Source organism: Pseudomonas sp. LS_2 (assembly GCF_042709235.1).
GTDB lineage: Bacteria > Pseudomonadota > Gammaproteobacteria > Pseudomonadales > Pseudomonadaceae > Aquipseudomonas.
Map to the genome: position 1 here is coordinate 1 of NZ_JAVAYC010000036.1, position 41928 is coordinate 41928.

Here is a 41928-nt window from a genome sequence, read left to right on the forward strand (position 1 = left end):
GGCTCGGAGATGTGTAAAAAAGGCAGGCGTCGGCCTCTTCGCAGGCAAGCCCGCACCCACAAGTACCCACTGTTCTCGAAGGCAGTGCAGTACCTGTGGGAGCGGGTTTACCCGCGAAAAGGCCAACGCAATGTCGAACCTGTATTGGCCAGGGTAATGGGTTGTTTATAGCCCTACGACCGGGTCACCAACGTGACGCCTGGCTGACAGCGCTGTCAGTTTTCGCGGGTGGGTCAAAAACCGATATAGGCGTAGTACACCGGCGCCTCTGCCGTGGTCAGCAGCCCATGGGGCAGTAGGTCGTCGGCCACTGCCGGGTCGGGTACGTGCAGTGTCCACGGCGAGCCGTCGTCGGCGGGCGTTTGCTCCAGTACCGTGCCCAGCGCTCCCATGTCCGGCAGCCAGGCGGTGAAGCCGCTGCCCTTGAGGGCGCTGGTGGTCATGCCCAGGGCCTGGCAGATGGCGACCTTGGCGGCGATGTCGTCGCGGTCGGCCTGGCGCGAGGCGTCAATCAGCGCTATCAGCTCAGGGTCCAGCGGCAGGCTGCCATGGATCAGTTCGGGGCCTTGCTCCCAGGCTTCGGACGGGCAGTCCTTGTTTTCCGTGCGCAGGGGGATGTGCGGGTTGATCTCGGCCGGGTAGATGCGGCACACCAACGGGCGGGTTTCATAGATGGTGCACAGGTTGTCGGCATCCAGGTTGCGGCAACGACCGGGGTTGAACGCGGCAAAGGTCACCGACACACGTACCTCGCCGCTGCCGCAGGCCACCGGATGCGAGCGGCGCAGCACGTGCTCGCGCTGCTCGACCGGCATGCCAGGACCGTCGGCGACGAAGCCCTCGATCAGCACCACCACCTGGCCACCGGCCTGTGCCCACTGGCGCGACTCGGCCAGGGTCAGTGGCACGTGGTGGCCGGTGCAGCACTTGCCACAACCGGTGCAGGCGAAGCGGATAGAATCGTTCACCGTTTGCTGGTTTCCCATTCGGTAATGAAAGCCTGCTGGCGTTGGCGGTCGTACAGGCACAGCTCGGTGCCGGTGCGTTGCTTCATGTGCTTTTGCGGGTATACGCCTTCGATCAGCAACGCGCTGTAGGCGACTCGGTCGTCGAACTCGGCAGGCTTGCCCAGCACATGGGCATTCTTGAACTGGCTGGCGGCCAGGCAACTCTTGACCATCTGCTGGCGATAGTCGTTCCAGGCCTGGGTACTGGATGCCTGGGCCATGCCGCTGGCCATGGCGCAGGTCACGAGAAGGGCGCTAAGAAATTTCATACGGGATCCCAGGAAAAAACTTCGAGTGGCTGTCAATTATGCCCAAGCTGCCCAAGTCATCAAGAACCAACCTTTGTCGCCACGTATCAATGCTCGGCAAACGCCACCGCCCGCGCCGCCACCACCAGGCAGTCGGTCAGCTCGGGCGAGGAAAACTTGGTGAGGATTGCGTTGGCCCCGGCAAGCCTGGCCTTCTCGGCGCTCATGGCGCTGTCCAGCGAGGTGTGCAGCAGGACGTAGAGGTGCTTGAAGTCCGGGGTTTCGCGCACGGTGCGGGTGAAGGCATAGCCGTCCATCTCCGACATTTCGATGTCGGACACCACGATGTTGATTTCCTGGGCGGTGCCTTGCAGGTCCAGCAGCACGTTGATCGCTTCCTTGGCACTGCGCGCGGTGTGGCACTCGATGCCGAGGTTGCGCAGGGTGTGTACCGACTGCTGCAACGCGACCTGGCTGTCATCGACCACCAGGATATTGGTAGCTGCCAGAAGGCTTGCGTCCTCCTCGTTCAACTCGCCGGTTTTTGCCTCGGGCTCGGGCGGGGCGATGCCGTGGATGACCTTCTCGATGTCCAGCACCTGCACCAGGGTATTGTCGACCCGGGTCACGCCGGTGATGAACGAGCGGTTGCCCGAGCCGTAGGGCGGCGGCTTGATATCGGTGCTCAGGCAATGAACGATGCGGCTCACCGCTTGCACGTGCAGGCCCTGGCGCGAGCGGCTGATCTCGGTGACGATCAGGCAGCCGCCATCGGGGTCGGCCAGTGGCCGTTCGCCGATGGCGCGGGACAGGTCGATCACCGACAGCGAGTTGCCCCGCAGGGTGGCCACGCCTTTGACGTGCGGGTGCGATTCGGGGAGCTTGGTCAGCGGTGGGCAAGGAATGATCTCGCTGACCTTGAGCAGGTTGATCGCCATCAGCTTGCCGCTGCGCAGGGTGAACAGCAGCAGGGACAGCGAGTCCGCGCGGGCGTTTTGCGTGGCCATGGGCAACCTTGTATGTAAGGAATGGGGAGGATGCCAGGTTATCGGCCTGGTTTGGTCAGGCTTTAGATATGCCTTGAAGATGGCGGCCTATCGCAAGCCCAGGCGCTTGGCCAGGCGATTGAGGTTGGCCCGGTCCAACTCCAGCTCGCGCGCTGCCGCGGCCCAATTGTCGTGATGACGTGCCAGGCACGCCTCGATCACCTGGCGCTGATAGGCGTCCAGCGCTTCTCGCAGCCCGCCTTGCGGCGGCTCGGCGAGTACTTCCGGGGCGCTGGAGGGCAACTCAGGCGCAGGTTGTGATGGGCGCAGATCGAGGTCATGGGCTTCCAGGGTAAGAATGCGCGGGCGCTTGGGCTGCTGGCCTAGGGCCTTGAGCGCAGAGCGACCGATCAGGTGCTCCAGCTCGCGCACGTTGCCCGGCCAGTCGTATGCCAGCAGCGCCGACTGCGCCTCGGCGCTCAGGCGCAGGCTGTTCAGGCCCAGGCGCGAGCGGTTCTGTTCGAGGAAGTAACCGGCGATCAACAGCACGTCGCGACCACGCGTGCGCAGGGCGGGTACCTGCAAAGGGTAGACGCTCAGGCGGTGGTAGAAGTCGGCGCGGTAGCGGCCCTGGCGCACTTCCTCGGCCAGGTCGCGGTTGGTCGCCGCGATCAGGCGTACATCCACCTGGTGCTCACGGTCCGAGCCCAGACGTTGCAGCTGGCCGCTCTGCAATACGCGCAGCAGCTTGGCCTGGACGGTCAGGGGCAGTTCACCTACCTCATCGAGGAACAGTGTGCCGCCATTGGCCAGCTCGAACTTGCCACGGCGTTCGCCATGGGCGCCGGTGAAGGCGCCGCGCACGTGGCCGAACAGCTCGCTTTCCACCAAGGTGTCGGGCAATGCGGCGCAGTTCAGGCTGATCAGTGGCTTGCCGGCGCGTTGGCTGGCGCGGTGCAGGGCCTGGGCTACCAGTTCCTTGCCGACGCCGGTTTCGCCGGTGATCAGCACGGTCAGGTCGCTGCCGCCGACCAGGCGTATCTCCTCCACCAGGCGTTTGTGCGCCTGGCTCTGGCCGATCAGTTCCTTGTCCTGGCCGCTGGCCTGGCGATACACCTCGGCGCGCTGGTGCTCGTCCTCGGCGCGCAGGGCCAGGTTCTCGATGCGCTCGGCCACCGTGACGGTGGCGGCGGCAAGGCTGGCGAACGCTTGCAAGGCTTCCAGCTCCAGGCTCTGGAACTGCCCAGGCTCAAGGGCGTCGAGGGTGACCAGGCCCCATGGGCGCTCATCGACCATCAACGGGCAGCCCATGCAGTCGTGCACCTCGAGGTCGGCATGGGCGTCAGCCACCAACCCATCGTAGGGGTCGGGCAGGTCGCTGTCGCTGGCGAAGCGGGTGGGCTCGGGGCGGCTGAGCAGAATCTGGAAGCGCGGATGCTCGCTGACCCGGAAGCGCCGCCCGAGGGTGTCGGGCGACAGGCCGTCTACTGCCAGCGGGACCAGCCATTCGCCATCCAGACGCAGCAACGCAGCGGCATCGCACGGCAGCAGGTTGCGCATGGCCTGCAGCAAGCGGCGGTAGCGCTCCTGGTCGGGCAGGTCGCGGGACAGGTCGCTGACCAGGGGGAGGAGGGTGGTCAGCAGCGGCTTTGCGGTCATAAGGACTCCTTTTGGTCGGAATGACTATACGCCGGTCTGTGTCATTTTGACCGTTATTGTTTCAAGCTATTGATTTTATTGATTTTTAAACTTGGCATGATTGCTGAAATACCAAAGGCAACCTTACGAAGCCCCTGGCTCAGGAGTCACTACCATGCTTACCGCCGACCAACGTGCAATCGTCAAAGCCACCGTCCCGCTGCTGGAAAGCGGCGGCGAAGCGCTGACCACTCACTTCTACAAGATGATGCTCAGCGAATACCCCGAAGTGCGCCCGCTGTTCAACCAGGCCCACCAGGCCAGCGGCGACCAGCCGCGCGCCCTGGCCAACGGCGTGCTGATGTACGCCCGTCACATCGACCAGCTGGAAAAACTGGGCGGCCTGGTCGGGCTGATCATCAACAAGCATGTAGCCCTGCAGATCCTGCCCGAGCACTACCCAATCGTCGGCAGCTGCCTGCTGCGTGCCATCGAGGAAGTGCTCGGCAAGGACATCGCTACCCCGCAGGTCATCGAAGCCTGGGGCGCGGCCTACGGCCAGTTGGCTGACATCCTCATCGGTGCCGAAGAGAAGATCTACAAGGAGAAGGAAGAAGCCGTGGGCGGCTGGCGTGGTGTGCGCGAGTTCCGCGTGGCGCGCCGGGTGCAGGAAAGCAGCGAAATCGTCTCGTTCTACTTCGCCCCGGTCGATGGCCAGCCGGTACTGCTGGCCGAGCCGGGCCAGTACATTGGCTTGCAGGTGTTCGTCGATGGCGTGGAGCAGCGCCGCAACTACTCGCTGTCGGCCCTGGGCGATGGCAAGCAGTACCGCATCAGCGTCAAGCGCGAACCTGGCGGCAAGGTCTCCAACCAACTGCACGACCAGCTTCAGGAAGGCGACCTGATCAACCTGTTCACGCCCTCCGGCGAGTTCACCCTGACCGACAGCGACAAGCCCTTGGTGCTGCTCAGCGGTGGCGTCGGCATCACCCCGACCCTGGCCATGCTGGAAGCTGCGCTCAAGACCCAGCGCCCGGTGCACTTCATCCACTGCGCGCGCAATAGCTCGGTGCACGCCTTCCGTGACTGGGTCGATGCCCTGGCCGAGCGTCACCCGCAGCTCAAGCGCTTCTACTGCTACGGCGAAGACGATGGCAGCAGCAAGGTCGACGCCGTGGGTGTCCTGACCCAGGAGCTGCTGGGCGAATGGCTGCCGAGCGACCGCGACCTGGACGCCTACTTCCTCGGCCCGAAAGGTTTCATGGCGGCCATGCGCCGTCACCTGAAAGGGCTCGGTGTGCCAGAAGCGCAGAGCCGCTACGAGTTCTTCGGCCCGGCTTCGGCGCTGGAGTAACCGGCCGGCACGCCCTTGCGCATCGGGGGCGTGCCAGTTGTCGAACCCATCGCGGGGCAGGCTTGCTTGCCCCGCGATCGCGCGTGCGCGCTTTCTATATAAGGAAGGGAATACGCAACACTGCGGGATCTTTCAGCTTTAATCCTCCTTTAATCACGGTATCCTTCACTTCGGCTGTCGAGGGGCGTTCGCCTGCGCGGCATCCGGGCTACCGCATTTTTGCGGGCGACGTTGAACCGACGTCGTTCCGGCCGGTCCTAGATCACCACGGATAGCCACAGCGCTGTCACGCCGCTTCCTCGACGCATCCCAATGGCCACGCCGGCGTGTAGACTGGCGCCCTTTCGGGCGGCACGCGCTGCCACTATCCATCGAAGGAATCGGCAATGAACGAACAAACCTTGCGCCTGAATCGGGAACGGCGCTTTCTGGTGCTGCTGGGGGTGATCTGCCTCTCCCTGATCGGTGGCGCGCTGTACATGCAGGTCGTACTCGGCGAGGCGCCTTGCCCGCTGTGCATCCTGCAGCGCTATGCCCTGCTGCTGATCGCGCTGTTCGCCTTCATCGCTGCCGCCATGCCGGGGCGGCGCAGCCTGACGTTCTTCGAAGCCTTGGTCGTGCTCAGCGCGATCGGTGGAATCGTTGCGGCGGGCAACCATGTGTATATACTCGCCAACCCGGCGGTCAGTTGCGGCATCGATACCTTGCAACCGATCGTCGACGACCTGCCCCTGGCGCGGGTCTGGCCATTGGCGTTCCAGGTCGACGGTTTCTGCTCCACGCCGTACCCGCCGATCCTCGGCCTTTCCCTGGCGCAATGGGCGCTGGTGGCCTTTGTCCTCACCGCCATCCTGGTGCCTCTGGGCATCTACCGGAACCGGCGCCGGGCTTAGACAAAAGTACCGATTTCGCGCAAGTCTGTTGCACGGTGCGAAACCTGGGAAATGTTTCCCAAGGGCTGACCTGAATCAGCGACAAACCCCTTTAGTACGTGGCCTGCAGGCTTGTTTCGAGGGGTGCGACAAACTGTCGCGAAGTTGATTTTTTGGGCGCTATTGTTACGAATCCTGCAAAAGACTGTTGCTCAATAAGTCATAGTCAAGGGGGGGCGACCTATCTACAATCGCCCCCAATTTCCGTTCGGCACCGCTTGCGAGTCGCAGGATCGAAGGAAGCCCCAGCGCTCCTTTTGCTGACTTCGTCAAGTTCCGCCCGGCGGTGATCCGGGCGGACATCCCTCCGCGTTTTCCGCACCAAATGGACTTGGTCTGAAGTACAGGCCGTTAGCCTAAGAAATCTAAGCACCATCAAAACCCGCTTGACGCCAGGTCCTGCAGTCGGACCCCAGGCAGGAGCGAATTCGAGCCCGAAATGCTAACGCTTGGCAGGACGAAGTGTTGGCGACCAAAACACAAATTGCATTGAAGCAAGCTGATCTAGAGGTCGTGAGATGAGTAAAAAGCGTTACCCCAGACTGTTTGGCATATTGCCCTTTTTAGGCATGCTTTTACTCAGCGGGTGTGAATGGACCCTGCTTGATCCGAAGGGCCAGGTGGGTGTCGAGCAGAAGGAGCTGATCCTGATCGCTACCGGCCTCATGCTGCTGGTCGTCGTGCCTGTCATCATCATGACCCTGGTGTTCGCCTGGAAGTACCGTGCTTCCAACAAGGCCGCCACCTACACCCCCGACTGGTCGCATTCGACCAAGATCGAGGCCGCGGTGTGGATCATCCCGATCCTGATCATCATCGCCCTGGGTTACGTCACCTACCACTCCACCCACAAGCTGGACCCGTACCGTCCACTGGATTCCGATGTGAAGCCGGTGCAGATCGACGTGGTCGCGCTGGACTGGAAATGGCTGTTCATCTACCCGGAACAAGGCATCGCCACGGTCAACAAGATCGTCTTCCCGGCCAACACCCCGGTTAACTTCCGTGTCACCTCGGACGCCGTGATGAACTCGTTCTTCATCCCCGCACTGGGCGGCCAGATCTACGCCATGGCCGGCATGACCACCAAGCTGCACCTGATCGCCAACGAGAACGGCGAGTTCGACGGTATCTCGGCGAACTACAGCGGTGCGGGCTTCACCGGTATGAAATTCAAGGCTACCGCCACCTCCCAGGCCGACTTCGAAGCATGGGTCGCCGAGGTCAAGCAGTCGCCGAAGAAGCTGGACGAGGCTGAATACAGCGCCTTGGCCAAACCAAGCGAAAACAACCCAGTCGCGCTGTACAGCGAGGCATCGGCTGACCAGTTCCAGCGCATCGTCGACAAGTACGAAGGCATGAACCGCGGTCGTCCGAACCACGAAGAAGCAGGCAGCAAAGAGCTGGCCACTACCAAGGGTGTGGATTCGAGTATGCAACCAGCTGCCGGTGCAGAGGAGTAAGAGATGTTCGGTAAATTATCCCTGGAGGCGATACCTCACGACCCGATAGTCTTGGTGACACTCGCCTTGATTGCGGTCGGTGGTATTGCCTTGGTCGGTGCAATCACCTATTTCCGCAAGTGGACCTACTTGTGGAGCGAGTGGTTGACCACGGTCGACCACAAGAAGATCGGGGTGATGTACATCATCGTCGCGATGGTCATGCTGCTGCGCGGCTTCGCCGACGCCATCATGATGCGTACCCAGCTGGCGATGGCCACCTCCGGCTCCGAAGGCTACCTGCCGCCTGAACACTATGACCAGATCTTCACCGCCCACGGTGTGATCATGATCATCTTCATGGCGATGCCGTTCTTCACCGGCCTGATGAACCTGGCCCTGCCTCTGCAGATCGGTGCACGTGACGTTGCCTTCCCGTTCCTGAACTCCCTGAGCTTCTACCTGCTGCTGGCAGGCGTGCTGCTGGTCAACATCTCGCTGGGCGTCGGTGAATTCGCCAAGACCGGCTGGGTTGCCTACCCGCCGCTTTCGGGCATCGAGTACAGTCCGGGCGTGGGTGTGGACTACTACATCTGGGCGCTACAGCTCTCAGGCTTGGGTACGACACTCACCGGCGTGAACTTCCTGGTCACCGTGGCCAAGATGCGCGCACCTGGCATGAAGCTCATGGACATGCCGATCTTCACCTGGACCTGCACCTGGGCCAACGTGCTGATCGTCGCTTCGTTCCCGATCCTGACCGCCGCACTCGCCCTGCTGACCGTTGACCGTTATCTGGACTTCCACATCTTCACCAACGACCTTGGTGGGAACCCGATGATGTACGTCAACCTGTTCTGGGCGTGGGGTCACCCTGAGGTCTACATCCTGATCCTGCCGGCCTTCGGCGTGTTCTCGGAAGTCACCTCGACCTTCTCCAGCAAGCGCCTGTTCGGCCACCACGCGATGATCTACGCGTCGGGTGCGATCGCCGTACTGGGCTTCGCGGTCTGGCTGCACCACTTCTTCACCATGGGTGCCGGCGCCAGCGTCAACACCTTCTTCGGCCTGGCGACGATGCTGATCTCCATTCCGACGGGTGTGAAGCTGTTCAACTGGCTGTTCACCATGTACCAGGGCCGAGTGCGCTTCACCTCGCCAATGCTCTGGACCCTGGGCTTCATGGTCACCTTCTCCATCGGTGGCATGACCGGCGTCCTGCTGGCCGTTCCAGGTGCTGACTTCGTACTGCACAACAGCCTGTTCGTGATCGCCCACTTCCACAACGTGATCATCGGTGGCGCAGTATTCGGCTACATCGCAGGTTTCGTGTTCTGGTTCCCGAAAGCCTTCGGCTTCACCCTGAACGAGAAGTGGGGCAAGGCCTCCTTCTGGCTCTGGATCTCGGGCTTCTACGTTGCGTTCATGCCGCTGTACGCCCTGGGCTTCATGGGCATGACCCGTCGCCTGAACCACTCCGACAACCCGCTGTGGGAACCCTACCTGTACGTTGCCGTGGTCGGCGCCGTGATGATCCTGGGCGGTATCGCCTGCCAGCTGATCCAGCTGTACGTGTCGGTCCGCGACAGCAAGCAGAACCTGGACGTCACTGGCGACCCATGGGGCGGCCGTACCCTGGAATGGTCGACTTCGTCGCCACCTCCGTTCTACAACTTCGCCCACATGCCTGAGAAGGTAGGCCTGGACGCTTGGCACGAAGCCAAGGAAGCCGGTGTCGCCTACAAGGTGCCGGGCAAGTACGAGCCGATCCACATGCCAAGCAACACCTCCACCGGTCTGTTCATGGGTCTGTTCCTGACCGTGTTCGGCTTCGCCTTCATCTGGCACATCTGGTGGCTGGTGGCTGCAAGCCTGGTTGCAACCGTTGTTGTCTTCGTTCGCCACGCAGCACGTGACGACCAGGGCTACATGGTTCCGGCCGAGGAAGTGGCGCGTATCGAAGGCGAGCGTCTGAAGGCGTTGGCCCAGGCCGGTGCACTGCCAGCTGGCGGCGCACGTGTCGAATCGTTTGAGCGGGTGTAACCAATGTCCAGTCAAGTAATGCACGGTGAAGCACATGGTCACGACCATGGGCACGACGATCACCACCACGACTCGGGCCAGATGACCGTATTCGGTTTCTGGCTCTACCTGATGACCGACTGCATCCTGTTTGCGTCGCTCTTCGCTACCTACGCGGTGCTGTCCGGCAGTTTTGCCGGCGGCCCGTCGGGTCACGACATCTTCCAGCTCGACTTCGTGCTGGTTGAAACCGCACTGCTGCTGCTGTCCTCGATCACCTTCGGCTTCGCCATGCTGAAGTTGTTCGCCGGTAACAAGGCAGGCGTGCTGGGCTGGTTGGCCGTGACCTTCCTGTTCGGTGCCGGCTTCATCGCGATGGAAATCTATGAATTCCATCACCTGATCGTCGAAGGCTACGGCCCGCAGCGCAGTGCGTTCCTGTCGGCGTTCTTCGCGCTGGTAGGTACCCACGGTCTGCACGTGACTGCTGGCCTGATCTGGATGGCGATCCTGATGTACCAGATCCAGACCAAGGGCATCACCCCGACCGTGAAAACCCGCATGAGCTGCCTGAGCCTGTTCTGGCACTTCCTGGACGTGGTCTGGATCTGCGTCTTCACCGTCGTCTACCTGCTGGGAGTCCTGTAATGGCTAACGCACACGACACTGCTCACCACGAAGGCAACCACGGCAGCGTGAAGTCCTACATGATCGGCTTCATCCTGTCGATCATCCTGACTGCCATCCCGTTCGGCCTGGTGATGTACCCAAGCTTGCCGAAGAACCTGACCGTCCTGATCGTGGTGGCCATGGCCGTCATCCAGGTGGTGGTACACCTTGTGTACTTCCTGCACATGGACCGCTCGAAAGAGCAGCGCTCCAACGTGTCGACGTTCCTGTTCACCGTTCTGGTTATTGCACTGCTGGTCGGCCTGTCGCTGTGGATCATGTTCAGCATCCACATCGAAATGATGGCCAAGTGAGGTAAGACTGCATGTCCGTGAAGCACTTTATCCAAATCACCAAACCGGGGATCATTTTCGGTAACGTGCTTTCCGTGGCAGGCGGTTTCTTCCTCGCCTCGGGCGGGCATGTGGATTTCGCCCTGTTCCTGGCGGTGGTTGTCGGTACTTCCCTGGTCGTCGCGTCCGGTTGCGTGTTCAACAACTGCATCGACCGCGACATCGACCTGAAGATGGAACGTACCAAGAACCGCGTCATGGTTCAGGGCGGCATGCCACTGCCGCTCGCACTGGCCTACGCCACCCTGCTTGGGGTGGCGGGCTTCAGCATGCTGTACATCCAGGCCAACCCGCTGGCGGCGTTCTGCGCGCTGGTCGGGTTCGTCATCTACGTCGGCTTCTACAGCCTGTGGCTCAAGCGCAAGTCGGTGCATGGCACCTTGGTGGGCAGCCTGTCCGGTGCCATGCCGCCGGTGATCGGCTACTGCGCGGTGAGCAACAGCTTCGACATGGCCGCAGTGACTCTGCTGGTGATGTTCAGCCTGTGGCAGATGCCACACAGCTTCGCCATCGCCATCTTCCGCTTCAAGGACTACAGCGCCGCCAACATCCCGGTATTGCCGGTGGCACGCGGTATCCTCGCGGCGAAGAAGCAGATCGTGCTGTACGTGCTGGCCTTCGTGCTCGCTACCTTGATGCTCACCCTTGGCGGTTACGCAGGCCTGGGTTACCTCGCCGTCGCCGCAGCCATGGGCCTGTACTGGCTGTACATGGCCTGGGGTGGCTACAAGGCCGAGGACGACAGCAAATGGGCGCGCAAGGTGTTCGGCTTCTCCATCCTCACCGTCACTGCCCTGAGCGTGATGATGTCGGTGGACAGCCAGACCGCCGCCGATGTGCTGATGACCTACGCACGCTGACAGCTCTGCCTGTTACACGAAACCCCGGCCCTGGTGCCGGGGTTTTTTGCCTGGGGCCTTCTCGCTGCCCCGTCGCAATGCTTCCTGCTGCCTGCGCCATTACTCGCAGCCTAAGGTGCCCCTCCCACACCAAGGAGGCATACCCATGGGCGTTTTCACTGTCTACTTCTGCGGCACCGGCTCCCACAGTTTCGATACCACGAACCCCAACTTCTGGAATGGCGAGCTGGTCTCGACCCTGGCCGCCAACGATGCCGGGCGGGAGTTCGTCGACTGGATCGCCGTCGACGGCCCCGGCAGCGGCAACCTGCAGAGCGACCTGTTGTTCGTCGAGGGGGGCGGGCACTTCCAGATCACTGGCACTCTGTTCGGCAGCGGCTGGAACGAGAACGTCCAGCATGCGCTGCAGGTCATCAAGGGCAAGCTCAACTGGCAACGCAAGAAGCTCACACAGCAGGAGTACGACGGTCTCAAGCGTGCCGGCATCCCGATCCCCGATGCCAGCGCGGGAGGCTCGTGGTTCTGGCGCACGTACGACTATGGGGACCGCCTGGTGACACCCCAGGCGTTGCAGGAGCAGCTCATCAGGCAGATGCGCAAACCGTTGATCCCCACTACCGTCAACCTGGTGGGCTGGAGCCGTGGCGGCATCAGCTGCCATATGTTGGCCAACGCCATGGCCGAGGATCCGGAACTGGGAGGTGTGAAGGTCAACATCTTCGCCATCGACCCGGTGCCGGGCGCGGGCAATGTGCAGCACGAGCGCGTGCAGCTGAAAACCAACGTCAAGGAGTACGTGGGCTACTATGCGCGCGACGAGCGTTCCAAGGGCTTTGCCTGTGTCATCCCGATCATGCCCTTCAAGTCGCGCATCAGCATCTTCCCGTTACCGGGGCGTCACGCAACCCTTGTGGGCAACGCTTCGACCGATGGTGCGAGCAGCGGCAAGGTTTTGATCGAACCGGGGCAGGTCGTGCGGCACTTCGCTGAGGTATGCCTGACTCGCTGGGGTACTCGCCTGAACAAGCGCCTGCAACTCGATCAGGCAATGCTCGACAAGTACCACCGGGCCATGGCCGCGGCAGACGGGCAGTACCGGGCCATGCGCAAACAGTCCTACACCGTGGTCACCGAGGGCGACGACGAGCGCCTCGTCCACCATGGCATGATCGGCACGGAATTCCGCAAGGTCCAGGGCGATCCGTTCGACCCCGCCGATGGCCTCGCCCAGTCGCCGCAGGACGCGGACAACTACAAGTCCTTGCGCTGACAGGGCAGGGCGGCCAGCGTTCGTATGGCCGCCTCTTTACATCCCCTGGCGGGCCGATTATCTTCTGCCTCGGCCACCGCAGTGGCCAACGTCGCTCGGACGGTTCCGGGCGCTTACGTCTCTCGAGGAAAGCATGGCCGACCAAGGTTCGCCGCGCCGCTTTGCGCGCATCGATCGTCTCCCCCCCTACGTCTTCAACATCACCGCCGAACTGAAGATGGCTGCCCGCCGTCGCGGCGAGGACATCATCGACCTGAGCATGGGTAACCCCGACGGGGCCACGCCACCGCACATCGTCGAGAAGCTGGTGCAAGTCGCCCAGCGCGAAGACACCCACGGCTATTCCACCTCCCGGGGCATTCCACGCCTGCGCCGCGCCATCTCGCGCTGGTACCAGGAACGCTACGAGGTGGAGATCGACCCGGAAAGCGAAGCCATCGTTACCATCGGCTCGAAAGAAGGCCTGGCGCACCTGATGCTGGCCACCCTCGACCAAGGCGACACCGTGCTGGTGCCCAACCCCAGCTACCCCATTCATATCTACGGCGCGGTGATCGCCGGTGCCCAGGTGCGCTCCGTGCCGCTGGTGCCGGGCGTAGACTTCTTCAACGAGCTGGAGCGGGCGATTCGCGAGTCGATCCCCAAGCCGAAGATGATGATTCTCGGCTTTCCCTCCAACCCTACCGCCCAGTGCGTCGAGCTGGACTTCTTCGAGCGCGTGGTGGCCCTGGCCAAGCGCTACGACGTGCTGGTGGTGCATGACCTGGCCTACGCCGACATCGTCTACGACGGCTGGAAGGCGCCTTCGATCATGCAGGTGCCGGGCGCCAAGGACATCGCGGTGGAATTCTTCACCCTGTCCAAGAGCTACAACATGGCCGGCTGGCGCATCGGTTTCATGGTCGGCAACCCGCAGTTGGTCAGTGCCCTGGCGCGAATCAAGAGCTACCACGACTACGGCACCTTCACCCCCTTGCAGGTAGCGGCCATTGCCGCGCTGGAAGGCGACCAACAGTGCGTGCGCGACATCGCCGAGCAGTACCGCCAGCGCCGCAACCTGCTGGTCAAGGGCCTGCACGAACTGGGCTGGATGGTCGAGAACCCCAAGGCGTCGATGTACATCTGGGCGAAGATCCCGCCAGCCTATGCCCACCTGGGCTCGCTGGAGTTCTCCAAGAAGCTGCTGGCCGAAGCCAAGGTGTGCGTGTCGCCGGGCATCGGTTTCGGCGACTACGGCGACGACCACGTGCGCTTCGCGCTGATCGAGAACCAGGACCGTATTCGCCAGGCGATCCGCGGCATCCGCCAGATGTTCCGGGCCGACGGTCTTATCAGCAAGTGAGCCAGGATGGCCGCCGATGGGCGGCCATTTTTTTTGCATTACCCCTCTTCTCAGCCACCTTGGCTTCGATTACAAATGGCGCCGCGGGCCTTGCCCCGATAACAACAACCTTTCCCCTCCGTGCCATCATGTCCGAACAGAACCCTTGCCTTACCTGCGGCGCCTGCTGCGGCTACTTCCGTGTGTCCTTCTTCTGGGGTGAGTGCCAGTCCTCCGGCGGGACGGTGCCCGACGACCTGGTGGTACAGATCAATCCGACCCGCGTGGCGATGATCGGCACCGATGCCAAGCCCTGCCGCTGCATCAGCCTGGACGGCGAGATCGGCAAGCAGGTGGGATGCACCATCTACGAGAACCGCTCCACGCCCTGTCGCGAGTTCGACGCTTCCTGGGAAAACGGGGGGCACAACCCCAGTTGTGACGACGCCAGGGCGGCCTATGGCCTACCACCGCTCGAGGCCAACGAACCGCTCTGGCCGGGCGATGGCAGCGCCCGGGTCGCCTGATGCACTGAAGCGTTAAGGCGCTTTGCGGCGCAGCACTGTGCCGCTACCGCTGGTCGGTTGGATCCAACCTTTATCAGCCTACAGCCCGCGGAATACGCGGGTTCTAGCAAAAGTATTAGCACCATTTGCTCTGCTCGGCGGCTCGCTGCCTGGCGCTGAGCGACTACACATTCCATCAATGGAAAATCTGTAGTCGCCAAGGTCAGGCCATTCGACTCGACGCGTGTGTTGGTTTCCCGGTGTCGCACGCCCTTCAAGGAATGAATCGCCTGATCCACGTAAGGAGCTCTTCGTGGACAGACGTGTCGCCCCCGTTTCGCCAACCCACCTTTCCCATTTGTCATTAGCCGTGAGCCTGGCCATTGGCGGCCTGCTGCTCACCCCAATGGAACAGGCGCTGGCAGCCTGTACCACCGCCGCTAGCGTGGTGACTTGCAGCGGTGCCGCAAACCCCTTGGCCCCGAGCTACAGCAACAGCGCCAACGGGCTGACCGTCAACGTCAACGCCGGGGCCTCGGTGGGCGTCCTGCTGGGCGTAGGCGGCACGGCGATGTCGTTGCTGGGCAACAACGTCACCCTGAACAACTCCGGGCGTATCGACCCGTCGTTGCTGGGCGCCATCAGCCTGCTGAGCACGGGTACGCGGATCGGCAATACCAACAACAGCACGGTCGTGGTCAACAACAATGCCGGCGGTATGCTCATGGGTACCGGCGGTCTGCTGGGCGTCAACCTGGCCAACCTCAACGGCGTGGCGTTGGATATCACCAACGGTTCCGGTGGTACCACGACCATTACCAACGCAGGCACCATCGGCTCATCGATCATTACGGCCGGGGTCATTACCGAAGACACCCCGACCGTCGCAGTCAGCGGCGGCGGTGCGGTGACCATGACCAATACGGCGACCGGCAGCATCACCGGCCGCATGGCATTCCAGGCCTCGGCCGCCGGCAACACCTTCACCAACGCCGGTACCATCAATGGCAGCCTGTCGATGGGGGCCGGTTCCACCAACCGCTTCAATGCCATCACCGGATCCTCCGTCAACCGTGGAGCCGGTGTCGGTGTGAACCTGCTGGTGGTGAGCAACCCGAACCTGGCCTTCGCCGCAGCGGGGGTAGTCGATGGCGGCGCTGGCGGCACCAACACCCTGGCCCTGCAGAACGCCATCGGCGGCGGTAGCGGCACGGGTGGCACCGGCACCATCAACGCTTCCAACTACATCAATTTCAGCCGCCTGGTGGTCGACAGCGGTACCTGGACCCTGGTCGGTTCACTGCTCAGCGGCACCACCCAGACCACGCTCAATGGCGGGGTGCTCAACTTCGACAACTCCGGCGCTTTCGGCAGCGGTGGCATCATCGCCAACGGCGGGGCCCTGCAGGGCACCATTGCCGGCCTGAGCCTGGCCAATGCCCTGACGCTCAATGCTGGCCTGAGCGTGGGGGGCGCCACCGACATGGCGCTCAATGGCGTGCTCAGCGGCGCAGGCGGGCTGGTCAAGACTGGAGCTGGCCTGTTGACCCTCGGCGGCACCAATACCTACACCGGCGGTACCACCCTTACCGCTGGCGGCCTGAACCTCACCAGTGCCGGCGCGTTGAGTGGCGCCCTGAACGTCACCGGCAACGGCAGCCTGCAAGGCAGCGTGCCCCTGGTGTTGAACAACGCTGTGCAGCTCACTGGCGCCAGCCTGAGCCTGCCAGGCAGCAATGCCCTCACCCTGGGCGGTGTCGTCAGTGGTTCCGGTGGCCTGGTGAAAAGCGGCAGCGGCAACCTGTCGTTGACCGGCACCAATACCTACAGCGGCGGCACCACCCTTGGCGGCGGTACCTTGACCCTGGGCAACAGCGCCGCCATGGGCACCGGCGCCCTCGCGCTGACCGGTAATAGCACCCTGGCCGCCAGCAGCGACATCATCCTCGACAACGCCATCAATCTGGGCAGCAGCATCCTGACCCTGCCGGGCCTTGCGGCCACCACCCTCAATGGCGTGGTCTCCGGCACCGGCGGCCTGGTCAAGGACGGCGCGGCCAGCCTGACCATAAACGGCAACAACACCTTCAGTGGCGGCACTACAGTCAACGCCGGCCTCCTGACCCTTGGCAACAGCAATGCCCTGGGCACTGGCGCGCTGACGCTGGGCGGCAACATCAGCCTTGATGCCAGCACCGCAGTGAGCGTGGCGAACGCCATCAACCTGGGCGCCAACACCCTCAACCTGCTGGGTACCAGCGCCACGATCCTGGGCGCAGTGATCAGCGGTACCGGCGCGCTGGTCAAGAACGGCGCGGCGGACCTCAACCTCAATGGCAACAACACCTTCAGCGGTGGAGTGACCCTCAACACCGGCAAGTTGACCGTGGGCAACAACAATGCCCTGGGCGGTGGCGCCTTGACCCTGGGTGGCAACGCCAGCCTCGACGCCAGTACGGCGGTCAACTTGGGCAACGCCATCAGCCTGGGCGCCAACACCCTGAGCCTGCTGGGCACCAGCGCCACTACCCTTGGCGGTGTAATCAGCGGCACCGGCGCCCTGGTGAAGAATGGCGCTGCGAACCTCACCCTCAACGGCGCCAACACCTTCAGCGGCGGTACCACGCTCAATGCCGGCGTGCTGACCGTGGGCAACAACAGCGCCTTGGGCACTGGTGCGCTGACCCTGGGTGGCAACGCCAGCCTCGATGCGGGCGTGGCAGTCAACCTGGGCAATGCCATCAACCTGGCGAGCAACACCCTGACCCTGGTGGGGAGCAGCGCAACTACCCTGGGTGGTGTCATCAGCGGCACGGGCGCATTGGTCAAGAACGGCAGCAGCAACCTGACCCTGACCGGCACCAATACCTTCAGCGGCGGCCTGACCCTCAATGCCGGTACCCTGACCCTGGCCAGTGCAGCGGCCCTGGGGACCGGCGCATTATCCGTCGGCGGCCCGGCCACCCTGGTCAACAGCGCTGCCATGACCTTGAACAACGCGGTCAACCTGGGGGCCAACCTGACCCTGAGTACCCCCAACAACCTCACCTTGGGCGGCAACCTCAGTGGCGTTGGCGGGCTTATCAAGAGCGGCGCGGGCGTGCTCACCCTGACGGGCAATAACAGTCAGACCGGCACCACCGCGCTCAATGCCGGCACCCTGGTGCTGGGCAGCGCCACGGCCTTGGGCAGTGGCGCATTGAACGCCGCTGCCAACACCACCCTGGACACTTCGGTGGCCGGACTGAGCGTGGGCAATGCCATCAACCTGGCAGGCAACCTCAACCTCGCTGGCAGCAACGACCTGACCCTCGGCGGGGTGGTCGCAGGCGTCGGCGGCCTCACCAAGAACGGCACCTCCACCCTGACCCTCAATGGCGCCAACGCCTACTTTGGTGCGACCAACCTCAATGCCGGGCGTATCGTACTCGGCAGCAATACCGCGTTGGGTACTGGCGCGCTCAACGCCGCTACCGGTACCCAATTGGACGCCAGTACCGCCGTCACGCTCGCCAACGCGGTGAACCTGGCCGGCGCACTGACCATCGATGGCGGTGCCGACCTGGGCCTGGGCGGGCTGGTCAGTGGTGCAGGCAGCCTGGTCAAGAACGGCAATGCCACGCTCACCCTCTCCGGCGCCAACACCTACCTCGGCGGTACCACCCTCAACGCCGGTGGGCTTGTGCTCGGCAACGGCGCGGCACTGGGCGTGGGCACGTTGACCGTGGCCGGTGCCGGGACCCTGGACAACAGCGCAGCGATCAGCGTTGGCAACGCGATTACCCTGGATGCCGACCTCACCCTTGGCGGCAGCAACAACCTCGTGCTCGGTGGGTTGATCGACGGCACCGGCCGTCTGATCAAGAACGGCAGCGCCACCTTGTCCCTCAACGGTCTGAACACCTACGCCGGTGGCACCCTGCTCAATGCTGGCACCCTGGTAGTGGGCAACGGCAGTGCCCTCGGCACCGGCGAGCTCACCGTAGGCGGCGTGGCCAGCCTGGACAACAGCGCTGCGCTGGCCCTGGGCAACAGCATCGGCCTGAATGCCGACCTGACCCTGGTCGGCAGCAACGCCCTGTCCCTCGGTGGCGTCATCAGCGGGGCAGGGCAGCTGGTCAAGAACGGCAGCGCCACGCTTACCCTGGAGGGCATCAACACCTTCAGCGGCGGCACTACCCTCAACGCCGGTGGCCTGGTAGTGGGCAACGGCAGCGCCCTGGGCAGCGGTGCCCTGAACGTGGCTGGCGCGGCCAGCCTCGACAACAGCGCGGTGGTCAGCCTGGGCAATGACATCAACCTCGGCGCCAACCTGACCCTCGGCGGCAGCAACGACCTCGCCCTCGGCGGGACCATCAGCGGCACCGGAGGCCTGATCAAGAACGGCCTGGCCGACCTCACCCTGAGTGGCGCCAACACCTTCACCGGCGCCATCGACCTGCTCGGCGGCAGCCTCACCACCGTCGGCGGTAATGCCCTGGGCAACGCCTCGTCGTTGAACGTCGGTGCGGGCGCCAGCCTGAACCTGGGCGCTGGCGCCACGGTCGGCGGGCTCAGTGGTGCTGGTGCGGTGAACGTCGCTGGTGGTGGCAACCTCACCGTCGGCGGCAACAACCAGAACAGCGTGTTCAGCGGTGCCTTGGCAGGCACCGGTGGGCTGATCAAGAACGGCAGCGGCAGCCTGGAGCTGTCCGGGGTGAACGTGCTGGCGGGCGATGCCACGGTCAATGCCGGCCTGCTCAATGTCACCGGCACCCTGGCCAGCACCAACGTGCAGGTCAACAGCGGTGCCAGCCTGGGTGGCGGCGGCAACCTGCTGGGCAACGTCGACATCGCCAACGGCGCGCACCTGCTGGCCGACAGCGGCGCCACCCTCAATACCGGCGCGCTGACCCTGCACAGCGGCTCGGTGCTGGACTTCGGCCTCGGCGCACCGGCCACCGGTGGCACGGCGTTGGTCAACGTCAATGGCAACCTGACCCTGGACGGCACCCTCAACGTTTCCGACATCGGTGGCTTCGGCGTCGGTATCTACCGGCTGTTCGACTACACCGGTGCGCTGGTGGACAACGGCGTGCTGTTCGGCAGTTTGCCGGGTAGCGTGCTGCCGGGCGACCTGCAATTGCAGACCTCGATCGGCACGCAGGTCAACCTGCTGGTCGGTGGCGCGGCCGCAGGCGTGCAGTTCTGGGATGGCAGCCAGACCATACCCGACGGCACCATCAACGGCGGGAGCGGCACCTGGGGCGGGGCGACGAGTAACTGGACCAATGTCTCCGGCACGCTCAACGATACCTGGGCTGACCAGTTCGCGATCTTCCAGGGCGCCGCAGGCGACGTCACGGTGGTAGGTACGCAGGCCGCCACGGGCTTGCAGTTCGTCACTGATGGCTATCGCCTGATCGGTGCCGGGGGCCTGAACCTGGTCAATGGCTCCAACGGCGCCTTCGCCGTGCGCGTCGACCCCGGCGTTACCGCCACCCTCAACGTTGGCCTCTCGGGCACCGGCCAACTGGCCAAGCTCGACACCGGCACCCTGGTACTCAACGGCGCCAATACCTACAGCGGCGGCACGCTGCTCAACGGCGGCAGCCTCGTGGTCGGCAACGACACTGCCCTCGGCTCGGGCGCGTTGAGCGCCGCTGCGGGCACCACCCTGGACAGCAACACCAACGTCACCCTGGCCAACGCCTTCACCCTGGGCGCAGCGCTGACCCTCGGCGGCAGCGCCGACCTCGGCTTGAGCGGCGTCGTCTCGGGTGTGGGCAGCCTGGTGAAGAATGGCGCGGGCAACCTGACCCTGGGCAACGCCAACACCTACAGTGGCGGTACCACCCTCGCCGCCGGTACTGTCACGGTGGGCAACGACCAGGCCCTCGGCAGTGGCGGCCTGACGGTCAGCGGCGCCTCCAGCCTTGCCGCCTCGGGCAGCGTTGCCCTGGCCAACACCGTTGCCCTGAACGCCAACCTCACCGTACCGGGCGCCGGCAACCTCACCCTTAACGGAGCGGTCAGCGGCACCGGTGGCTTGATCAAGACGGGCACCGGGGTCCTTACCCTCAATGCCAGCAACACCTACCAAGGCGTCACCAGCCTCAATGGCGGCACCCTTGTGGTCGGCAGCAATACCGCGCTGGGCACCGGCGCGCTCAACGCCGCAGGCGGCACTACGCTGAGCAGCAACAACGGCGCGACCTTGGGCAATGCCCTCAACCTGTCCGGCAACCTGACCATCGCCGGTGCGCAGGACCTCGCCCTGGCAGGCAACGTCAATGGCGTCGGCGGCCTGACCAAGACCGGCAGCGGCACCTTGACCCTCAGCGGTCTCAACGGCTACCTGGGCAATACCAACCTGAACGCCGGTACTCTGGTACTGGGCAGCAACACTGCTCTGGGCCTCGGCGTGTTGAATGCAGCCGCAGGTACAACGCTCGATACCAACACGGCGGTCGCGGTTGGCAACTCTGTCAATCTTGCGGGCAACCTCACCATCGCCGGCAGCAACGACCTCAACCTGGCAGGCCTGGTCAATGGCGCCGGGGGGCTGACCAAGAACGGCGCGGGTAACCTCACCCTGGGCGGTGCCAACAGCATGCTCGGTGGCGTGACCCTCAACGCCGGCACTCTGACCCTGGGCAATAACCAGGCCCTGGGCCTCGGCGCCCTGACGGTAGGGGGGGCGGCGAACCTCGCCAGCACTGGCGCATTGACCCTCGCCAACCAGGTACTGCTCAACGCCACCCTGACCCTGGCCGGCAACACGGACCTCGCGCTGAACGGCGTGGTCAGTGGCACTGGCGGCCTGCTCAAGAACGGCAGCGGCAACCTGACCCTGGGCGGCGCCAACACGTTCCAGGGCGATACCACCCTGGGCGCGGGCTCGCTCACCCTGGGCAACGACACGGCACTCGGCAGCGGCAGCCTGCTGGTGACCGGCAACAGCTCTCTGCTCAGCAGCGGCGCACTACAGGTGGGCAATGCCATCGACCTGGGCACCGGCACCACCCTGGGCATCGGCAACGTTCAGGCACTGACCCTCGGCGGAGTGATCAGCGGTGCGGGCAGCTTGACCAAGTCCGGCAACGGCCAACTGGTGCTCAATGGCACCAACACCTTCAGCGGCGGTACTTCATTGCAGGCTGGCAGCCTGCTGCTGGGCAACGCCGATGCGCTGGGCAGCGGTGCGCTCACGGTCAACGGCGCTGCGGGTCTCGACGCCAGCCAGGCCTTGGCGCTGAACAATGCCATCGCCCTCGACGGCGGCGACCTTACCCTGGGGGGAAGCCAGGCGTTGACCCTCAATGGCGTGGTCTCCGGCAACAATGGCCTGGTGAAGAACGGCGCGGCCAGCCTCACCCTCAATGGCAACAACACCTACAGCGGCGGTACCACGCTCAACGCCGGCAGCCTGATTGTCGGCAGCAACGATGCACTCGGCAGCGGCGACCTCAGCGCAGGGAACAACACCACCCTCGACGCCAGTGTCGCGGCCACCCTGGCCAATGCCATCCACCTCGGGGGCGTGCTGAACCTGCCCGGCAGCGCCGACCTCACCCTCGATGGCGTTATCGATGGCGTGGGCGGCCTGGGCAAGTCCGGCGCCAGTACCCTGACCCTGAACGGTGCCAACAGCTACCTCGGCGGTACTACCCTGAACGCAGGCCGGCTGGTGGTCGGCAATGACGCCGCCCTGGGGCAGGGCGCACTGATCGTCGCCGGGGCATCGGCCTTGAGCAGTGGCGCAGCCAGCACCACCCTGGCCAACAACGTCACCCTCAACGCGGGGCTGACTGTCGATGGGGGCAACGACCTCACCCTCAACGGCGTGGTCAACGGCACCGGCGGGCTGGTCAAGGACGGCAGCGGCAACCTGACCCTCAATGGCAACAACGGCTACCAAGGCGGTACCCAGCTCAACGCAGGAACCCTTACCCTCGGCAGCAGCGGCGCGCTGGGCAGCGGTACGCTGGCGGTGACCGCCGATGCCACCCTGGTCAACAGCGCGCCCATGGCCCTGGGCAACGCCATCAACCTGAGCAACGGCGCCAACCTTACCTTCGACGTAGGTAACGCGCTGGTTCTCAGCGGCGACCTGGGCGGCACCGGCAACCTGGTCAAGACCGGCGTCGACGACCTGACCCTGGTCGGCGTCAAGACCTTCACCGGCGACATCGATATCCAGGCCGGCTCACTCACCACCCTGGGCAACGGCGTGCTGGCCAACGTCGGCGCCGTCAACCTCGGCGCCAGCGGTGCACTCAACCTCAATGGCGACGCCAGCCTCGGCGCCGTGACCGGCAGCGGTGCAGTGGACATCGGCAGCGGTAGCACCCTCAACCTGGGCGGCAACAATGCCAGCAGCACCTTCGGCGGGGCCCTGAATGGCCTGGGCAACCTGACCAAGGCCGGCAGCGGCACCCTGACCCTGACGGGCAGCAGCAACCTGGCCGGCGATACCCTGGTCGACGGCGGCACCCTGGCAGTGAACGGCGTGCTCGCCAGCAACCTGCTGACGGTCGCCAACGGCGCCACGCTGACTGGTAGCGGCTCGGCCAATGCGGCGGTGACAGTCGCCAACGGCGGCCACCTGGCCGGGCAGAGCGGCAGCACCCTGGGCCTCGGCTCGCTGGTGCTCGATAGCGGCGCGGTCGTCGATGTCGGCCTGGGTTCGCCCGCTACCGGCGGCACCGCGCTGTTCAACGTCGGTGGCAACCTGACTCTCGACGGCACCCTCAACGTCAGCAATATCGGCGGCTTCGGCAACGGCGTGTATCGCCTGTTCGACTACGCCGGGCTGCTCACCGACAACGGCCTGGATTTCGGCACTCTGCCGCTGGGCGTGGGCCTTGGCGACGTGAGCCTGCAAACCGCGCTGGCCAGCCAGGTCAACCTGCTGGTAAACGCCAGTGGCCAGGGCATCCAGTTCTGGGATGGCAGCCAGACCACCGGCAACGGCCAGGTGGATGGCGGCGCTGGTGTGTGGAACGCTGGCAACAGCAACTGGACCGACCTCAACGGCACCAGCAACGGCACCTGGGGCAGCACCTTCGCGGTGTTCCAGGGTACGGCAGGCAACGTCACCGTCGAGGGTAGCCAGACTGTCAACGGCCTGCAGTTCGTCAGCGATGGCTACCGCCTGCTCGCCGGTACCGGCGGTGTGCTCAACCTGATCAACGGCAGCGGCGGCGACACCAGCGTGCGGGTCGACCCCGGTTCCACCGCAACCCTGGACGTTGGCCTGGCCGGCACCGGCAAGCTGAACAAGCTCGACACTGGCACCCTGGTGCTCAATGGCAACAACAGCTACAGCGGCGGCACCAGCCTCAGTGGCGGCACCCTGGTCGTTGGCAGCGACACCGCCCTGGGCGTCGGCGCCCTCGCAACCGCCGCCGGTACCACCCTGGACAGCAACCAGTCGGTCGCGCTGGGCAACGCCATCACCCTGGGGGGCGCGCTGAATATCGCCGGCAGCAACGACCTGGCGCTGAACGGCGACATCGATGGTGCCGGTGGCCTGGTCAAGGCAGGTAACGCGCGCTTGCTGCTGGCCGGCAACAACACCTTCGCCGGCAATACCATGCTCAATGCCGGCACCTTGGTGGTCGGCTCCAACACTGCCCTGGGCAGCGGCAGCCTGAATGCCGCCGCTGGCACCAGCCTGGACAGCAGCCAGGCCGTGACCCTGGCCAACAACGTCAACCTGGCCGGCGCCCTCAACGTACTGGGCAGCAACGACCTGACCCTGGGCGGCACCGTGGCCGGGGCTGGTCGCCTGGTCAAGAGCGGCGCTGCGCGCTTCGCCCTGAACGGCGCCAACACCTACAGCGGCGGCACCGAGTTGCAGTCCGGCACCCTGGTGCTGGGCAACGACGCTGCCTTGGGAAGTGGCGGGCTGGACGTAACCGGCAATGCCAACCTCGATACCAGCAGCGCGGTGAACATTGGCAACGCGGTCAATATCAGCGGCGTGCTCAACGTGCTCGGCAGCAACGACCTGCAACTGAGCGGCATCCTCAGCGGCGGCGGCACGCTGAACAAGAGCGGCCTGGCTGACCTGACGCTCTCGGGCAACAACACCTTCAGCGGTATCCTCAATATCCTCTCCGGCAGCCTCAGTACCATCGGCACCACCGCGCTGGGTACCCAGAGTGCGCTGAACGTCAGCAGCGGCGCCACCCTGAACCTGGATGGCAACACCTCTCTGGGCACCATCGGCGGTACCGGCGACATCCAGATCGCCCCTGGCAACAGCCTGGCGGTGGAGGGCGGGGTATTCGACGGGGTGCTCAGCGGCACCGGCACCCTGAACAAGCTCAGCGTCGCCAGCCTGCGGTTCAATGGCGCCAACACCCACAGCGGTACTACCAACGTGCAGGCCGGTACCCTGTGGGTTGGCGGCAGCCTGGCCAGTAGCAGCGTGAACGTGGCCAGTGGCGCCACCCTGGCCGGCAGCGGCAACCTCGGCGGCGCGGTGAATGTCGCCGACGGCGGTATCCTGGCAGCCAGCAGCGGCAGCACCATGAGCGTCGGCAGCCTGGTGCTGGGCAACGCCGCCAACTTCAACGCAGCCTTGGGCGCACCCAGCGGCAGCACCACGCCGCTGGTGAACGTGGGCGGCAACCTGACCCTGGACGGTACCCTGAACGTCACCGACATCGGTGGCTTCGGCGCCGGGGTCTATCGCCTGTTCGCCTATGGTGGCTCGCTCACCGACAACGGCCTGGCCTTTGGCAGCACGCCGGTACCGAGCACCGACCTCACCTTGCAGACCGCCATCGCCAACCAGGTCAACCTGGTGGTCGGCGGCGCCAGTAACGTGCTGTTCTGGGACGGCAGCCAGAGCGTGGCCAATGGTGTGATCGAGGGTGGCACGGGCACCTGGGATGCCACCAACACCAACTGGACCGATGCCAACGGCGTGCTCAACAGCAACTGGAACGACACTTTCGCGGTGTTCCAGGGCGCGCCCGGCACGGTCACCGTCAACGGCAGCCAGAGCATCACTGGCTTGCAGTTCATCAGCGACGGCTATGTGCTCGATGCAGGCGCTGCGGGCGAACTGATCACCAGCGGCACTGCCAACCTGCGGGTCGACAACGGCGCCACCGCCACCTTGAACATCGCCCTCAACGGCACCGGCAGCGTGGTCAAGCACGATAGCGGCACCCTGGTCCTCAACGCCGCCAACGGCTACAGCGGTGGCACCCAGCTCAATGGCGGTACCTTGGTGCTCGGCAACGACAGTGCACTGGGCAGCGGCACCCTCACGGCCGCAGCCGGTACCACGTTGGACAGCAACACCGCGATCACCCTCGCCAACAACGTGGCACTGGGCGGCGCGCTGGCCATTGGCGGCAGTAATGCACTGGCTCTCAACGGCACCCTCGGCGGTGCGGGCAGCCTGGTCAAGAATGGCGCCGGGCAACTTGTCCTCGGCGGTAACAACAACTACACCGGCGGTACGCAGATCAACGCCGGTAGCGTGGTCGGCAACACCTCCAGCCTGCAAGGCAATATCCTCAACAATGCGGCATTGGCCTTCAACCAAAGCGTCACCGGCACCTATGCTGGCAACCTCACCGGCACGGGTACCCTGGCCAAGGACGGCGCTGGCCAACTGTTGCTGAGCGGCAATAACGGCCTGACTGGCAATACCTCGGTGAACGCCGGCAGCCTGCTGGTCAACGGGCGTCTGGACAGCGCCAACGTGGTGGTCGGGACGGGCGCCAACCTGGGCGGCACGGGGGTGATCTCCGGAGCGGTGCAGGTGCAGAACGGCGCGACCCTGAGCGCCGTGCAAAGCACCACGCCGCTGACCCTCGGCAGCCTCAGCCTGGCCTCAGGCAGTGCGCTGGACTTCAGCCTCGGTGCCCCCTTGGCCACTACCTCGGGGGTGCAGGTCAATGGCAACCTGGTGCTCGACGGCACCCTGAACGTCACCGACATCGGCGGCTTCGGCATGGGCGTCTACCAATTGTTCAGCTATGGCGGCACCCTCACCGACAACGGCCTGGTATTCGGCGCCATCCCGGGCAGCGTGGCCCTGAGCGATCTTGTCCTGCAAACCTCGATCGCCAACCAGGTCAACCTGATCGTGCAGAACGGCGGCACCCAGTTGCAGTTCTGGAACGGCGGCAAGACCAACCCCGATGGCAGCATCGGTGGAGGCAGCGGCGTCTGGGGTCCGAGCACCAACTGGACCAATTCCACCGGCACCACCGGCGAGGGCTGGGGTGACCAGTTCGCGGTATTCGGCGGCCAGGCCGGGACCGTCACCGTGGTCGGCAACCAGTCGTTCACCGGCATGCAGTTCCTGAGCAACGGCTACCAAGTGGTGGCCGGCGATGGCGGCAGCCTTGCCCCGGTGAACGGCGCTGGCGGCGCCCTGGCTCCGATAAGGGTCAACGCGGGCGCCACCACGCTGATCAGCGCCGCCATGGTGGGTAGCGGCGGTATCCAGAAGGTCGACGCCGGCACCTTGATTCTCAGCGGCGCCAACACCTACAGCGGCGGCACTACGGTCACTGGCGGCACCTTGGTGGGTAATACCGCCAGCTTGCAGGGCGGTATCCTCAACAACGCCAGCCTGGTGTTCCAGCAGAACGCCAACGGCACTTTCAACGGCAGCCTGACCGGGACCGGCACCACCTACAAGACCGGCGCTGGGACCTTGTTGCTGACGGGCAACCAGGCCTTCAGCGGCGCCTTCAACGTCAACCAGGGCGTACTCCAGGTGGGCGATGCCGCGCACCCAGGCAGTACCCTGGCGGCACAGGTGACGGTAGGCAATGGCGCGGCCCTGACCGGCAACGGCAGCGTCGCTGCGCTGACCAACTATGGCAACGTGCTGCCTGGCCCGGCCGGCAACCTGAACGTGACCGGCAATTTCACCAACGCAGCCGGCAGTACCTTGAGCATCGACCTGGGCACTGCGGCGGTGAACTACCTGAACGTCGGCGGCACCGCCAACCTCGGTGGCAGCTTGCAAGTGCTCAACGTCGGCGATGGCAACGGCACCTACACCGTGCTGAACGCGGCCGGTGGCGTTACAGGCACCTTCGCGGGTACCAACCTGGCCAATTCGGCGTTCCTCAACAGCACGGTGAACTACGGCGCCAACCAGGTCAGCGTTTCCGTCAGGCGCAATGGCAACACCTTCGCCTCGGTCGCCGCCACCGGCAACCAGCGCCGCGTAGGTACTGCTCTGCAAAGCGCCGGTGCGCCGCAAAGCCTGAGCAGCACTATCCTGCTGCTCGACGAGCAAGGCGCGCGGGCGGCCTTCGATAGCCTGTCCGGTGAAGTCCACGCCAGCACCGCCACGGTGCTGATCGAGGACTCGCGTTACATCCGCGAAGCGGTCAACGACCGTATGCGCCAGGCCGACTGCACCAACCGCGACGATCCGCGCCGCACCCTGGCACCGACCGCCAACCAGCAGTTGACCGGCGAAGGTTGCCAAGGCCAGGCCGTGGGCTGGATGCGCGTGCTCGGCGGCTGGGGCGACTATGACGGCAGCAGCAGCCACGCCAGCGTCGACCGCGATCTGTCGGGGTTCATGCTGGGGGTCGACCGCGCCTTGGATGACCAATGGAAGGTCGGTATCGCCGCTGGCTACACCCATACCAGCGTGGACGCCCAACGTCGCCAGTCGGATGCCTCGGTCGATAGCTATCACCTGGCTACCTACCTGAACTACCAGCTGGAGGCATTCGCCGCGCGTCTGGGCGCCAGCTACACCTGGCACGACATCGACACCAAGCGTGACGTCCAGGCCGGTGCCTATAACGACCGCCTGAAGGCCAAGTACAAGGCGCGCAGCGCCCAGGTGTTCGGCGAAGTGGGCTATGCCATGGACCTTGGCGGCCTGGCCGTGGAGCCGTTCGCAGGGCTGGCCTACGTCAACTACGACAGCGACAACGGTCGCGAAAAAGGCGGGGCAGGGCGGCTGGAGGCGAGTGTCGACCAGGACGTGACCTTCTCCACCCTGGGCGTGCGGGTGGGCAAGCGCATGGCCCTGGCCAATGGCAGCGAGGTCACCCCGCGGCTGTCGGTGGGCTGGCGGCACGCATTCGGCGACACCAAGCCAGACGCCGACCTGCGCTTCATCGAGGGCGGTGCCGGGTTCAGCACCACAGGCGTGCCGATTGCCCGCGATGCGGCGGTGGTCGAGGCCGGTGTGGACCTGTCGGTGGGCGAGAGCGGCAAGCTGGGCCTGGGGTACTCCGGGCAGTTGTCCAGCGAAGGCCGTGACCATGGCGTAGTGGTCAGCTTCAGCATGGGCTTTTGAGGTCGTGGCTACCGCAGGGCGATCCTACTCGCCCTGCGGTAATGCCTGACGCTAGACTGTCGTCTTTCCTGCATCTGGAAAGGAGCCTGGCGTGTCTCACCCCCGCAGTTTCCCCACTGACCTTTGCCTGGACAGCCCCCGCCTGCAATTGCGCCCCATGCGCCATGGCGATGCCGCGCAGTGGCTGACGATCATGGCCGACCCCGAGGTGATGCGTTACTGGTACCACGCGCCTTGGCAGAACCTGGCCGAGGCCGAAAGCGCCCTGGCTGCCGACCGCGAGGCCTATGGCAATGGGCAGTTGCTCAAGCTGGGCATGTACCGACGCGACAACGGCGAGCTGATCGGCATGGTGCAGATGTTCAACATCGATGACGAGTCGCGCCGCGGCGAGATCGGCTATTGCCTGGCTCGTGCGGTGCAGGGGCGTGGCTACATGGACGAGGCGCTGACCTGCTTTATCGACTACCTGGCCCACACCCTGCACATGCGCCGCCTGGAAGCGGAAATCGACCCGCGCAACAACGGCTCGGCACGGACCCTCGAACGCCAGGGCTTCGTGCTCGAAGGCACCTTGCGCGCGCGTTGGAGCGTGGGGGGCGAGTTGTCCGACTCGGGTATCTACGGCTTGCTGCTGGAGCCGCCGGTGGCCTGAACACCCTCGGCCCGATATTGCGGTATGGTCGGCTTTTCGCCCGACCCGATGGAGCCTGCGGTTGCCTGCCTACTACCTCACCACCAGCCTGCTGCTGTACCTACTCGCCCTGGCCTTCGACGGCGCGCTGATGGGCGCGGGGCGACACATGCCAGCCTTGCAGATGCTGCTGTACGGCCCCTGGGGCGTGGCCTTCGGCTTGTACAACTGGTTCGCCAACCCACTGCTGGCGCTGGCGGTCCTCGCCCATCGACGCTGCCGTCGCCTGGCCCTGGGGTTGGGTGTGCTGGCGCTGTACCTGGCGGCCAGCAGCTTGGCCATCGAGCGTTTGCCGGACAACGTCAGCTACGCCTTCCAGGACCTTACCGGCTTTGGCGTCGGGTTCTACCTTTGGCTGCTGTCGATCGTCGTGTTCTGCGCCGGGCAACTGTGGTGGTGCTGGAAGGCCCGCAGCGCTGCTGACGTACCCGGCTGGCGATGGCTCGACGTGGCCTTGATCGCTGCCCTGGGCGTAACTCTGTACGCCGCCACGCAGATGCCCTCGCTGCGTTTCGAGGTGGACAAGGTGCTGATGCCGCCTGAACCTTCCCAGGCCTTGTAATGGCACCGGTACTTGCTGCTAGGCTGGCAGCTACCCTTAGCAAAGGATCCTTGCGATGCTCAAAAGCTCTCTCGCGGCCTTGATCGCCGCCTTCGCCTTCTCGTCCGCCCAGGCCGAGGACAGCTCGCCTGCCTACAGCCAGTGCATGGACAAGGCCTCCAGCACCCAGGCCATGGGCGAATGCATCAAGGCCGAGACCACGTTGCAGGACGAGCGCTTGAACCGGGTGTACAAACAGCTCATGGCCAAGCTCGATGCGGGCAAGCAAAAGAGCCTGCGCGAAGTGCAGCGCAACTGGATCGTCTATCGCGACGGCAATTGCCGGTTCCATGTGCAGGCCAGCGGCGGCACCCTCGCCTCGATCAACGGTGGCATGTGCTTGATGGACATGACCCGCGAGCGCGGGGCGGAGCTGGAGCGGATTCTCAGCCCTGGGCAGTGAGTTTTCCGGGACCGGAACTGCGGTCTGGGCTTCGCGGGCAAGCCTGCTCCTACAGGACGGCGCTTATCCTGTAGGGCGTGCTTGTGGGACCGCCGCGAACCAGGGCGAAGCCCTGGCCATTCAACGTGACGCCCGCGCCTTGAGGTACTCACGCACCTCCCGCGCATCCCCGGAAAACTCGATACGCTCGGCCTTGGCCTCGCGCTGGTAGGCATACATCGGGTCGTAGTATTCCTTCAGCAGCCCCTCGATCCAGCTGCGGTGCAGCTCCACCGCGCCACTGCGCAGCTGCTCGTCCAGCGCCTGGGCCAGCAGCTCGGACAACCGCTGGAAGCGCTCCCCGCCCAAACGCTTGTGGATATTGGCCATGCTCTGCTGCATGCGTTCGGCGAACAACCGGCGGCCATCCTCCTCGCCATGCAGCGCGACGAACTCGCTGCACAAGTCGATCACATAGTCCCGCAGAATTCGCTCCACGCGGTTGGCAAAGCTGTCTTCGAGCCACACCAACGGGTACTGCTGCATGCCTTGGTACAGCTCCAGCGGCACCGTGCAACTGCCCACGATGCGCCCCTCGTCCTCGAGCACGAACTGCTCGGTACCCCGCGCCCGCTGTTTCAGCACATCGATGGCCAGGCGGTTCTCGAAGTCGATCTGCGCCGGCTGCGCGGTGGCGCGCTTGCCAAAGCTGGAGCCGCGATGGTTGGCGTGCCCTTCGAGGTCGAGCACGTTGTCCAGTTGCTGCAAGACGTCGGTCTTGCCGGTGCCGGTGAGGCCGCCGACCAACACGAAGTCGCACTGCGCCACGGCCTGCTGGGTGGTCTCCAGCAGAAAGGTGCGCATGGCCTTGTAGCCACCCTTCACCTTTGGGTAGAGGATGCCTGCTTCCTTGAGCCAGCCCTGGACGATCTGCGAGCGCAGCCCGCCGCGGAAACAATACAGGTAGCCGTCGGGGTGGGCCTTGGCGAACGCCGCCCAGGCCTCCAGGCGCTGCTGCTTCAGCGCGCCATTGACCAGCTGGTGGCCAAGGCTGATGGCCGCAGCCTGGCCTTTCTGCTTGTAGCAGGTGCCGACCTTCTGCCGCTCCTGGTCGTTCATCAGCGGCAGGTTGATGGCGCCGGGGAAGGCGCCCTTGGAAAACTCCACAGGTGCGCGCATGTCCATCATCGGTACTTCGTCGAGGAACAGCTGGCGGAAGTCGGTGCAGTCGTTGCGCATCAAAGCACCTCGACCGCGTAGGTCTGTCGCTCGACCAGTTCGCCGATTGGCGCCAGCGTCAGGCCCAACGCCTCGGCACAGGCGAGGAATTCGGCCTCGCCTTCGCTAGTCACCGCCACCAGCAGGCCACCGCTGGTTTGCGGGTCGCACAGCAGGTGCCTTTGCTCATCGCCAAGCGGCGCGATCTTGTGCCCATAGCTTTCGAAATTGCGCAGGGTGCCGCCGGGAATGCAGCCCTCGGCCAGGTAGTGCTCCACGCCAGGCAGGCGCGGCACGGCGTCGAAGCGCAGGCGTGCGGTGAGGCCGCTGCCTTCGGCCACTTCCACCAGGTGGCCGAGCAGGCCGAAGCCGGTGACGTCGGTCATCGCGGCCACGCCATCGAGCTTGCCGAAGCGGCTGCCAGGGGTGTTGAGGGTGCACATCCAGTCGCGGGCCAGGCCTTTGTCCTGCTCGCGCAGCTTGGACTTTTTCTCGGCGGTGGTGAGGATGCCGATGCCCAGAGGCTTGGTGAGGTAAAGCTTGCAGCCGGCGCTGGCGGTGTCGTTGCGCTTGAGGTGGCGCTTGCTGACCACGCCGGTCACGGCCAAGCCGAAGATCGGTTCGGGGGCGTCGATGGAATGCCCGCCGGCCAGCGCAATGCCTGCTTCGGCGCACACCGCACGGCCGCCGCGAATCACCTCGCGCGCGACCTCGGGTGGTAACAGGTTGACTGGCCACCCCAGAATCGCAATGGCCATCAGCGGATCGCCGCCCATGGCGTAGATATCGCTGATGGCGTTGGTGGCAGCGATGCGGCCGAAGTCGTAGGGGTCGTCGACGATGGGCATGAAGAAGTCGGTGGTCGAGACCACACCGCGCTCGTCATCCAGGGCGTAGACCGCCGCGTCGTCGCGCGAGGCGTTGCCGACCCACAGCTTGGGGTCCAGCGCCTGGGTGCCGCTTTCGGCGAGGATCACGTCCAGCACCTTGGGAGAGATCTTGCAGCCACAGCCCGCGCCGTGGCTGTATTGGGTCAGGCGAATCGGTTCGCTCATACGCACCTCGATTTTGGGGATGCGCGATTGTAGCAAAGCTGGCCTTTGTCCCCGTGGCTCTTATACTTCCCCCCGTCGGCGCTTGGTCGACACCTTCCCCGCTATTGAACCGGAGAACCCCCAATGTTCAAACGCCCCCTGGCGCTCGCCGCCGGCCTCGTGCTGTCGTGCTGCGCGGTTGCCGCGCAGGCTGTCGAAACCTTGCGTGTCAGCGCGATTCCCGATGAGGCCCCTACCGAACTGCTGCGCAAGTTCAAGCCGCTGGGCGAGTATCTCGAGCAGCGCTTGGGCATGAAGGTGCAGTTCGTGCCTGTGGCCGACTACCCGGCGGTGGTCGAGGCGCTGGCCTCCGACCGCCTCGACCTGGCCTGGCTGGGTGGCTTCACCTTCGTCCAGGTGCATTTGAAGGACCCCACCGCCACGCCCTTGGTACAGCGTGAGCAGGATGCCCAGTTCACCAGCAAGTTCATCACCGCCAACCCTGCGGTGAAGAGCCTGGCCGACCTCAAGGGCAAGAGCTTCGCCTTCGGTTCGATTTCCTCCACCTCCGGCAGCCTGATGCCACGCTACTTCATGCTCAAGGAAGACAACATCAAGCCCGAGGGCTACTTCGGCCGCGTTGCCTACTCTGGCGCCCACGACGCCACCGTGGCCTGGGTGCAGGCCGGAAAGGTCGATGCCGGCGTGCTCAATGCCAGCGTATGGCAGAAGCTGGTGGATGCCGGCAAGGTCGATACCAGCAAGGTGAAGGTGTTCGCCACCACGCCGACCTACTACGACTACAACTGGACCGTGCGCGGCAAGCTCGACCCGACGCTCAAGGACAAGATCAAGCAGGCCTTCCTCGACCTCGACCCGGGCAAGCCCGAGCACAAGGCGATTCTCGACCTGCAGGCCGCCAGCCGCTTCATCGAGACCAAGCCTGAGAACTACCAGGGCACCGAGCAAGCCGCACGTGAGGCTGGCCTGCTGAAGTGAGTATCCAACTGTTCGACGCGGGCCTGCGCCATGGCCAGGTCCGCGCGCTGGAAAATGTCAGCCTGCATATCGAGCAGGGCGAGCGGGTGGCGATCATCGGCCCGTCCGGGGCGGGCAAGTCGAGCCTGCTGAACCTCATGGCCACCGCCATTGCGCCCACGACAGGCCGCCTCGAGCTGCTGGGCGAGCAGCCCTGGGCGTTGTCTGCCAGGGCACGCCAGCGCCTGCGCGCGCGGGTGGCGCTGGTGCACCAGGCGCCGCCCTTGCCGCCGCGCCAGCGGGTGGTCACCGCCGTGCTGGCCGGGCGCCTCGGGCAGTGGGGCACCCTGCGCGGCCTGTTCAACCTGCTGCACCCAAGCGACGTACCCGGTGCACGCCAAGCCTTGGCCGAACTGGGCATGGCCGACAAGCTGTTCGTGCAGTGCGGGCAACTGTCGGGCGGACAGTTGCAGCGCGTGGGCATCGCTCGGGCGCTGTACCAGCAGGCCGAGGTGCTGCTGACCGACGAGCCGGTGTCGGCCATGGACCCGGTGCTGGCCGACCACAGCATCGCGCTGCTCAACCGCCAGGCCCAGGCCCGTGGCGTTACCTTGGTGGCGAGCCTGCATGCGGTGGACCTGGCGCTGGCGCACTTCCCCCGGGTAATCGGTATTCGTGGCGGCCAAGTGGCCTTCGACTGCCCGGCGCAGTCGGTCAGCCAAGCCATGCTCGACGCCCTGTACGCCAACGAGCAGCTGGCCTCGCCGGTCACGCCGGGGGTGACGTTGACGGTGCAGATTCCACGATGCTGAAGCCTGACACTCGCGACCCGGCAGCCTTGCCACGGTTGCTGTTGACCCTGCTGGCCCTGGCTCTGCTGTGGCCAGGCATCCAACTGAGCGAGCTGGACCTGGGTGTGCTGTTGCAGGCCGATAACCGCCAGCAGATGTTCAATTTCGTCAGTGGCTTCTGGCCCCCGGCCCATGACCGCGATTTTCTCGAACTGCTGCTGCAAGCCACGCTGCAGACCCTGGCCGTGGCCACGGCCGGCATGACCCTGGCGCTGCTGCTGGCGATACCGGCCAGCCTGCTGGCCAGCCGCGCCTTGTCGTTGCGGGCGGCCTCCCGCGGTGGTCGCGCGGGGCCCTGGTCGCGCCTGATGCGGCTACCGGTGCGGGGCATGCTGGTGTTCTTGCGCAGCGTGCCGGAAATCGTCTGGGCGCTGCTGTTCGTGCGCGCCGTGGGCCTGGGGCCGACGGCAGGTGTGCTGGCCATCGCCATTACCTATAGCGGCATGCTGGGCAAGGTGTACGCAGAAATCTTCGAGTCGGTGGACCAGCGCCCGGCCCATGCGCTGATGCAGGCGGGTGGCGGGCGCGTGACGGCGTTCTTCTACGGCATCCTGCCCAATGCCGCTGCCGAGGTGGTGTCGTACACCGTGTACCGCTGGGAATGCGCGGTACGCGCCTCGGTGGTGATGGGCTTCGTTGGTGCTGGCGGGCTGGGGCAGCAGATCGACCTGTCGATGCGCATGTTCGCGGGCAATGAGGTGGCGAGCATGCTGCTGGCGTTTCTGGTCCTGGTGATGCTGGCGGACGTGCTCAGCCGCGTGCTGCGTGGGAGGCTGGCATGAAGCGCGTGGTGAACCTGTTGTTGGTGTTGGCGATTCTGGCCGCCGTGGTGGGCTCCTTCGGCTACCTGGAGCTGGACCTGCTGAACGTGTTCGGCAACGGCGGCTTGGGGCAGATGGCCGAGTACGCCGGACGCTTCCTGCAGCCGGACCTGTCCAGCGAGCACTTGGGTGCTGTGGCACGGGGGGCGTTGGAAACCTTGGCGATGTCTGGCCTGGGTACCTTGCTGGCGATGCTCCTCGGCCTGTTGCTGGCCTTGCCGGCGGCGGGGCGTTTCGGCTGGCCGCTGCAAGGCGCGGCGCGTTTGCTGCTCAATGCGTTGAGGGCGATTCCCGAGCTGGTATGGGCGGCGCTCATGGTGTTCGCCGCCGGTCTCGGCCCGAACGCCGGCACCCTGGCCTTGGCGCTGCACACCGCGGGCGTGCTCGGGCGCTTGTTCGCCGAGGCGCTGGAAAACGCGCCGCCTGAACCTGCGGCGGCCATTCGCCTGCAAGGCGGTAGCCAGGTGGCGGCATTCTGCTTTGGCACCTTGCCCAACCTCTGGCCGCAATTGCTCGCCTACGGCTTGTACCGTTGGGAAAACAACATTCGCATGGCCGCCGTGCTCGGCTTCGTTGGGGCGGGCGGACTGGGACAGATGCTCTACACCACCTTGAGCCTGTTCCAGGAGGCCCAGGCCAGCACGGTCATCATCGCCATGCTGGTGCTGGTGTTGCTGGTGGATGCCTTCAGCGACCTGCTGCGCCAGCGCTACGTGCGGGCCTGAGGCCCGCTCAGCTCACCCCCAGCTCGCACTGCGCCTCACGCTGCATCGACTCCAGATTGCGCTCGATGGTCTCGCAGATCTGGTCCATCTGGATCTGGTGTTCACTGAAGCGGAACGGGCTCTGCAAATCGGTGCCGATCCGCTCGATGGCCAGCAGCATGAAGCCCACCACGGTGGAGGCCAGCGGTGTGAACCAGCCCAGCGATTCCACCAGGCCGATCGGCACGATCAGGCAGAACAGGGTGATGAACAAGCGCGGGAAATACACGTAGGGGTAGGGCAGCGGCGTGTTGGCGATGCGCTCCATGCCGCCTTGGGCGTTGGACAAGTCCACCAGCGTCGACTCCAGCCGCGCCAGGCGAATGCTGTCCAGGCGCCCGGCCTTGTACTCCTTGGCCAGCAACGCTGCCGAGCCGCCGAGAATGTCGTTGGCGAAGTTGTTCGAGCCGTTGCGCCGTTCGAACTCACGCGGCGGGATGAACGCCATCAGCGCCTGCGGGCAGGTCTCGCCCTTCAGGTGCGCTGCCAGGCAATTCACATAGGCGATATGCCGGCGCAGCAGGGTGGCCTTGACCGGGTTCAGCCCCTCGTCCGGGTCGTCGATCAGCGTCAGCACCTGCCGCCCATAGCTGCGCGAGGCATTGACCAGCGCTCCCCATAACGTGCGCGCCTCCCACCAGCGGTTGTAGGCACTGCTGTTGCGAAAGCTCACCAGCACCACCAGCGCCGAGCCCAGCAGGGTGAGCGGGATCAACGGCAGGGAGAATGCGCTCTGGAAGAACAGCATGAAATCGATGGTGACCAGCACGTCCCAGATCAGCAGCCAGAACAGCGACCAGCCGATGTAGCCGAAAGTCTTCACCACCAGGCGGTACTTGCGCACGATCATGTCTTTCACGGGGAACCTCATTGTGGAGCGAATGAGGTTCGGACGGTTTGGGGCAGGCAAGGTTCTGTTGAGGGTTATTACAAGATTTTTGTTCGCTCGACTGCTTCAGAGTCAGACGACGCGGATGTGGGACGTGTCGATCTACCCATGGAGTGGAGAAGAATCGAAAGTGGATCTTGATTTATGAAGTTCAGCAAACGGAGAGCTTTGCTCGTTGGTTGAGAGGCCTGCGTGACCTACGAGCCTACATTGCTTTGTCACGACGAATGGAGCGAGCGGAGAGTGGGAATTTGGGGGACTACAAGTCCCTTGGAGGTGGGATCCACGAGATGCGTCTAGATATTTCCGGAGGGTATCGAATTTACTTCACTCAGCGCGGACGTAGATTGAACCTGTTGTTGGTAGGCGGAGACAAGGCTTCTCAATCGAATGACATTATCAAGGCAAGAAAGCTGGCAAAGGAGTTGAAATGAGCGAGAAACTAATCCCTTTTGATATGGCTGCAATGCTTGACAGCGATGAGGCCATTGCGGAGTACCTGAGCCAGGTGCTCAGTGATGGCGATACTGACGAAGTGCTCCGGGCCCTAGGTCATATCGCCCGGGCGAAAGGCATGTCTTCGGTTGCAACCCAAAGTGGTCTAGGGCGTGAAAGTCTCTACAAGGCTTTCAATCTTGGTGCCAAACCGCGTTTTGACACAGTTCTCAAGGTCATTCGTACTTTAGGCATCAACCTGTCTGCCCAGCCTCATTCGGGGGTTAGCTGAGGGAAAAAGGCAGCCTTCAGTAGAGCGCCAGCCTCATCTGCACCAGCGCCACCGCCCCCCATCCGGCGCCTGCCGCTCCTCGATGCCAAAGGGCACGAACCCCAAGCGGGGGTACAGCAAAAGCCCCGCGGTATTGTGGTTGAAACAAGACACCCACAACTCCCGCGCCGCGAACTGCTCGCGCGCCAGGTCGGTCATGCAGCGCACCAGGTAACTCGCCACGCCATGCCCACGCGCTGGCGGCGCTACCAGCACGTTACCCAAGGCACACACGCCGTCGTGTTCGGCCTTGTAGAAGTTGGCGAAACCCAGCACCACGCCATCGCCCTCCACCACGTCGAGCCGCTGCGCTGGGCGATGGCTTCGCTCAGTTGTGCCGGGGTCAGTGGGTAGCTGGCCTTGGGGAACATGTAGAACAACTCGTCCGGGCCTTGCGGGAAGCAGCAGATGGCGGGGATATCAGAGGTGCGAACGGGGCGGTGGGTCAGTTGCATGGCTTCCATCCCGGTGGGTCAAGCGGGCATTCGTCTGGCAGCTTAGCGTCTGCCTCGTTATCTGGCATGGCTTTCGCTTTAATTGGTGGGTATTTCATCCGTGGGGTTTGTAGGGATATTTGGCTGATGGCACAATGCTTCTAATGCCGACCCGCGGGGGAGTTTTCCTGGCGTCTGTCCGCTGCCGTCCTTGGACAGTCAAACAATGGGTGAACCCGCGATGAACGAGCGAAAGGGCAAAGGCCTTTCCTTTGCCAGGCGAATGTACGCACCCCGTGCCGTGGGCACGGGCCTGGGCTTCGTGTGCGTGGCCATTGGCATCTGGCCGCAACAGCCGGAGTGGTGGGTATGGGCGCTGCTGGTGGCGCACGGCTTCGTCTGGCCGCAGCTGGCCTTTCTGCTGGCACGTTTTTCGGCCAATGCCTACCGCACCGAACAGCGCAGCCTGGTGTTCGACGGCTTTGCCGGTGGCTGCTGGGCTGGCGTGATGGGCCTGAACCCGCTACCGAGCGTCATTATTTTGTCGATGATCGCTATGGACAAGATGGCCGTCGGCGGCTGGAACCTGCTCGGCAAGACCCTGACAGTGCAATTGCTGGGCATCGGCCTGGGCTTCTGGCTGTACGCGCCAGCGCTGTTTCCACCGACCACCCAGGCGCAGATGCTCGCCTGCCTGCCGATCCTGATGATCTACCCCATGGTCATCGGCTTTATCTGCTACCAGGTAAACGTGCAGCTCGGCGAGCACAAACGCGCCCTGGCCCACCTGAGCAAGACCGACAGCCTCACCGGCCTGATCAACCACGGTGCCTGGAAGCACCTGTTGGTGAGCGCCTTCGAACGCTGCCGCACCCACCAGCAAGCCAATACCTTGGCGCTGATCGACATCGACCACTTCAAGCAGATCAACGACCGCCATGGCCACCTGGTGGGCGACAACATCCTGTGCATCCTCAGCGCCTTCTTTCCCGCGCACCTGCGCAAGAGCGACCCGGTGGCCCGCTACGGCGGCGATGAGTTCTGCGTGCTGCTGCCCGGCACCACGCCGAGCCAGGCGGCGGAAATCCTCGAGCGCCTGCGCCAGGCGGTGGAGGACTACCGCGACCCGGCCCTGCCGCATTTGCGCCTGAGCCTGAGCATTGGTATCGCCGCGTATGGGCCGCACCTGGGCGATGCCGAGGCGTGGCTGCATGAGGCGGACATGGCGCTGTATCGCGCCAAGCATGAAGGGCGGAACCGGGTGGCGTGGGCGGGAGAGTTCGGGGGCAAGAGTGTGGCTTGAGCGATCCAGTGCTCAAGCCGCAATCCGAGTGTCCGCAGGTTACCGATCGGTCGCCATGTGCACGATGCTGTAGGCAAACTCGTCTGGCCCACTCGCCTGACCCTGTGCACTCGATTGCACCGCGAATCGATCATCGTCATGCACCACCAGCAAGGTCGATGCGTCCAGCACCTCCAGCCCCTCTGGCTTGTTGTTGAAACGCAGCGGCTCACCAGAGCGCGCAATCACCAGCTGCGGCTCGGCCGGGCTGCCATCGAGCAGCGGTATCGACCACAGGTAGCCGGCGATAGAGGTGGCATCCTCGAAGCTGGTCAGGGCATAGAGCCGACCCCCGTGGAACCGGTCAAACTCCAGGGAAGCCAATCCCAATACCTGATCGCTGCCAGGTACTTCGGGCGTGAACTCGAACAGGGTTCGTATCGCGCCGGTCAGGTGCATCTCACCTGCGTCGAAGGCAAAAGGCACGGCAAGAATCTTGAAGACATCGCGTGCTTGCCCATAGCTCGCGCCGACCTTGCGCACACCCAGCAGCAACTGGTTAGCGGGCGCGATCGACAAGCCTTCTATCTGGAAGAACGGCGCCCCCAGCAACTCGACCAACTGCTCGCGAATGGCGAATGAGCTGGTGACACCTTTACGGGTGGAGGGTGAGACGAGCTTGACGTCCTGAGGTCTGTGCACCGGCCAGTAGAGCAAGGTGTTGAAGGCGTCATCGGTCGCATCGTCGACGCTGCCGATGCGGCTGAACGAGGTGATGGCAATTACATGGGTGTCGTCCAGCGTAGTGGTCATGGCCTCGAACTTGCGCGCTTGGGTGAAGGCCTTGGCTTGCAGGTAAGTCGGTGGCCCCTTGGCGATACGCTCACCTTCCAGCGCCAGGTCGAACAGCGGCGATGCGCCGGTGTTTCCCATGGGTTTGTCGTTTGCCAGGTACAGGCGCTCGCCCACGCGGCTGACGGCCGAGACCTCACAGACTGCGCGATGGTCTGCGGGCAGACGCATTTCTGTGCAACGAGCCGTGCCGTGCTCGACGCTGATGGCCTGAGTGTTGGCTTGCAGGCAAGAAGCAAAGGCGAGCAGAACGCTCGCCAGGGTCAAGGTGCTGGAGTGCATGGTTTTTATCCTGCGAGGTGGAGGAAAGCGCAGGATGTTGTGCATGCGCGGGAGGGGCGATTTGGCAGCGGTTCCGTGTGACCCTGGGGCGGCAGCAATCCGCTATTGCTGCATGCGCCCCACTTTCACGTCATCCATCAGCGCCTTGACCATGTCGCACAGCAAGTGCGCTGATTTTTTCCGGCGCTTTCATTTGCGTTGTCCCAAGGCATTGCTAGCCTGCATTGAGCTGCATTGAGCTGCATTGAGCTGCATTGAGCTGCATTGAGCTGCATTGAGCTGCATTGAGCTGCATTGAGCTGCATTGAGCTGCATTGAGCTGCATTGAGCTGCATTGATCTGCATTGAGCTACGTGTGGAAATCCAATGAGTCTGCCAAACGAAATCCTCCAGTTACTGGAGTGTGGTGAAGCCCTGGGCTCCCGCGAAATTGCCCTGCGGCTTGATGTCAGTTGGCCCACTGTAAAGCGCCACCTGGCGGTACTGCTGGACGCAGGTAGGTCGAACGGGAGAGAGATGGGCGCAGCCAGCGGTACCGTCTCCCGAGCGCCATACAACAACCGGCTGCAATCGCCCCGGCGAGTCCGCCCCCTAGTGTTCCGTGGTCCGCTGCCAGCCTCGTACTACGAGAGCAACTGCTGCGTCCCTTGGCGATGCGCGATGTCGTCACTTATCACCGTGATCTGGTCGATCATTACCAACCCAACTCCACAGCCTGGCTTCCTGCCGATTTGGTCGACGCGCTGGAGGCTGAGGGTCGCATGCGTGGCTAACAGCCTGCGGGTACCTACGCCCGGAAGGTGCTGGAGCCGCTGCTGATCGACTTGTCCTGGTCCTCGTCTCGACTTGAAGGAAACCGCTATTCGCTACTCGATACCGAGCAGTTGTTCAAAAGCGGGGCTGCTGATGGTGACCTGGATGCCGTCATGCTCCTCAATCACAAGGCTGCCATTGAGTTCATGGTGGATGCGATACCGGAGTACGGGCTGAATTCTGCGGTTATCCGCAACCTGCAGGCCTTGCTGATGCAAGACTTGCTCGCAGATAGCGACGTGCTCGGCGATATCAGGCAAATGGTGGTGAACATAAGCGGTACCACTTACATGCCTACACAGGTGCCATCGTTATTGCAGGAGATGTTCGAGCAAATAATCGAAAAAGCACGTCAGATCAAAAGCCCCATCG

The 41928-nt window shown here is 64.2% G+C and carries 30 protein-coding genes and 2 pseudogenes; 23 read left to right on the forward strand and 9 right to left on the reverse strand.

Features of this window, described 5'->3' with window-relative positions:
* Positions 1 to 233 precede the first annotated feature (233 nt).
* The 4 genes from RAC97_RS22420 to norR all read right to left on the reverse strand — a co-directional run bounded on the left by RAC97_RS22420 (position 234) and on the right by norR (position 3900).
* Positions 234 to 968: a YkgJ family cysteine cluster protein gene (locus tag RAC97_RS22420; protein ID WP_375101843.1), complete on the reverse strand. Its 735-nt coding sequence runs from the start codon at positions 966 to 968 to the stop codon at positions 234 to 236.
* The gene (locus RAC97_RS22425) at positions 965 to 1276 is read right to left on the reverse strand and encodes a hypothetical protein (protein WP_375101844.1); all 312 of its coding nucleotides are present in this window, start codon (positions 1274 to 1276) and stop codon (positions 965 to 967) included. Before RAC97_RS22425 ends, RAC97_RS22420 begins: the two co-directional genes overlap by 4 nt.
* 86 nt (positions 1277 to 1362) lie before the next feature.
* On the reverse strand, positions 1363 to 2262 hold the full coding sequence (locus RAC97_RS22430; protein ID WP_375101845.1) for a chemotaxis protein: 900 nt from the start codon (positions 2260 to 2262) through the stop codon (positions 1363 to 1365).
* A gap of 87 nt (positions 2263 to 2349) precedes the next feature.
* Entirely contained in the window at positions 2350 to 3900 is a 1551-nt protein-coding gene (gene norR, locus RAC97_RS22435; RefSeq protein WP_375101846.1) for a nitric oxide reductase transcriptional regulator NorR, read from the reverse strand.
* 154 nt (positions 3901 to 4054) lie between these two features.
* Between norR and hmpA the strand changes: the two genes are divergently transcribed.
* From hmpA to RAC97_RS22505, 14 genes are all read left to right on the forward strand, one after another.
* Complete coding sequence (hmpA, locus tag RAC97_RS22440; protein ID WP_375101847.1) at positions 4055 to 5233, forward strand: NO-inducible flavohemoprotein; 1179 nt, start codon at positions 4055 to 4057, stop codon at positions 5231 to 5233.
* A gap of 386 nt (positions 5234 to 5619) precedes the next feature.
* Positions 5620 to 6126, forward strand: a complete 507-nt coding sequence (locus RAC97_RS22445) for a disulfide bond formation protein B (RefSeq protein ID WP_375101848.1) — start codon at positions 5620 to 5622, stop codon at positions 6124 to 6126.
* A 557-nt stretch (positions 6127 to 6683) separates the two neighbouring features.
* Positions 6684 to 7628, forward strand: a complete 945-nt coding sequence (gene cyoA, locus RAC97_RS22450; protein WP_375101849.1) for a ubiquinol oxidase subunit II — start codon at positions 6684 to 6686, stop codon at positions 7626 to 7628.
* A 3-nt stretch (positions 7629 to 7631) separates the two neighbouring features.
* Positions 7632 to 9650: a cytochrome o ubiquinol oxidase subunit I gene (gene cyoB / locus RAC97_RS22455; protein WP_375101850.1), complete on the forward strand. Its 2019-nt coding sequence runs from the start codon at positions 7632 to 7634 to the stop codon at positions 9648 to 9650.
* 3 nt (positions 9651 to 9653) lie between these two features.
* Complete coding sequence (cyoC, locus tag RAC97_RS22460) at positions 9654 to 10277, forward strand: cytochrome o ubiquinol oxidase subunit III (protein ID WP_375101851.1); 624 nt, start codon at positions 9654 to 9656, stop codon at positions 10275 to 10277.
* Positions 10277 to 10612, forward strand: a complete 336-nt coding sequence (gene cyoD / locus RAC97_RS22465) for a cytochrome o ubiquinol oxidase subunit IV (protein WP_375101852.1) — start codon at positions 10277 to 10279, stop codon at positions 10610 to 10612. The genes cyoC and cyoD overlap by 1 nt, the downstream gene beginning before the upstream one ends.
* A gap of 11 nt (positions 10613 to 10623) precedes the next feature.
* The gene (cyoE, locus tag RAC97_RS22470; protein ID WP_375101853.1) at positions 10624 to 11511 is read left to right on the forward strand and encodes a heme o synthase; all 888 of its coding nucleotides are present in this window, start codon (positions 10624 to 10626) and stop codon (positions 11509 to 11511) included.
* Between the two features lie 145 nt (positions 11512 to 11656).
* Positions 11657 to 12781 (forward strand): hypothetical protein, encoded by a 1125-nt coding sequence (locus RAC97_RS22475; protein WP_375101854.1) that lies wholly within the window; start codon positions 11657 to 11659, stop codon positions 12779 to 12781.
* A 133-nt stretch (positions 12782 to 12914) separates the two neighbouring features.
* Entirely contained in the window at positions 12915 to 14123 is a 1209-nt protein-coding gene (gene alaC, locus RAC97_RS22480) for an alanine transaminase (RefSeq protein WP_375101855.1), read from the forward strand.
* A 128-nt stretch (positions 14124 to 14251) separates the two neighbouring features.
* The gene (locus RAC97_RS22485) at positions 14252 to 14629 is read left to right on the forward strand and encodes a YkgJ family cysteine cluster protein (protein ID WP_375101856.1); all 378 of its coding nucleotides are present in this window, start codon (positions 14252 to 14254) and stop codon (positions 14627 to 14629) included.
* 292 nt (positions 14630 to 14921) lie between these two features.
* Entirely contained in the window at positions 14922 to 28895 is a 13974-nt protein-coding gene (locus RAC97_RS22490) for an autotransporter-associated beta strand repeat-containing protein (RefSeq protein ID WP_375101857.1), read from the forward strand.
* A gap of 91 nt (positions 28896 to 28986) precedes the next feature.
* Complete coding sequence (locus RAC97_RS22495; protein WP_375101858.1) at positions 28987 to 29550, forward strand: GNAT family N-acetyltransferase; 564 nt, start codon at positions 28987 to 28989, stop codon at positions 29548 to 29550.
* A 61-nt stretch (positions 29551 to 29611) separates the two neighbouring features.
* Positions 29612 to 30151 carry a hypothetical protein gene (locus tag RAC97_RS22500; protein ID WP_375101859.1) on the forward strand — a complete coding sequence of 180 codons (540 nt, stop codon included), beginning with the start codon at positions 29612 to 29614 and terminating at the stop codon, positions 30149 to 30151.
* 55 nt (positions 30152 to 30206) lie between these two features.
* Positions 30207 to 30593, forward strand: a complete 387-nt coding sequence (locus tag RAC97_RS22505) for a lysozyme inhibitor LprI family protein (RefSeq protein ID WP_375101860.1) — start codon at positions 30207 to 30209, stop codon at positions 30591 to 30593.
* 120 nt (positions 30594 to 30713) lie between these two features.
* Here RAC97_RS22505 and mnmH read toward each other — a convergent pair whose 3' ends face one another.
* The gene (mnmH, locus tag RAC97_RS22510; RefSeq protein ID WP_375101861.1) at positions 30714 to 31811 is read right to left on the reverse strand and encodes a tRNA 2-selenouridine(34) synthase MnmH; all 1098 of its coding nucleotides are present in this window, start codon (positions 31809 to 31811) and stop codon (positions 30714 to 30716) included.
* Positions 31811 to 32845, reverse strand: a complete 1035-nt coding sequence (gene selD / locus RAC97_RS22515) for a selenide, water dikinase SelD (protein WP_375101862.1) — start codon at positions 32843 to 32845, stop codon at positions 31811 to 31813. The genes mnmH and selD overlap by 1 nt, the downstream gene beginning before the upstream one ends.
* A gap of 123 nt (positions 32846 to 32968) precedes the next feature.
* On the opposite strand from selD, the gene RAC97_RS22520 reads away from it, so the two are divergent.
* The 4 genes from RAC97_RS22520 to phnE are packed head-to-tail and all read left to right on the forward strand — an operon-like array spanning position 32969 to position 36199.
* Positions 32969 to 33823: a putative selenate ABC transporter substrate-binding protein gene (locus tag RAC97_RS22520; RefSeq protein ID WP_375101863.1), complete on the forward strand. Its 855-nt coding sequence runs from the start codon at positions 32969 to 32971 to the stop codon at positions 33821 to 33823.
* Complete coding sequence (locus RAC97_RS22525; protein ID WP_375101864.1) at positions 33820 to 34614, forward strand: phosphonate ABC transporter ATP-binding protein; 795 nt, start codon at positions 33820 to 33822, stop codon at positions 34612 to 34614. The genes RAC97_RS22520 and RAC97_RS22525 overlap by 4 nt, the downstream gene beginning before the upstream one ends.
* Positions 34608 to 35435: a PhnE/PtxC family ABC transporter permease gene (locus RAC97_RS22530; RefSeq protein ID WP_375101865.1), complete on the forward strand. Its 828-nt coding sequence runs from the start codon at positions 34608 to 34610 to the stop codon at positions 35433 to 35435. Before RAC97_RS22525 ends, RAC97_RS22530 begins: the two co-directional genes overlap by 7 nt.
* Complete coding sequence (gene phnE, locus RAC97_RS22535; RefSeq protein ID WP_375101866.1) at positions 35432 to 36199, forward strand: phosphonate ABC transporter, permease protein PhnE; 768 nt, start codon at positions 35432 to 35434, stop codon at positions 36197 to 36199. Before RAC97_RS22530 ends, phnE begins: the two co-directional genes overlap by 4 nt.
* Positions 36200 to 36206: 7 nt before the next feature.
* Here the strand turns inward: phnE and RAC97_RS22540 are convergent, their stop codons facing one another.
* A complete protein-coding gene (locus tag RAC97_RS22540) occupies positions 36207 to 37097 on the reverse strand; it encodes a bestrophin family protein (RefSeq protein ID WP_375101867.1) in 891 nt (296 codons plus the stop codon).
* Positions 37098 to 37240: 143 nt separating this feature from the next.
* Between RAC97_RS22540 and RAC97_RS22545 the strand changes: the two genes are divergently transcribed.
* Entirely contained in the window at positions 37241 to 37561 is a 321-nt protein-coding gene (locus tag RAC97_RS22545) for a type II toxin-antitoxin system RelE/ParE family toxin (RefSeq protein ID WP_375101868.1), read from the forward strand.
* A complete protein-coding gene (locus tag RAC97_RS22550) occupies positions 37558 to 37854 on the forward strand; it encodes an addiction module antidote protein (protein ID WP_375101869.1) in 297 nt (98 codons plus the stop codon). Before RAC97_RS22545 ends, RAC97_RS22550 begins: the two co-directional genes overlap by 4 nt.
* 16 nt (positions 37855 to 37870) lie before the next feature.
* Here the strand turns inward: RAC97_RS22550 and RAC97_RS22555 are convergent.
* Positions 37871 to 38348: pseudogene (locus RAC97_RS22555) on the reverse strand (GNAT family N-acetyltransferase).
* A 220-nt stretch (positions 38349 to 38568) separates the two neighbouring features.
* On the opposite strand from RAC97_RS22555, the gene RAC97_RS22560 reads away from it, so the two are divergent.
* Positions 38569 to 39630 (forward strand): diguanylate cyclase, encoded by a 1062-nt coding sequence (locus RAC97_RS22560; RefSeq protein ID WP_375101870.1) that lies wholly within the window; start codon positions 38569 to 38571, stop codon positions 39628 to 39630.
* 39 nt (positions 39631 to 39669) lie between these two features.
* Here RAC97_RS22560 and RAC97_RS22565 read toward each other — a convergent pair whose 3' ends face one another.
* Entirely contained in the window at positions 39670 to 40743 is a 1074-nt protein-coding gene (locus RAC97_RS22565) for a hypothetical protein (protein ID WP_375101871.1), read from the reverse strand.
* 366 nt (positions 40744 to 41109) lie between these two features.
* On the opposite strand from RAC97_RS22565, the gene RAC97_RS22570 reads away from it, so the two are divergent.
* Positions 41110 to 41562 carry an ArsR family transcriptional regulator gene (locus tag RAC97_RS22570; RefSeq protein WP_375101872.1) on the forward strand — a complete coding sequence of 151 codons (453 nt, stop codon included), beginning with the start codon at positions 41110 to 41112 and terminating at the stop codon, positions 41560 to 41562.
* Positions 41544 to 41928: pseudogene (locus RAC97_RS22575) on the forward strand (Fic family protein); the annotation flags it as partial. The gene RAC97_RS22570 and the pseudogene RAC97_RS22575, both read left to right, overlap by 19 nt.

Bases quoted from the DNA above. Each gene is read 5' to 3' on its own strand.
- RAC97_RS22425 (WP_375101844.1), bottom strand. From the start codon at position 1,276: ATGAAATTTCTTAGCGCCCTTCTCGTGACCTGCGCCATGGCCAGCGGC.
- RAC97_RS22430 (WP_375101845.1), bottom strand. From the start codon at position 2,262: ATGGCCACGCAAAACGCCCGCGCGGACTCGCTGTCCCTGCTGCTGTTC.
- norR (WP_375101846.1), bottom strand. From the start codon at position 3,900: ATGACCGCAAAGCCGCTGCTGACCACCCTCCTCCCCCTGGTCAGCGAC.
- hmpA (WP_375101847.1), top strand. From the start codon at position 4,055: ATGCTTACCGCCGACCAACGTGCAATCGTCAAAGCCACCGTCCCGCTG.
- RAC97_RS22445 (WP_375101848.1), top strand. From the start codon at position 5,620: ATGAACGAACAAACCTTGCGCCTGAATCGGGAACGGCGCTTTCTGGTG.
- cyoA (WP_375101849.1), top strand. From the start codon at position 6,684: ATGAGTAAAAAGCGTTACCCCAGACTGTTTGGCATATTGCCCTTTTTA.
- cyoB (WP_375101850.1), top strand. From the start codon at position 7,632: ATGTTCGGTAAATTATCCCTGGAGGCGATACCTCACGACCCGATAGTC.
- cyoC (WP_375101851.1), top strand. From the start codon at position 9,654: ATGTCCAGTCAAGTAATGCACGGTGAAGCACATGGTCACGACCATGGG.
- cyoD (WP_375101852.1), top strand. From the start codon at position 10,277: ATGGCTAACGCACACGACACTGCTCACCACGAAGGCAACCACGGCAGC.
- cyoE (WP_375101853.1), top strand. From the start codon at position 10,624: ATGTCCGTGAAGCACTTTATCCAAATCACCAAACCGGGGATCATTTTC.
- RAC97_RS22475 (WP_375101854.1), top strand. From the start codon at position 11,657: ATGGGCGTTTTCACTGTCTACTTCTGCGGCACCGGCTCCCACAGTTTC.
- alaC (WP_375101855.1), top strand. From the start codon at position 12,915: ATGGCCGACCAAGGTTCGCCGCGCCGCTTTGCGCGCATCGATCGTCTC.
- RAC97_RS22485 (WP_375101856.1), top strand. From the start codon at position 14,252: ATGTCCGAACAGAACCCTTGCCTTACCTGCGGCGCCTGCTGCGGCTAC.
- RAC97_RS22505 (WP_375101860.1), top strand. From the start codon at position 30,207: ATGCTCAAAAGCTCTCTCGCGGCCTTGATCGCCGCCTTCGCCTTCTCG.
- mnmH (WP_375101861.1), bottom strand. From the start codon at position 31,811: ATGCGCAACGACTGCACCGACTTCCGCCAGCTGTTCCTCGACGAAGTA.
- selD (WP_375101862.1), bottom strand. From the start codon at position 32,845: ATGAGCGAACCGATTCGCCTGACCCAATACAGCCACGGCGCGGGCTGT.
- RAC97_RS22520 (WP_375101863.1), top strand. From the start codon at position 32,969: ATGTTCAAACGCCCCCTGGCGCTCGCCGCCGGCCTCGTGCTGTCGTGC.
- RAC97_RS22530 (WP_375101865.1), top strand. From the start codon at position 34,608: ATGCTGAAGCCTGACACTCGCGACCCGGCAGCCTTGCCACGGTTGCTG.
- phnE (WP_375101866.1), top strand. From the start codon at position 35,432: ATGAAGCGCGTGGTGAACCTGTTGTTGGTGTTGGCGATTCTGGCCGCC.
- RAC97_RS22550 (WP_375101869.1), top strand. From the start codon at position 37,558: ATGAGCGAGAAACTAATCCCTTTTGATATGGCTGCAATGCTTGACAGC.
- RAC97_RS22560 (WP_375101870.1), top strand. From the start codon at position 38,569: ATGAACGAGCGAAAGGGCAAAGGCCTTTCCTTTGCCAGGCGAATGTAC.
- RAC97_RS22565 (WP_375101871.1), bottom strand. From the start codon at position 40,743: ATGCACTCCAGCACCTTGACCCTGGCGAGCGTTCTGCTCGCCTTTGCT.
- RAC97_RS22570 (WP_375101872.1), top strand. From the start codon at position 41,110: ATGAGTCTGCCAAACGAAATCCTCCAGTTACTGGAGTGTGGTGAAGCC.